Below are 57671 nucleotides of genomic sequence, written 5' to 3'. Positions count from 1 at the left end.
GAAAGAGGCCGAAGAAGCGTTGCAAGAAGGAACGATTGATGTAGTGGCATTTGGCAGACCGTTAATTGCTAATCCAGCCTTTGTTCATCGAATTAAACATGCTGAAAGTTTAGTTGAATATGACGCGAAAGAGCATCTTGCTACGTTAGTATGAATAAAGATAAAAGGAGAGCACATCGAGTGTTCTCCTTTTATTATGGGATTTCATAGGGGGAAGCGGGATGAGTGAAACGCTACTCGTTATTATTAGTATATTACTATTTTTAATGTTGCTTTTAATCGTCTTTTTTATCATTACATTTTTTATAAAAAAACGAACACATCATTCTATTTTAAAGTTACATCCGTACTTAGGAAGAATGCGCTACTTACTGGAAAAGATAGGGCCTGAATTTCGACAATATTGGTTTGATCATGATACGGATGGAAAGCCTTTCTCACGTTATGATTTTCAAAGTGTTATGTTTTTAGCGAAATATCGCTCTGAAATACTTGGTTTTGGATCAAAACGAGATTTTGAATCTTCTGGCTATTATATTGCTAATACATTATTTCCAATATTAACTGAGGAATTAAGTGTGAATCTCACGCAAGAGCGGGAAGGTAAAAAGTACGTGATTCATAAAGAAGGGTTATTTTCAAGAAGAGAAAAATTGACAGCGGATACAACGAATCTTTGGCTGTATGAAGAAGAAGATGCAATTATAGTCGGTGAGAACCGTAAATATCCGTGGAAGCTACATGGCATGTTTGGTGCATCTGCGACTTCTTACGGCGCGATTGGAGAAAATTATATTTTAGCGAGTGGTTTTGGAGCAAAAATGGCAGGCGGATCGTGGATTAATACTGGTGAAGGTGGCGTTATTCCAGAACATTTACATACAGGAGCGAATATCGTTGCGCAAATTGGTCCAGGGTTATTTGGATACCGTGATGAGGACGGTAATTTTTCAATGGGAAAATTCATGGAGAAAGCGAAAGAAAGTAATATTAGAGCATTCGAATTGAAATTTGGGCAAGGTGCTAAAATACGTGGTGGTCATCTAGAGGGACAAAAAGTAAATGAGAAAATTGCTTCTGTTCGCAACGTCAGAAAGGGAGAGACGATTAATTCACCGAATCGATTTTCATTTTTAAAGAATGCAGCGGATACACTTTATTTTATTCAACAGTTGCAAGAAAGCGGCGGTAAACCAGTTGGAATGAAAATTGTAATTGGTCAGCAGGAGCCTTTGGAAGATTTAATAAAAACAATGAAAGAACTAAACATTTACCCAGATTTTATTACAATAGACGGTTCAGAAGGCGGATCAGGGGCAACGTATAAATCGATGGCAGATTGTATGGGACTGCCACTTATTCCAGCATTACTTACATTTATCGATACAGCAAATTATTATGGTGTGCGTAACAAGTTTAAAGTATTTGCATCGGGTAAATTAATCACACCAGATAAAGTGGCGATCGCTTTAGCGATTGGAGCGGATGCTGTAAGTTCAGCCCGCGGATTTATGATGGCAAGCGGCTGTATTATGGCTCTTCAATGTAATTCTGGCCAATGTCCATCTGGTGTAGCTACGACGAATCCGCATTATCAAAAAGCGTTAGATCCGTATGAGAAGAAGTGGCGAGTCATGAATTATATTATTAGTATGAGATATAGTTTATTTTCATTAGCAGCGGCAGCCGGAGTGAAGAGCCCGCGCCATTTAACGAGAGAGCATATTGTGTTTAAAGATGAGGTGGGGAGAGTAGTTCCTCTTTCGGAATTGTTTCCTATAGTAAATCAAACCTAAAAGTATATTTGATATGTAAGATTTTTTAAAGGAATAATCATATTTTTGGAAAAATTAGGAGTATAATAGGGAAGTATTTTAAAAATGACTATTTTTAGGGAGAGATTCACTTGCAGCAAGGTTCTTACAGTATTACAATTTTTTTACTCGTCATAGGGCTCGTTATATTTAGACGCATGCGCTCTATGAATCGACCAATTAATAATAAAGGAAGACGACTACTATTGCCATTATTTTTCTTATTACCAGGTTTTTCTTTATATGCTGCACCGATACAACTTGCTGATTGGCAAATTGGTATAGCTGCTGGGATCGGACTGTTATTGTCAATTCCACTTATTATTTTAAGTGGGTATGAAGTCAGAGAAGATGGTCAAATTTATGCAAAAAAAAGTATCGCTTTTATTGCTACATTTTTAGTTATCGTTCTTTTACGTGCTTATTTTAGAAGACATTTACAAGGTTTAGATCCAAAGTCAATCGGCATTCTTTTCTATACTCTTGCGGTTTGTTATATAGTACCTTGGCGTATTGGATGCTATATGAAATTTCGTAAAGTATATGTAGAGAAAGCGAAAATTGAGACGTCAATAAGCTAAAAGTCATACATTTGTATGGCTTTTTCTTTTAAAATTTATCGGGTAAACGAATGAAAATAAGGTGTGAAAAAACACTGTTTAATCTTCTGAATATTATTACTTTAATTTCTTGAAAAATCATTGTAATCCACTGGGATAAAGGCGTTTATAAAGGTTTTCACATGTAGTAAAAAGTGCTCGTTCACTTGAAAGAACAAAAAATGTTTGTTAAGGTAGGGAACCATAAGCGAAAACAAGAAAATAGAAAAAGTCATTTTTCGAAATTTTGAATGGCTTATGGAATAAGGGAGAGATTTGGTGAAGATTGAAATTATGGTTTCGCTTGCTATTTATATGGCAGGTATGTTGTATATCGGATATTGGTCTTATAAGAAGACATCCGATTTATCAGATTATATGTTAGGTGGAAGGGGACTCGGTCCAGCAGTTACAGCTTTATCAGCTGGTGCTTCTGACATGAGTGGTTGGATGCTAATGGGATTACCTGGTGCGATGTATGCAACAGGATTATCAAGTGTATGGATTGCGATAGGTTTATTAATAGGTGCTTATGCAAACTATTTAATCATTGCCCCACGTTTACGAACGTATACAGAAGTGGCAAATGATTCAATTACGATTCCAGACTTTTTCGAGAATCGGTTTAAAGATCGTACGAAAATACTTCGTTTTGTCTCCGCTATCGTCATTTTAGTATTTTTCACATTTTATGCGTCGGCTGGTTTAGTTTCAGGTGGACGTTTGTTTGAAAATTCTTTCAACCTGGATTATAAAATTGGTTTATTTGTAACAGTGGGTGTCGTTGTTGCGTATACACTATTCGGTGGCTTTCTAGCCGTAAGCTGGACGGACTTTGTACAAGGTTGTATTATGTTTATTGCGCTTGTACTAGTGCCAATTGTTGCTTTTACGGATGTAGGTGGTGTAACAGAAACATTTAATACGATTAAACAAGTCGATGCATCGCATTTAGATATGTTTAAAGGGACCACAATACTTGGCATTATTTCATTTTTAGCATGGGGACTTGGGTATTTTGGTCAACCGCATATTATTGTCCGTTTTATGGCAATCACCTCTATTAAAGATTTAAAGACTTCTCGTAGAATCGGTATCGGTTGGATGACGATTTCAATTATAGGTGCAATGCTTACTGGTCTAATTGGTATCGCTTATTATGCTAAAAATAATGCGACATTACAAGACCCAGAAATGGTCTTTGTAACATTCTCAAATATTTTATTCCATCCGTACATTACAGGATTTTTATTATCAGCTATTTTGGCTTCGATTATGAGTAGTATTTCCTCACAATTACTTGTTATTTCAAGTGCAGTAACGGAAGACTTCTATAAAACATTTTTCCGTCGTAACGCAAGTGACAAAGAACTTGTATTTATCGGTAGATTGTCAGTATTAGTAGTAGCTATGATCGCAGTTGTTTTAGCGTATCATCCAAGTGATACAATTTTAACACTTGTAGGTTATGCTTGGGCTGGATTTGGTTCAGCATTCGGACCAGCCATTTTATTAAGTTTATATTGGAAAAGGACGAATAAATGGGGCGTTCTTGCAGGTATGATTGTTGGTGCAGTAGTTGTTATAGCATGGGTACAAATTCCAAGTTTAAAAGCAATTATGTATGAAATGGTACCTGGATTCTTCTGTAGTTTATTAACTGTTATCGTTGTAAGTTTATTAACGAAAGAACCCGTTAAGGCAGTTCATCGTGAATTTAATGAGATGGAAGCAGTACTGGAAGAAGAAATGAAATGATTTGCAAAAAGAGTAAACGATGAATAGCGTTTACTCTTTTTACATGTAAAATGAAAGTAAGGACTTATTGACAATAAAAAATAAGTAACTTATAATAAATCTTGAGTTCGAGATAAATAACATTCTAAATCAAGGTTTATTATAATTATAGATTGAACAAATATTTTTTTGTAGATTATCTCGAATTCGAGATGATTTCTATAGGTTAGACACTAATACGTAATTTTATAATCGATATCTCGAATTCGAGATAAAATTATAATGACGGATTTTACTTTGTAGCATGGACAAAATGAATAATGAATTTAAATGTAAAAGAATTTTTATAATGAAATAAAAAAGGAGTGGAAGAAATGGAAAAGAAAACAATAGGAATCCATCACATTACAGCGATTGTAGGGCATCCACAAGAGAATGTAGATTTTTATGCTGGTGTATTAGGGTTACGTTTAGTGAAACAAACAGTGAATTTTGATGATCCAGGTACGTACCATCTTTATTTTGGAAATGAAGGAGGGAAGCCCGGAACAATTATTACGTTTTTCCCATGGGCAGGTGCTCGTCAAGGTATTATTGGCGACGGTCAAGTAGGAATTACGTCTTACGTTGTACCAAAAGGTGCAATGGAGTTTTGGGAAAATAGACTAGAAAAATTCGATGTTTCGTATACAAAAATGACTCGTTTTGGAGAGCAGTATTTAGAATTTGATGATTCGCATGGTTTGCATATAGAATTAGTTGAAAGAGAAGAAGGCGAATTAAATAATTGGAGTTTTGGAGAAGTTACACCAGAAGTAGCAATTAAAGGGTTTGGAGGTGCTGTTCTTTTATCTGCACAGCCTCAAAAAACAGCTGAATTGTTAGAACATATTATGGGTCTTGAGAAAATTGGAGAAGAGGGTGAATTTGTTCGATTCCGTTCTTCTGCTGACATTGGAAATATTATTGATTTGAAATTATCAACAATTGGTCGTGGCCAAATGGGTGTTGGCACAGTTCATCATATTGCTTGGAGAGCGAGTGACGACGCAGATCAACTAGACTGGAAAGAGCATGTGTCTCGTTTTGGATATCACGTAACTCCTGTACAAGACCGAAATTATTTTAACGCGATTTATTTTAGAGAACATGGTGAAATCTTATTTGAAATTGCAACAGATCCTCCTGGTTTCGCTCATGATGAATCGTTAGAGACGATGGGTGAGGAATTAAAGTTACCGGAACAATATGAACAACATAGAAAACAGATTGAACAAACGCTTTTACCATTTGAAGTGAGAAATTTAGATTAAAGTGATTGAGAGGGGAAAAGGATTATGATGAAACATGTTTTTCAAAAAGGAAAAGATACGTCAAAACCAGTGTTGTTATTACTTCATGGCACAGGTGGTAATGAATTAGATTTACTACCACTTGCAGAAATAATTGATCCGGAATCGGCGGTATTAAGCGTTAGGGGAAATGTGTTAGAGAATGGGATGCCGCGTTTCTTCCGCCGATTAGCAGAGGGCATTTTTGATGAAGAGGATTTAATTTTCCGTACGAAGGAATTAAATGAATTTTTAGATGAAGCGGCTAAAGAATATGAATTTGATAGAAACAACATTGTAGCTATCGGTTATTCGAATGGAGCAAATATCGCAGCAAGCTTATTATTCCATTACGAGAATGCATTAAAAGGTGCTGTGCTTCATCACCCAATGGTACCTAGAAGAGGAATGCAATTAGCAAATTTAGCAGGGAAATCTGTGTTTATTGCTGCTGGGACAAATGACCCAATTTGTTCATCAGCAGAGTCAGAGGAATTGAAGGTATTATTAGAAAATGCAAATGCAAATGTAACAATGCATTGGGAAAATCGAGGGCATCAATTAACAATGGGTGAAGTAGAAAAAGCAAAAGAGTGGTATGACAAAGCATTTTAAAAAAAGAAGCATCTGCTAACGATTAGCAGATGCTTCTTTTTTATTTAAGACTGGATTGCAAGATGAGATGAAGAAAGTGGCAACTGAATATCAACGATAGTACCTTTATTTAATTCGCTTGAAATGTGTAATTTACCATGATGTTCTTCAATTATTTTGTAACATATCATTAAACCTAGTCCTGTGCCTTTTTCTTTTAAACTATAAAATGGTTCACCTAAACGAGAGATACGATTTTCTGGGATACCGCAACCTTCATCCATAATGCGTATTAAGATAAAGGAATCTTCTACTGGTTTTGTTTGTATTAAAATATTTCCGCCATTTGGCATTGCTTCTATAGAATTTTTTAATATATTTATGAAAACTTGTTTTAATTGGTTACCATCACATTGAATATCATGTTTGTAATCAAAGTGATCCATAATGATATGAACACTATGCATAATAGCAGTCGGTAAAATAAATGTGACTACCTCTTCAATTAAAGTTTGTATGTTACAAGTTTGCATAGACAATACTTGTGGTTTAGACATTGCCATAAATTGACTCGTGATAGATTCCATTTGTGAAATTTCGCTTAACATCACATCGACATACCATTTATTTTCCTCATTTATTTCAGGGAGTAGTAATGTTAAAAAGCCTTTTAGAGAAGTGAGCGGATTTCGAATTTCATGGGCAATTCCAGCTGTCAGTTGTCCGACTACCGCGAGCTTTTCTGATTTTCTTAATAACTTTTCAGTTTCTTTTAGCTCGGTAACATCTCTTCCCATCACGATAAGACCTTTACGGGAACCGTCGGGATGATAAAGAGGGACTTTTGATATGCTTAAGATTAGGTCGGAATCATCCCTATGTATAATAAATTCTTCTCCATGAAGAATTTGCCCTTGTTGCCATGCGAGTTCATCAACTTTTTCACAGTGTAAAAAACCTTCTCGGTACGCTTCATTATATTGAATGAGTTCATTGTCCTTTTTTCCGTGATAAGGTACATGGTGGAAATTGAAACATGTAAGGGCGTAGTCATTTGCTTCAAGCCAACGGCCTTCATGATCCTTAAATATAACAAATGCAGGCATTGCATTCATTAATGTACGTAATCTCTTCTCACTTTCTTTTAATCTTTGTTCAATTCTTTCTGATTTTTCAAGAGGTTTCATTATTGCATATACACCGGTTAACCGATTTTTTGAAAAGATAGGAACTAGTTTTGTTATGACATCTAGTAAATAGCCGCCTTTATGATAAATAGATAGGATATACTCTTGTTGATTGTCCGCTTTAGTAGTTTTTATATATTGTAATACTTGCTCAGAAATATGAGCTTCTAAAATAGAGGTAATGTTTTTACGTTCTAATTCTAAAGAAGTGTAACCAAGTATTCTTTCAGCAGAAGGATTAATATGTAAAATAGTTCCCTCTAAATTGAGTGAAATAATACTATCAGGATTGTGTTCGAACAGAGATGCGTACATTTCTGTTAATGAACGATCGTGCATATGGTTTCGCAAACGTCCAGAAATGCTCGGATGACGTTTTCTTTGAGTTGATGAAATTTTTTTACGACTCATAATATTTCCTCCGTACAACTAGCATCTAAAAAGATTTGTCTATTCATAACTATAATATAGGTATAACCCATATTTCTATAAAAAATGAAGTTACAGAATTGAATTTATTTTCTTTTTTTACTAAAAACATAAAATGCAGTAATAAGAGAATCTTATATCGTTTTATTATTTCTTTGTAAGTTACATTGAAATGATTTTGTTATAACATAAGGGTAGAGGGGGGATGGAAAATGAAAAGTTATATTAGAGGGATTGATCACGTGCAAGTAGCTGCACCTGTAGGGTGTGAAGAAGAGGCACGTGATTTTTATGGGAATACAATTGGTATGGAAGAAATTCCAAAGCCAGAAGAGTTGAAAAAACGAGGTGGATGTTGGTTTAAGTGTGGAAATCAAGAAGTCCATATTGGTGTCGAGCAGAACTTTACACCAGCTAAAAAGGCTCATCCAGCTTTTTATGTGAATGAAATTAATGAATTTAAGCAAACGCTTATAGAGCAAGGTGTCAAAGTGATTGATGATTATGCACGACCAGATGTAATTCGATTTTACGTGTCAGATCCATTTGGAAACCGAATTGAATTTATGCAAAATAAAGACTAGGTGGATTCCCACCTAGTCTTTAACTTCTTCTGAAAAGTCCTAACACTTCTACAGTTTCTGTAATATTAACGAATGCATTCGGGTCGATTTCAGAAATTGTTAGTTTCATACTTGCTAATTCTTCACGAGAAACGACTGTCATAAGTACACGCTTTTTCTCGCTTGAATAAGCGCCTTCGCCATCAAGTAACGTTATTCCACGTACAACAGTTGAAAGAAGCTGTTTTTTCATTTTTTCTGCTTCATTTGTTACAATCATAAGTGTAACTTTACGATGTTTTGTATGAACAGCATCAATTACTTTACCAGTTACATAAATTGAAAGTAAGCTTGTAAGTGCAACATCCCAAGTGAAGAAGAATCCTGCGATTATTACAACGACTGTATTTAAAACAATAAGGAATCCGCCAAGTTTAATGTCTCGCTTGCGGGATAAAAGCATACCGATAATATCAAATCCACCAGTGGATCCATTACAGTTAAAAACAAGACCAATACCAGCTCCGGCGATGACACCTCCGAAGATAGAAGATAACAATGGATCTGTTGCTACGACTTTTACTGGAACGTAGTATAATGCAACAGATAATACAACTACAGAGACAACTGTGTTAAAAATTACTTTTTTTCCAAGACCTATGTACCCTAAAATAAGGATAGGTAAGTTTAATACAAAGTTAATAATGCCTGTGTTTACAGGGGTTACAATCCCTAAAATAATAGCAATTCCGCCAATTCCACTACTTAAAATTTTGTGGGGGATAAGGAAAAGATTAAAGGCAACCGCAATAATAATAGAACCGATAATAACACCAAGGAATCTGACCATTTCTTTCCCGTCCTTCACTGAAAAATTCATATTATTTCAAGATTATATATGATATTGAAAGTTTTGGGTGAAAACAGTTTATTTAGGTAAATTAGATTAATCAAAAGAATTTGAGTATTTTATCATTTGAAAGGGGATACAGTTGTGAAGATAAAAACATATCAACAGAAAAGCCCGTTGAAGCAAGAATGTGAGGATTCTTATTTTTGTAATAAAGAAAATAAGATTTATGGTGTATGTGACGGTGCAACACCACTTGTCCCGTTTCGTGATGAAAAGGGACATAATGGAGCATACATCGCTTCGCATTTATTTGCAAGTTATTTTACTGCATTACGAGAGAATCATAGTTTACAATTTGCAGTTGCCAAAGCAAATGAAGCATTGCAAAGCAAAATGTTAGAATATGAAGTAGACACGAGAAAAAAAGAGTATTTGTGGTGCACATGTATCGCGGCAGTCCAAATAGTTGGTGAGAAAATTGAATATGCGCAGCTTGGGGACTGTATGATTGTCGTAACTTTTCAAAATGGAACGATGCAAGTATTAACGAAAGACACAGTTGAAGGAATTAGTAAACGAGCAAAAAAGAAGAGGGAAGAAGATCGTAAAAAAGGATTATCTGTACCAGAAGAATATGTTTTTCAAGATGTTCGAGAACAGTTAAAATACAATCGTTATCTTGCAAATATGCCAAATGGTTATTCAGTTGCAAATGGAATGAAAGAAGCGATACATTATTTACAACATGGTGAATTACATACAGATGAAGTGAGTGGAATTTTTATTTGTTCAGACGGGTTATTTCACCCAGATTGGTCATTAGAACAAACCGTTGCATATATAAGAAAGAATAGTATAAACGAATATGTAGCAATCATTGAAGAGCTAGAAGGCGAAAAAAGAATAAGGCCAGATGATAAAACGATTATTATGATTGATTTTTAAGAGGAGGCAGTTCAAATGGAAATTAAATGTGTCAATCTAACATTTCAAGATGAATTAGTTCCTTTAGAAAAAGTAAATAAACTGATTATTCACCATACAGCTGAAGATGGATGGGACGTGTATAAAACGCATGAATTTCATCAAACTGTAAAAGGGTGGAGCGGGATTGGTTACAACTATTTTATCGAAAAGGACGGAACTGTAGTGGAAGGGCGAGGTTTACATATTGGAGCGCACGCGAAAGACCATAACCGTCATACAATTGGAATATGTATGACGGGAAATTTCGATAAATACGATCCCACTCCTGCACAAGTGAATGCATTATATTCTTTATGCAAAATGTTTATGAAGCAATTTGCTATAAAGAAAGAAAATATACTAGGTCATAGAGAGTTAGAAGGAGTTACAAAAAGCTGTCCTGGTAATCGTTTTTCTATGGTAGAGTTAAGGAAGATATTATCTTAAATATAGAGGAGTAACAGCGATGATGAATATAAAAATACCAAATGATAAAAAAGAAGAGCTTGTAGCGCAAATTCAGCAATTTTTCATGGAAGAAGATTTAGATGAAATTGGACGTTTCCAAGCAGAGCGTTTAATAGAAGAAATGATTAAATTAGTTGGACCATTTGCATACAATCAAGCAATTGGAGATGCAAGAAAGCTTGTAAGTGAGAAATTAACGAATATCGAAGAAGATTTATACGTGCTAGAGAAGAATGAAGGAAAATAAAAAAAGAGCCGATGGGCTCTTTTTTTATTTTTCTTTCTTGTGTTCTTTATATTCATGTACTTTTTCTTTCACATTACCAACTGTATCTTTAGCGGTGCCTTTCACCTTATCCCATTTTCCTTCAGCTTGTAACTTCTTATTGTCAGTTACTTTCCCGACAACTTCTTTTACTTCGCCCTTTACCTTATCAATGGCACCTTCTACTTTTTCTTTTAAACCGTGTTCGTGCTTAGTCATACATTTCTCCTCCTTGTAGTTTGATTAGAATTTTCTTTTCATATTGCAAGTTGAATGATGTATCTAGTAATAGCGTAACAAATTTAGTTTGAATATTCAAATGATTAACGGGATAGAAAAGGAATTGTCATAAAATGTTTAAAAATGTAACGGAAGGAGAAAGAAAGTAAATTATATGTCTTTTGCAGTCCATATCGATTTCGTATAAGCGATTTTCATATGGGCACGTTCCATATTATTTTGACTGCCGCTACCGAACCTTGCTTGTCCAACTATTAAAGTACAATTGGATTCAATAGCTGTCTTAATTCGTCTTTGAATTAATGCAGTGTGACAGCCTTTACGCTGAAATTCTGGCAAAGTAGCAGACGCAGTTAATGATGCGACACCTTTATTTATATACAGGACACCAATACCAGCAGGGATATTTTGAACTGCAGCTATGAAAAAATGCCATCCTGGTTCATTGTAAAGAATTTCGTTATTTTGGCGAACAGCATCTTTTGTAAAGGATGGCATATTAAATCCACGTACATATATGTCTGCAAAAATATCAAATTCATTTTCTTTTAGTTTTCGTATTGTAATATTAGAAGGAAGAAGTGATGAATCCTCTCTCGGTATACTATACAAAGCAGTATGGAAGCTAGATTGGTAAAAACCTTTTTGAGATAAGTATTGAAATAATTCAGGTGTACCTTGTGCTGGGGTAATTTCAAAACGACAAGGGATTTGTAGTGATTCATAATAAGAAATGATTGCATCAATCGCATCTGCATTTGTAATACCTTTTACCGTATTAAAAGCAGGACCGGCAATTATTTTTGATGAAAAGGCAGTGGCACTACCGAACTTTTTCATTTGCACTTGCATTGGATTTCCGATTATTGCTTGTAGTCCCTCTAATCTAGAAGAGAGCATATCAATTTCTGCATTTTCAATTTCTGTTGCTATATCGAGTGTCATAACAGTAGTCATAAAATTCCTCCATTAATAAATATCTTTCATAGTACATATACGATTTTTGTTTTGAGATTCCTGTTGTAATGTAAGAGAATAAGAAGTTTTTTGGAAGGGAAATGGAATTGAACTGTCGAAGGGAGTAGAAACAGATTAAAGGTGGTGCTCTCATGAAACAAAAAGCCGTGCAGACATGCTCTAATTGTGGTTCTCAAAACATAGGAGAAGGTGAGTTTGTCGGATATGCACAAATACGGAAAAAGGAAACGATGTTCACATCTTCACCGGTGGATGCTTATATTTGTACAGATTGCGGGAATATTCTTCTATTAAAAGTACGACATTATGAAAAGTTTAAGCAGAAGCCGTTATGATTATTGAGTAGTGGTTTTATTAGAAAAGTTAATAAGAGTAATATTTTACATATATATGAGTATGCCTCAGATAAAGAGATGAAAACATATACTGTACATAGTTCGTTATATGACACATAAAAATATATAGAAGAAATTGTGAGGCAGTAGGAGGAAGAAAAAACAGCTCCTCTTGGAATATTTCATATTTAAAACTCTTTTAAATGAATAAAGGAGTTTTTTTGTTTTTTATAACAATATTTACCTTTAATTGTTATAATTAGTTATTGAGAGAGGGTGGTTTATTAACGCCATAATCATAGAAGAATAATAGCTAAATCGTATACAAAACCACTATATAACACATTCGCAACCGTAAGTTGACAAAGTGCAACCGCGGGAAGATAGAGATAAGGGGAATGTTTACATACAATTTAGGTAAGAAAACAAAGGGGGACACACATATGGGATTTGGTGAAAAGCTTTTTAAATTAAGAAAGGAAAAGGGCCTTTCTCAAGAAGCATTAGCTGAAAAATTAAATACAACAAGGCAAGCGGTTAGTAAATGGGAAAACGGTCAAGGTTTTCCTGAAACTGAAAAGTTAATAATGATTGGAAATGTATTTGAAGTATCACTTGACTATTTATTAAAAGAAACTGCTGAGCAAAGTAACGAAAAGGAAAATGGTTATTATGTAAGTAAGGAAATGGCAGAAGGGTATGTAGTGTATGGACAAAAAATTTCTAAATATATTGCATTAGGATTTAGCTTGCTTATTTTATCTACAATACCGTACTTATTATTTAAAGAAAATGCAACAATGTCTACGTTTCTTGTCATTATCATTGCAGTGCTTGGGATCGGAGCAATGATGGCATCTGTAACGATAGAAGAGAGTCGATACAATGTATTGAAAAAGGAAGAACTACTATTTGATCAAAACTTTCTAAAAGAATTGACCAAAAGATATGCGACTATTAAGAAGAAGTATACGGCAGTAGTGATCGTTGGATTTTGTTTTATTGCAGCAGGAGCGATACCGTTTTTATTTGAGAAAAAACGAATTACTTCAGGAGAACTCGTACAGTATTATCCTTATTGTGTTGTACTTATTGCTATCGGAGTTTATCTTTTTGTACGTGTGTTAGGAGTGTTAGAGACGTATCGGATTTTAGTAGAAAATAAGGAATACAGTAATCGTTTTATTTTTAAATTGAAAAAGAAAGTAAGGAAAAAGGTAGATAGTTTATAAAAAATAAAAAACATGTTTCGAATCAATGTATTCAAAACATGTTTTTTATCGTTCTGAATTATTTCCAAAGAAATAATTCAGAAAATACAGAAAAATGTCGTAATCATTTGTAGAAGTCTGTTATAATAAACGAAAAAATGAAAACGTTTTAAAGGGGGACATAACCAATATGATGATGAATGTACCGCTAACAATTAGTTCTATGATGGAAAGAGCAGAGAAACTGTTTTCGAAGAAAGAAATTGTTTCACGGACACATGATACAGTTACAACGTTAACGTATAAGCAGTTAGGGGAAAGAACGAGAAGACTTTCCAGTGCGTTGAAAAAGCTTGGAATTAAAGAAAGTGAACGTGTAGGAACGTTAGCGTGGAACCATCATCGGCATGTGGAAGCGTATTTTGCTATTCCAGGTATTGCTTCTGTTTTGCACACAATTAATATTCGTTTATCTCCTCAACATATTTCATACATTATTCAGCACGCAGAAGATCGAATTTTACTTATAGATGAAGATCTCGTACCACTTGTTGAAAATATTCAATCACAATTATCAACTGTACAAGCTTACATTATTATGACTGATAAAGATGAACTCCCAAATACGGCGCTGAAGCCTGTATATCATTATGAAAAGCTATTAGAAGAAGGCGATCCAAATTTCCAATTTGTAAAAGATATTGATGAAAATACACCTGCTGGTATGTGTTATACGTCAGCGACTACAGGAAATCCAAAAGGTGTTGTATATACGCATCGTAGTACTGTATTACACTGTATGGCACTCGGTTTAGCTGATACAGCTGCTTTATCGGAAAGTGATGCAGCAATGGCAATCGTCCCGATGTTTCATGTGAACGCTTGGGGACTTCCTTTTGCGGCTACTTGGTTTGGATCAAAACAAGTTCTTCCTGGACCGATGTTTACTCCGAAAATTTTATTAGAGATGATTCAATCAGAAAAAGTGACGTTAGCTGCTGGTGTGCCGACAATTTGGCTCGGTGTATTACAAGAGTTAGAAAATAATAGTTATGATTTATCTAGTATGACGAGAATACTATGTGGTGGTGCAGCCGCGCCGAAAAGTGTTATTAAAGCATTTGAACAGAAACACAATGTTCCGTTCATACATGCATATGGTATGACTGAAACGAGTCCACTCGTAACACTTGCACGTTTAAAAAGTTATGAAACGGAATTATCGTATGAAGAGCAACTAGAAACTCGCTCCAAACAAGGATATCTTGTACCTGGTGTCGAGATGAAAGTAGTCGGTACAAATGGTGAAGTGAAGTGGGATGGTACTGAGATGGGAGAATTATGTTTACGAGCACCTTGGATCGCTGAAAGCTATTATAACGATGATCGTACTGTCGAAGGTTTTCGCGATGGATGGTTATATACTGGTGATGTTGTCACAGTGGATGAGGAAGGTTGCGTGAAAATTGTTGACCGTACGAAGGATGTTATTAAAAGCGGGGGAGAATGGATTTCTTCGGTCGATCTTGAAAATGCTTTAATGGCACATGATGCTATATTTGAAGCGGCTGTCGTTGCAGTTCCTCACCCTCAGTGGCAAGAGCGACCAATTGCCTGCGTTGTTCAAAAGAAAAATAGTACGGTTACAAAAGAAGAAATATATGAGTTTTTAAAACCACAGTTTGCGAAGTGGTGGTTGCCAGACGATATTGTCTTTATGGAAGAAATACCGAAAACATCTGTTGGGAAGTTTTTAAAACAGGCGCTTCGGAAAGAACTGGAGCATTTGCATAGAGAGAAATAAGTGAACTTCTATTTGTAAACTCTAATACATTAAAGGTTGACAAAAGAGGGGTGGAAAGATAATATAATTTTTGTGATATGTTATCTAAAAACAATTTTAAGTTTACAAATAGGAGAAGCAAATATGAATACAAAAAATTTAGTTTTCGTCGCTTTATTTAGTTCTATTATGGGAGTGTTAGGGTTAATACCTCCGATTGCTCTTTCTATTACACCAGTTCCAATTACATTGCAATCACTCGGTGTTATGCTTGCGGGTGGGTTGTTAGGATCACGTTTAGGTGCGTTAAGTCAGCTTATTTTCTTACTTATTGTAGGAGTTGGAGCACCATTACTTGCTGGTGGACGCGGTGGCCTTGGTGTATTTGTTGGACCAAGTGCAGGATATTTACTTGGTTACATCATTGGGGCGTTTGTTATTGGTTATTTAATTGAGCGTTTACGTGAAGTTTCTATTATAAAAGTATTATGTATTAATATAATTGGTGGTATTTTCGTAGTTTATGTATTTGGTATTACTGTACAAGCGTTCTTAATGGATGTTTCTGTATGGGAGACAATGAAAGTGAGTGCTGTGTTTTTACCAGGGGATTGTATAAAAGCAATTATTGCGGCAGTTCTCGTAACAAAATTACATCGTTCATTGAAACATATTATTACGCCCGCTTTAAAGAATGGAAAATATACAAATGCGGGATGATAAAGGGAAGAAACACGTTAATTGCGTGTTTCTTTTTATTATTTTTGTAAAGAAAGGACGTCTCATATGGGGATTACAAAAGAATATAAAAAGCATGCCTCTTTACAACCAAATAAAATAGCGATAAAGGAAAATGATAGAGTTTTAACATATAAAGAGTGGTTCGAATCAGTTTGTAAAGTAGCAAGCTGGTTAAATGAAAAAAAATCGAAGAATAAAACGATAGCAATCCTATTAGAAAATCGTATAGAGTTTTTACAACTATTTTCTGGTGCCGCTATGGCCGGGTGGGTTTGTGTTCCGTTAGATATAAAGTGGAAACAAGATGAGCTCAGAGAAAGAATTGAAATTAGTAATCCGGATATGATTGTGACAGAACCATATAAGGTGAATGATCTATTGGATGAAGAAGGAAGAGTAATTGAAATTGATGAGTGGAAAAGAATGATAGAGAAATATCTTCCTACATATTCCACTGTAGAAAGTGTACAACATGCTCCTTTTTATATGGGATTTACATCAGGATCAACAGGAACAGCAAAAGCATTTTTACGTGCACAACAATCGTGGGTTCATAGTTTTGATTGTAATGTACATGACTTTCATATGAAAAGGGAGGATTCGATTTTAATAGCTGGGACGCTCGTTCATTCTCTTTTCTTATACGGGGCAATAAGTGCATTATATGTAGGACAAACGGTGTACATTATGAGAAAGTTCATTCCAAATCAAGTACTAGATAAGTTAGAAACTGAAAATATATCAGTTATGTATACAGTTCCGACAATGCTTGAATCTTTATATAAAGAAAGTAGATTAATAGAAAATAAAGTGAAAATTATTTCGTCAGGAGCGAAATGGGAAGCTGAAGCGAAAGAAAAAATAAAGAATATATTTCCTTATGCGAAAAGATATGAATTTTATGGTGCATCAGAGTTAAGTTTTGTAACAGCACTAGTCGATGAAGAAAGCGAAAGAAGGCCAAATTCAGTAGGAAAACCTTGTCATAATGTGCAAATTCGAATATGTAATGAAGCAGGCGAAGAAGTACAAAAAGGTGAAATAGGAACTGTTTATGTGAAAAGTGATCAGTTTTTTATGGGATACATAATAGATGGGGTTTTAACACGGGAGTTGAATGCAGAAGGCTGGATGACAGTGCGAGATGTAGGCTATGAAGATGAAGAAGGCTTTATATATATTGTTGGTAGAGAGAAGAATATGATTTTATTTGGAGGAATTAATATTTTCCCAGAAGAAATAGAAAGTGTATTACATGAACACCCAGCTGTAGATGAAATAGTTGTAATTGGTGTGAAAGATAGTTACTGGGGTGAAAAGCCCGTCGCGATCGTAAAAGGAAGTGCTACAAAGCAACAATTAAAGAGTTTTTGCTTACAACGATTATCTTCGTTTAAAATACCGAAAGAATGGCATTTTGTAGATGGAATACCTTATACAAATAGTGGGAAAATCGCTCGTATGGAAGCAAAAAGTATGATTGAAAACCGGGAGAAGATATATGAATAGAGCGGTTATTGTAGAAGCGAAAAGGACGCCCATTGGTAAGAAGAATGGGATGTTTAAAGATTATGAAGTTCAGCAATTAGCAGCGCCGCTTCTTACGTTTTTAAGTAAAGGAATTGAGAGAGAGATAGACGATGTTATATTAGGGAATGTTGTTGGACCGGGAGGGAATGTTGCAAGATTATCTGCTTTAGAGGCAGGACTTGGCTATTATATTCCTGGTGTAACGATTGATCGGCAATGTGGTGCTGGATTGGAAGCGATTCGCACCGCATGTCATTTCATTCAAGGCGGGGCAGGTACTTGTTATATCGCAGGAGGAGTAGAGAGTACAAGTACGTCACCTTTTCAAAAAAGAGCACGATTTTCACCTGAAACAATTGGTGATCCTGACATGGGAGTAGCGGCTGAATATGTTGTGGAGCGTTATAACATAACGAGAGAAATGCAAGACGAGTACGCTTGTCTTAGTTATAAGCGGACACTGCAAGCGTTAGAAAAAAGATATATACATGATGAAATATTTTCTTTTAATGGATTATTAGATGAATCTATAAAGCTAGAAATGAATTATGAACGAATCATTAAAAGAACAAAGCCCGCATTTTTACAAAATGGTACAGTAACGGCAGGTAATTCATGTGGTGTAAATGATGGGGCATGTGCCGTTCTTGTTATGGAAGAGGGGAAAGCTCGGAAATTAGGTTATAAACCTGTTCTTCGTTTCGTTCACAGTGCTGTGGTTGGAGTGGATCCTAATCTCCCGGGAACGGGTCCAATATTTGCGGTGAATAAATTATTAAATGAAATGAATGTAAAGGTAGAGGACATCGATTATTTTGAAATAAATGAAGCGTTTGCTTCAAAAGTTGTAGCTTGTGCAAATGAATTACAAATTCCTTACGAAAAATTAAATATAAATGGTGGTGCAATTGCGCTCGGTCATCCGTACGGTGCATCTGGATCTATGCTTGTAACACGCTTGTTTTATCAGGCGCAAAGAGAGTCTATGAAATATGGAGTTGCTACATTAGGAATTGGAGGTGGGATAGGGATTGCGCTATTATTTGAGAAAGTAGAAGACTAGCGAGGTAACTAGTTTTCTACTTTTTGAGGAATATAAACATTACTACCAGGCTTCGCTTTCATTTCGTTCCAAGCAGCAATCGCATCAGCTTTTGCTTTCCCTTTATTATTTGGATCTTCGAAAAAGTCACGAGTAAAGCGATTGTATTCAAATTGTGCACCGATAGTTGTTTTGTATGTAGGGTCTTTTTTTCGTTCGTTTTCTTCATGCCAAAAAGCTACCGCGTCTTCATATGTTTTTCCAACATTCTCTTTGAAAAATTTTTGAAGAGCTACTGTAAAGCGGAAGTTTGCTCCGATTTTTTCTTTGAAAAAAGCACGAACATCTTCGCTACAGCGGTGATTTTTAGTAATAATCGTTTGAAGAGAAAGGTCTTTATAGGATAGGGAAGCTTTAGTAACCTTTTGAACAGAGCTGTTTTTTAATATTTTACCAGTAGTTAAATAATGTGAGATACGCTCGGTTATCTCGATCTTAGAGCCACTAGCTGGAAAATCATGTTCACGACAAAATGTTTGCAGTTCTGCTTTTAACCAATAATAGTTTTGGAAATCTTCAAGTGATATAGACTTAGTTAAAGGTGGACGCATGAATATAACAACTTCTTTCTTCCATAATTTCCTTTAATTATAAAACGTATGTTCTTTTTGTGGAAGGATTAATTTGTAAATTTAATAGGGAAGGAGATTATATATGGAAAATGTAATGCAAGTTCGAGTTACGGGAATTTTAATTGAAGATGAAAAAGTATTGCTAGTAAAGTAAAGAGTTGCTAATAGAAATTGGTCTTTACCTGGAGGAAGAGCAGAGAATGGCGAAACGTTAGAGGAAGCAATGATTCGAGAAATGAGAGAAGAGACAGGGTTAGAAGTTAACATTCAGAAGCTACTCTATGTTTGTGATAAACCAGATGCTCGCCCGTCTTTATTACATATAACGTTTTTGCTTAAAAGGATTGAAGGTGAAATTATGCTACCTTCTAACGAGTTTGATCATAATCCAATTCATGATGTGCAAATGGTGCCGATTAAAGATTTAAGTCATTATGGTTTTTCGGAAACTTTTATCAATCTTATAAGTGAAGGTTTTGTAAATGCAGGGAGTTATCAAGGTTTGAAACAAAATATAGGTCTGTAAATATAGGGGAAGGATAGCCGTTCGCTATCCTTCATAACATGTTTTAAACTGCTGACTGTAAAGAAGAAACAAGCTGATTTAAAAATTCATCTCCGCTCATAATTGCTTTCCCGCCACCGCGAGCACTCTTCTTATTTCCGCCACCTTTTCCTTCGATTGTAGGAAGAGCGTCTTTTAAAAGAGCATTCATATCGAGTGATACTGATTTTCCGCAAGCGAGAATACATTGTAGTTTGTCATCATTTTCGATGACGAAATACGTAATTGCATGCTCTTGTTGTTCTGTAATAATAGCGGAAAGCTTTGCGATTTCTTGCATAGAACGATTTGTAAATACTTTAGAAATAAGTATGTCAGCATGAATTTTTATAGGCTGTAGAAGTAGTTCATTTGCCTCTGCAAATAATAATTTTTCATTCATTGTTTGTATTGCTTTTTCGTTTTCTTTTTGAGAAGTAAGCAGTTGCGCCACTTTTGCTGGAATATCAGTTTCGCTACTGTTTAATTGTTTAGAAACATCTTTCATAATTTGTTGCTGTTGTCCCATTAATTTAAGTGTACGCCAACCAGCGATAAACGTTAAGCGTATACCACCTTTATTGCGCTCCCATCCTAGTACTTGAATAGGACCAACTTCACCAGTTCGTTTCGGATGCGTTCCACCACAGCCGTTGTAGTCAAAGTTTTCGATAATAACAACCCGTATATTTTCTGTCATAGTCGGTTCTTTACGAAGGGGCAACGTTTTCGCTTCTTCTAAGTCCATCCACTGGATGCTGATTGGATGGTTTTCAAAAACAATTTTGTTTGCAATTTGTATTGCTTTTTCAACCGTTTCTGCATGAAGATTTTCTGTTTCTAAATCAATTGTTACTGTTTCTTTACCAAGATGGAATCCAATTGTAGGCATGTTAAAATGGTCCCAAAAAGCAGCAGATAAAATGTGCTGAGCTGCATGTTGTTGCATATGATCAAAACGGCGCTCCCAATTGATTTTACCTTCTACGTCTTCTGTATGTAATTGTTCTGCAATGTAGTGACGAATTTCTCCGTTTATCTCTTCTACATTGATTACATTGATATCATTTAATGTACCAGTATCATATGGTTGTCCGCCACCTGTCGGATAAAATGCTGTTTCATTCAAAACAACGTATAAGTTACCGTCTTTATCATAATCTTGCTTTATAATTTTAGTAGTAAAGTCTTGCTTATAAGCGTCAGTGTAATATAATTTGTGCTCCAATTTTCTTTCTCCCCTCGCATTAACTAGTTTCATTGTAATGCAATTGAAATTAGTTTCCTAATATTTCAGAAGAAAGAAACTATTTTTAGAATTTTCTTGCTATAATAAGGGAAAGAAAATGCGGGGGTGGAATAAATATGTTATATGAAAACGGCGTAGATAAACTGCTTAGTTTAAGTAGAAATATTTCCGAATTATATCGAGAATTAAACGAAATGACCCGGATTTTAACGGATTGTAATCGAGAAAGTGTGAAGTTTGATCGATTATATGTAAAAGAGTTACTTTGGAAGAAAGAAGATGTAATAGAGAAATATGACCAGCTACTTGTACAACTTTGTATTAACGAATGCTTTGATCTAAAAAGTGTCATTACAGGGGAATATAAGTATACATATGAAGAAGTAGAAAACATAGTTTTACAATTTAATGAAAAGTATAATGTCGCAATCTTAATTAAAGATGTGTGTAAAGAATTACAGTTCACATATGGAATTGATATGGACATAACGAGAACAACTCGGGTATCAACAGCTCAAGTATAGAAAAAGGAAAAGAAAGCAGATCCTTTGCTTTCTTTTTTTTGTGAAAATAGAGAGAGTAGGTTTAACGATGAAGGGGAAGTTACAGCATATTCATCCGCTTGGAATGAGTATTATTTTAGGGACATTGTTTGCTAGGTTTGCAACTTCAATGAGTATCCCTTTTTTAGCGATTTATTTAACGACTGTTAAAGGTGTATCAGCTGGAATGACTGGTGCTATTATCGGAACGAGTGCACTTGTTGGTGTTTTTGCTAGTTTTATCGGAGGGAATTTATCAGATCGATTTGGCCGGAAAACGATTATGCTCTGGTCCATGATCGTTTGGGTTTTTGTGTTTATAGGTTTTTCACTTGCGGATCATGTTTTAAGTTTCTTTTTATTAAACGCTTTAAATGGATTATGTAGGTCGTTTTTTGAGCCAACATCAAGAGCATTATTATCAGATTTAACAAAGCCTGAGTATCGGTTACTCGTCTATAACTTACGATACGGTGCAATAAATGTTGGAGTTGCAATTGGACCAATTGTTGGATTACAGATTGGAAGTGCAAAATCAACAATTCCTTTTTTAGTAGCAGCTGGGGTATATATTCTATATACAGTTATATTAGCGTTCCAATTTAAGAAGTATCCAATGGAAAAAAAGAAAGTGAGTACAGAAAAACCTGTTACAATGCTAAATGCAATACGTATATTGCGAAAAGATATAGTATTTTTAGTTGCTTTAGTCGGTATTATTTTGAGTAATTGCGGTTTTTCACATTTAACGACGACAGTATCTCAATATTTTGCAAATGCACATATATTTGAGGATGGGGTGAAGCTATTCTCATATATGCTCGCTTTAAATGCAATTGTTGTAGTGATTATCCAATACCCTGTTATTCAAATGTGCAAAAAGTATACACCGTTAACATCAATTATGGTTGGGACTTTATTTGTGAGCGGGGGATTATTTGGCTTTGGAATAGTAGAATCTATGCTAGGTGCTGCCGTTTGTACAATTATTTTTACAATTGGAGAAGTCTTAATGTTTTCGATGACGGATGTATTTATTGATGATATTGCTGTTGCACATCTAAAAGGAACATACTTCGGTGCGATGGGCTTTTCGGGAATTGGAGCAGTAATAGGTCCGTGGTTCGGAGGAGTACTTCTCGATTACTACGGGTACCAAAATGGATTTATTGTCTTTTCAGCGCTAGCTATATTTTCAACTGTAGCATTTCCTGTGCTTGTAGTTACAAAGGGTTTATTGAAAAAAAGAGATGATAGAAATTGTAATTTAGAATTACATGCGAAATAAAATAAGCCCCAGCAGACGACTGGGGCTTATTTTTGTATTCATCCCGCTATTTGTATTTGCGGGCAGTAAAACTCCTATTGATTAAAGTTTCACTTTATTTTAATTCTCAATTTGAAAAAGAACTTTTTTTTCATGTTTATTAGCAACTTCATTTTTCGAAATATGAATGGCTAAATATCCATTCTCTAAGCAGGCCAGCATCTTCTTGTAAATAATAGTAGCGGGTAAAGGAATGATCCGCTGCAAAGAACTATTATTATGAAGTATGCAAATATTTAGGCCTGTCTCCATCTTTTTAATAACTACATTTTGTTCGGATACATTTGGTACATCTGTTTCCAAAATATACTCTTGTTCAGTTTCACAAAGGTCAATATGAATTTGATTTGGGAAACTAAAGTTACTACAAGAATCGGAACAAAATTGATCCATCCATTCTTCGAAACCATCAACATGAAAAAGACAATCCTTCTTTTTCTTGCCCATGTAAGACACCCTCCGTAAAATCTCAATTCATATCATGTTATGCATGAATGAAACAGAGGTGAAGAATAAATGATGAAATACAAACATTTTATGTTGAATGTGCATGGTATGTGAATGTTTTTATTACATATCATGATGTGAATGTTTTTTTTGGCGTGAATGGTTACGGTTTTTTACTTTATGAGATCCGCTTAATGGTTCAGGTTGTCCTTGTTTTTCTTTTGATTCACGGTTGTTTTTACCCATTGTATATGACACCTCCTCTTTCTTTTTAGAATGAGAGAAGTTGGCGATTTTATACGAGAATGTTTTTAGAAAAAAAGGTAAAGATAAAGGGGACTAACAATTATAGAAAGGGGATTATATAATGCCATATCATAAAGATAAGCAACAAGCCTTTCAAGCGGCACAGCAAGGAGTTACACAAGCAGAAAATGCATTTAATAATATTGTGAAAAATGACCCTAACTACGGTCATGATTTAAAAGAGTTACGCCAAGAGGTTCAGGAAGCATATGAACAAATTCAAAATGCACTAGAGGTAGCTTCAGAAACACAACGTCCACAACTTGAGCAATATGAAAATAATCTCCAAAATATAATGCGAAATGTAGATCAATTAGAAAAGTAAATAAGGTTGTTGTCTATTCGACAACCTTGCTGCTTTAGTGAACGTTATGTTAAAACAGAAAATTCTTTTAATAGTTTTTTCTTTATTATGCGCAGTACATATATTTCAAGTGGAAAAAGTGGAAGCGAAAATGTTGCTCAGAAAAGAGTTAGAACCAACTGGTTATGTAACATGGGAAGTACCTAATAATGAAAAAATCATTGCAATTACATTTGATGATGGGCCAGATCCAACGTATACACCACAAGTTTTAGATTTATTACGTCAATATAAGGCGGAAGCGACATTTTTTATGATTGGATTTCGAGTTCAGCGTAATCCATATTTAGTGAAGCAAGTGTTAAAAGAGGGACATGAAATTGGAAATCATACGATGAATCATTTGTACGCAAGTAATTCGTCAGATGAAAAATTAGAAAATGATATTTTAGATGGAAAGAAATTTTTTGAAAAATGGGTGAAAGAACCTTTGCTATTCCGTCCTCCTGGCGGATATATTAACGATGCTGTATTTAAAACAGCGAAAGAGGCTGGCTATCAAATTGTTCTATGGTCGTGGCATCAAGACCCACGTGATTGGGCAAATCCAGGGGTTGAATCCATTGTAAATCATGTAGTGAAAAATGCTAAAAGTGGCGATATTGTATTGTTACATGATGGAGGAAATGATCGTAGTCAAACGGTAGCAGCGCTAGCAAAAATTTTACCTGAGCTGAAAAAGCAGGGCTATCGATTTGTAACGGTTTCGGAATTACTACGTTATAAACATTAGAAAAAATCCCAAAAGGAAAATAGACCTTTTGGGATTTTTCTTTACTGGTTCTTTTTACGTTTCTTATTATTTTGTCGCTCTGCTGGAGTTAAAGGCTCGTTTGCAAATTCTTCATTGTAACCAGTTCCTTGTCCTTGTGCAGATGCAGGATTCATTCCTGAAATAGTATGATTTGCTTTTCTTTTACCCATTTTATTTCACCTCTATAATATTTTTTGTATGTTGAATGATGAGCAGTTCATAGTATGTATGAACTGTAAGTAAACCGCTAATAGAGCACTTTACTTTATGATAATAGTATTCATAAGGAGCATGAAAGCTATTCAAATTTAGAAACATAAAGAAAACTTATGATAATCTATAAGTTTCTTATTATTTACTTATTTAGAAAGTTGTAATAAGATATTATCGTAAGGTATTGAAAAGTTTGTCTACATTTTATATTCAGACAACTTAGTCACGTTTAACAGGGGGGAAACATAATGGTCAAACATAATCCATTTCAATCACGTGCAACTTTTGAAGTAGATGGAAAAACGTATCATTATTATGATTTGAAAGCGCTTGAAAATGCAGGGGTTGGCAACGTATCTCAATTACCATATTCCGTGAAAGTTTTACTTGAATCAGTACTTCGTCAAGTAGATGGACGTGTAATCACAGAAGAGCATGTTACAAATTTAGCGAAATGGGGAACGAAAGATGTGCAAGATATCGATGTTCCATTTAAACCATCTCGTGTAATTTTACAAGATTTCACTGGTGTTCCAGCTGTTGTTGATTTGGCTTCGCTTCGTAAAGCAATGGCAGACATGGGTGGGGATCCTGACAAAATTAATCCTGAAATTACTGTAGACCTTGTAATTGACCACTCTGTACAGGTTGATAGAGCGGGTACGGCAGACGCGCTTGCATTCAACATGGACTTAGAGTTTAAACGTAATGAAGAACGTTATAAATTTTTAAGCTGGGCACAAAAATCATTTGATAACTACCGTGCAGTTCCACCAGCTACAGGCATTGTACACCAAGTAAACCTTGAATATTTAGCACCAGTTGTTCATGCTGTGAAAAATGCTGAAGGTGACTTAGTTGCATACCCAGATTCATTAGTTGGAACAGACTCACATACAACAATGATTAACGGTATCGGCGTTCTTGGATGGGGCGTTGGTGGTATTGAAGCAGAAGCAGGAATGCTTGGACAGCCTTCATACTTCCCAGTACCTGAAGTAATCGGTGTGAAATTAACTGGCACACTTCCAAGTGGTACTACGGCAACAGACGTTGCATTAAAAGTAACACAAGTATTACGTCAAAAAGGTGTAGTTGGTAAATTTGTTGAGTTCTTCGGTAATGGACTAAAGAGTATGCCTTTAGCTGACCGTGCAACAATTTCAAATATGGCACCAGAATACGGCGCAACTTGTGGATTCTTCCCAATCGATGATATTTCATTAGAATACTTACGTTTAACAGGTAGAGATGAAGAGCAAATTCGTATTGTTGAAGAATACTGTAAAGCGAACGGTTTATTCTATACAGCAGACAGTAAAGATCCAATCTACACTGATCTTGTTGAAATTGATTTAAATACAATCGAATCTAACCTTTCTGGACCGAAACGCCCACAAGATTTAATTCCACTTTCAGATATGAAAGATGCGTTCCACAAAGCTGTATTAGCACCAGTTGGAACACAAGGGCTTGGATTTAATGAGCAAGAGTTCGATAAAGAAGTGAAGGTTACATTAGAAGATAAAGAAGTAACGATGAAAACAGGTGCAATTGCAATCGCTGCAATTACAAGCTGTACAAATACATCAAACCCATACGTATTAATTGGGGCAGGTCTAGTTGCGAAGAAAGCAATTGAAAAAGGACTTGTAGTACCTGAGTACGTAAAAACATCATTAGCACCAGGATCTAAAGTTGTTACTGAGTACTTAGATAAATCAGGTTTAACAACATATTTAGACCAATTAGGTTTCCAAACAGTTGGTTACGGCTGTACGACTTGTATCGGTAACTCTGGTCCATTAGCGCCAGAATTAGAAGAATCAATCGCAGCAAACGACTTACTAGTAACATCTGTTTTATCTGGTAACCGTAACTTTGAAGGTCGTATTCATCCTCTTGTAAAAGCAAACTACTTAGCATCACCACCACTTGTTGTGGCATATGCACTTGCAGGTACTGTTGATATTGACCTGAAAAATGATGAAATCGGTAAAGATGCAAATGGCAATGCTGTTTACTTCAACGATATTTGGCCATCAGCTAAAGAAATTGAAGATGTAGTTCAAAGTGTTGTTACATCTGAACTGTTCAAGAAAGAATATGCACAAGTATTTAACAGCAATGAGCGTTGGAATGAAATCCAAACTTCAAACGAAGCTTTATATACTTGGGATAATGATTCAACATACATTCAAAACCCACCATTCTTTGAAGGTTTATCTAAAGAGCCAGGTGAAGTTGAAACGTTATCAGGTTTACGCATAGTTGGTAAATTTGGTGATTCTGTAACGACAGACCACATTTCACCAGCAGGTTCAATTGGTAAGCACACACCAGCTGGACGCTACTTATTAGAAAACGGCGTACAACCAGTTGACTTTAATTCTTACGGTTCTCGTCGTGGTAACCATGAAGTTATGATGCGTGGTACATTTGCAAACATCCGTATTAAAAACCAAATCGCACCAGGCACAGAAGGCGGATATACAACATATTGGCCAACTGGTGAAGTAACATCTATCTATGATGCTGCTATGAAATATAAAGAAGATGGAACAGGTCTTCTAGTTGTTGCTGGTAAAGATTACGGTATGGGAAGTTCTCGTGACTGGGCTGCGAAAGGTACTAACTTATTAGGTATTAAAGCAGTAATCGCAGAAAGCTTCGAACGTATTCACCGCAGTAACTTAGTGTTAATGGGTGTATTACCACTTCAATTTAAAGATGGCGAAAGTGCTGAAACGTTAGGTCTTGTTGGTAACGAGTCATTTGAAATCCAAATTGACAAAACAGTTAGACCACGCGATCTTGTAAAAGTAGTTGCAACTGATTTAGATGGCAACGAAAAACAATTTGAAGTAGTAGCTCGTTTCGATAGTGAAGTTGAAATTGATTACTACCGTCACGGTGGTATTCTGCAAATGGTTCTTCGTGAGAAAATTGAAGAGTCAAAAGTGTCGAACTAAATAATTGAAATGAAAAATAAGGAAGCTAACAATAGTTAGCTTCCTTATTTTATGGAAAGGGATGAAACCATATGGTTTCATCCCTTTCTTTTTACTACGAAAAGTGGAGGGAACGTCATGAAAGAATATAAAAGAATATTGTTGCCGTTACGAAAAGAGAAAATATTAGTAATGGCAGCTGTATGTAGTGGGATAATTGCTGCCATTTTAAACTTATCACGCCCAATTTTCATGGGATTAATTGTAGACAATCTTATTCAAAGGGAGCTAAAAGGTGCGTATTTATATATAGCTTTGTTTGCGGGTATTCGCTTTTTAATGTGGACGAACAATCTTTTATTTGATTATATAAGCTCAAAAGCGAGTCAACGTATATTACAAACGAAACGTATAGAATTATTGCGTCACTATTTCTCATTACCGTTTGAAGAGAGCGAGAAGATTAAGCAAGGGGAGTTAGAAACTTTGGTCGTATCTGATATTCCGAACTGGGTCAGATTATATGGTTCTATATTAATAGAGTATATACACGCTATTGCCCAATTTATTGGAGCTTTCATAGCACTACAACATATAGATATACAGTTTATATTGTGGGTAACTCCGTTTTTATTTTTAAGTGCAATTGTTCCAATACTGATGGGAGAAAAGGTAAGGGATATTGCAAGCATTGCTCAAAAAAATCAATCGAGTGTTGTAGAGATGGTGTCACAGTTTGTAAAGGCTATACAAGATTTACGTAGTTTACAAAAAGAAAAATGGGCCATTCGCTTATTTAAAGGAGTAACGGCACAATCTTATAAATCGGAAGTAAAGAAGACGATGATGCAACATTGCATTGGAGTAGTTGGAACAGTGATTGAAACAGGAGCATATATCGTTGTTCTCATTGTAGGCGCACAAAAAATAATGAAAGGGGAAATGGAAGTTGGTTCACTCGTTGCAGTGTTAGCTACAATTGAAATGCTCTTTTTCCCAGTCCGTTACGTGGGCGATTTATTAATGATGACACAAGTTGCAGTCGCTTCGGCAAATAGAGTTTTTTCCTTTTTAGATAAAAGAATGGCAGATAGTAATGTAGAAAGAGCGATGGGGATGAGGATAACAAATGTTTCATTTCAGGAGAATGATAAAGAGAAATGCAGAATTCATAATATTGATTTGCAAATTCGTCCTGGTGAACTCGTTATTATTGTGGGAGAAAGCGGTGCAGGAAAAACAACGCTTTTAAAATTAATGACAGGTTTGTATAAACCATCTAACGGTAGTGTTGTTTATTATGGTCAAAAGGCTCGAATGACTACAGTGTGGCAAGAACCTCGTTTCTTTCGGACGACAGTAAAAGAGAATATGTATTTCCGGGAGGAGTATTTAGAAAACGAATTAGAAAAAAATATTGACCTTATAAATATGAAGCCGATAATTAGAAATTTACCTAAGGGGATTCAAACTGTACTACATAAAAGTGGAGAAGAGCTTTCGGGAGGAGAAAGAAAACGTCTTGCATTATTACGAGCAATTGGTTCAAATCCGAATCTTATTATTTTAGATGAACCGACTGCGGGGTTAGATCCGAGTAATCAAGAAACTGTTTGGAATATGATTGAAGGACTAGGAAGAGATGTAACGAGAATTGTGGCAACACATGATGTAGAGAAAGTGATACTAGCGGATCGTGTTGTCATAATGAGAGAAGGAAGTATTATTGCATGTGGAAGTCCTGAAAAATTAATAAATAGTCATTCATTTTGAAAGAGATGTGAATAAAGATAAGAGCAGTGCCCTTATCTTTATTCAACATCATTTATTTGATATTGGATAGATTCTGAATGATTTAGATCTACATTAAAAGTAGCAGTCATAAGGAAAGTTGCAATTCCAAGGATTAAGAAAAGGACGAATGAGACTAGAGAGATATAAAGACAAATACGCCCTACTTTCTTCTTTTCAAGATCGTTACTAAAGAGTGAAATGATCCATGTAATAATACCGATTGGGTATAAAAGAAAACTAAGAATATATAATGTTATTTTTTCGAATGAATTCATAAAAAATCCCCCTTTTGTTGAAGTTTATATAACTACGAAAGTAAAAAGGTGAATGGGCCCATTAGAAGATAAACAACACCTCATCTGTTTTTCTAATTATATGATAAAAAGGAAAAGATTACACTTTAAATAAGAATATTCTAATTATTTAGACTCTGAATATTTCCAAGCTTGTCCGTATAAGCTAAAATAAGGTATATAGTATTTGAGTAATTAAGTTATAAGAAGATAAATACGTTAGGGTGATATAACATGTGGCGGAAGCTTACGATTATTGTAGTGTTACTTTGTTTAGCGGGATATGCAGCTTATGAACAGTTTGGTAAAAAAGAGCAGGTGGTACAAGGGGAGCAAGAACAAAGTGAAGCTGCTATGAAAGAGATGATTGCAAGTAATGGTATTGAAATAGGAAAGAGTGCGCCAGACTTCGAATTAACGAAGTTAGATGGAACGAATGTAAAGCTATCAGATTTAAAAGGAAAGAAAGTGATTTTAAACTTTTGGGCAACGTGGTGTGGACCTTGCCAACAAGAAATGCCGGATATGGAGGCTTTCTATAAAGAACATAAAGAAAACGTAGAAATTTTAGCAATCAACTATACGCCTTCAGAAAAAGGTGGGGGGGAAGAAAAGGTAAGCAATTTTGCTAAAGAAAAAGGAATTACTTTTCCTATTTTATTGGACAAGAACATTGATGTGACAACAGCGTATAAAGTAATTACGATTCCAACTTCGTATTTTATAGATACAAAAGGTGTCATTCAAGATAAGTTTATTGGGCCGATGACGCAAAAAGAGATGGAGAAAAGGGTTGCTAAATTAAAATAATGGTGAAAAGGTAGAGGTGGAGAGTTCCCATTTCTGCCTTTTCTTTTTCAAGTAGTAATAACTTCATGATATGATGTAAGAAATATAATCGTTTAGAGATAAAGGAGTGTATGGAGTGGGGAATGTATCCTTACCGTTAGATTATGTTGTAATTGATTTTGAAACAACAGGATTTAACCCTTATAATGATAAAATTATTCAAGTTGCAGCGGTGAAATATCGTAATCATGAACTGGTAGATCAATTTGTTTCATACGTGAATCCAGAGCGGCCAATTCCGGACCGAATAACGAGTTTAACCGGTATTACCAATTATCGTGTTTCAGATGCACCGACGATTGAAGAGGTATTACCTTTATTTTTAGCATTTTTACATACAAATGTTATTGTGGCCCATAATGCTTCTTTTGATATGCGCTTTTTGAAAAGTAATGTAAATATGCTAGGGCTACCTGAACCTAAAAATAAAGTAATTGATACTGTATTTTTAGCGAAGAAATATATGAAGCATGCGCCTAATCATAAACTTGAAACGTTAAAGCGAATGCTTGGCATTCGTTTAAGTTCTCATAATGCATTTGATGATTGCATTACGTGTGCTGCTGTTTATCAAAAGTGTGCAGCTATTGAAGAAGAAGGACAGAGAAAAGTAAATAAGGTCTCACTTGATGAAATCGTAGTATACGAAGCGGTGAAAGAAATGCTTGCACGTAATAAACGTAATGTAGAATGGCTACGTTGTATGAACGTAGGAAGTTATTTAGATATAAAAGCTTTTTATCCGGTTATGAGAGTAAAGGTAACAGGACGAAAGAAATATGTATTAACAGAGATATTAGAAGATGATGTGAAAGAAATATGTACAAGCTTAAAATGTGAACCAGCGTTAAAAAGTGAAGTTGGTAATACGAGAATTATGCTTAATAGCTTAGAGGATGTTACGAAATTAGAAAGTTATATTTTAGAACAGTATGATTTTGTATTACAGGCGCTTCATGATTATAAAGAAAATGAAATGAATGCAGATGAAAAGTTGAAAGAGTATTTAAATATTATGGTATGAAAAACTCCGTGTGCAATATATTGTACACGGAGTTTTTTTAGGAGTACTAAAACATAAAATTTTCTTACAAATCTGATTAAAGAGTTTTTCGTTTGCTCATACTATGTAATAAGAAAGCGAAGGAGAGAGGGTGAACAACATGAGAAGAAGTCGCCGTAAATCGTTTGAAGAACTTGTAAATGAAAATAAACAACAATTATTAAGCGATCGTGATGCAATTGAGCGCATTGAAGAGCGCATTGAAAAACGTTATGAAATGAAACTTTTTAAGCAAGCTGAATAATTCTTAACACTAGTACGATACTAGTGTTAAGGAGGCGATAGTAATGGGTAATCCGAAAAAAAATTCAAAAGACTTTGCACCAAATCATATTGGAACACAATCGAAAAAAGCTGGTGGAAATAAAGGAAAGCAAATGCAAGATCAAACAGGTAAACAACCGATTGTTGATAACGGTTAAAAAGGAGAATGTTATCATTCTTCTTTTTTGTGAGGAAATGAAAGATGAGTTTTTAGCAGTAATATGAAAAAAGGGCTGACTTTTGTCAGCCCTTTTTCGTAATCGTGAAATTTTCAACGAGTAAACGCCAATTTTGCGGGAATGGTAAACCGATTTTCCAGTAACTAATACCACCTATACCTTGTTCTTTCATTAAATTGAATTTACTTTGAACAGACCGTGAATCTTCAAACCAAACTTCGTGTTGCACGCCGTTTTCATCAAAATAATTAAAATGAGGAGCTTGGGCTGTGAAATCATAACGAATAGGAACATTATATTTACGAGCTAGTGCAACAGCTGCGACAGAGCTAATTGCTTTTGCGGGTGGATTTCCTTGTTTAAATGGAAGCTTCCAATCAAACCCGTATAAATTTTGCCCCATCATAATTTTTTGTGGAGGCATTTGAGATTTTGCATATTGAAGTACTTCTTTCACTGGACCGATAGGAGAAATCGCCATCGGTGGACCGCCTTGCCATCCCCAGTCATATGTCATAATGACGACGAAATCAACAATTTGCCCTTGCGCTTTATAATCGTGAGCTTCGAAAAATTTTCCCTTTTGATTTGAACTTGTTTTCGGTACGAGAGTTGTGCTCAATGTGTACCCGCTAGGTAATCGTGTTTTTACATTTCGTAAAAAGCGATTATACGCCTCGCGGTCTTCAGGTGCTACACTCTCGAAATCGAAATGAATGTCTCGCATGCCATATTTTTCAGCTGTTTGCAAAATGTTAGTAATAAATTTGTTTTGAATCGTTGCGTCGCGTAAAATAACTGATGTTAGATCGGCACTGAAATTACCATTTTCAATATTTGTAATAACGAGCATAGGGATTGTTTTACCTTGCGTTGCAATATTAGCGATTTTAGCTGTTTCAGTAGGTTCTTTTAATGTGCCATCTCTTTTTGCCTCAAAACTAAAATAAGCTAAGTATGTTAAGAATGGATTGATGGCACGTGTAGCATTAACTAAACTCTCTTTAATCGGTATAGTTGAAGGTTGTAAATAAGCGATGGATTCTACAGCTCGTTTTGTACCTTTTGGTACGTATAATTGTTGTCCGACATGGAGAATAGATTTTAAAGATAAATTATTCACTTTAGCTAAACTAGCGAGGGGGACATTATATGTTTGAGAAATTCGATATAGGCTGTCACCAGGCTGTACATAATAATTATTCCCTTTCGTATTAACGATAAGTGCCTGACCAACAACGAGTGTTTCAGCTGGATTTAATCCATTGTCTTTTACTATTTCGTCAGGTGTTGATCCATATTTTGATGCCAAGCTATATACGCTATCACCACTACGAACAGTTACAATTTGAATCATATGCTGGCTCCTTTCGGGAAAAGATTCACTATTTTTATTTTATTTTTGATGTCACTGTATTATGATTAAATGTATGCAAGGTAGCAGAAGTGAAAGAAGGCGAATACATATGTTTGTAGCAGAACATGAAGTTGAAATCCGTTATGCGGAAACAGATCAAATGGGTGTTGTTTACCATTCAAACTACTTAGTGTGGCTTGAGTTAGGTCGCACGAAACTTATACAAGATTTAGGTTTTTCATATGTTGAAATGGAGAAAGAAGGAATTATTTCTCCTGTGTTAGATTTACAAATTTCATACCGTAAAGCGATGCGTTACGGAGAAAAAGCAATCGTAAAAACATGGGTAGATACTGTGAGCCCACTTCGCGTTGTATATGGATATGAAATATATAATGGTGATGGTGAACTTTGTATTACTGCAAGCACGACGAATATTTGTGCGAAAAAAGAAGGGTTCCGCCCTGTATCATTTAAAAAGTTATATCCTGAGTGGTATGCGAAATATGAGGAAATTAAGAAAAAATAAAAAAGCGTGGCAGAAGCCACGTTTTTTTATTTTTCATAATTAAATTGTGGGAAGTCGTCACCTTCGTTAAGTGTAACAGATAAATTATGTCCATCGAAGAACCATTCATCATCGCCTTCAATAAAGAAATTAATACCTTCTTCTTGAATTTGAACAGCAGGATGTGCAGGATCATCTTTACGAATACCTAAAGAAAGTCCTTTTTGCACAGTACTGCAACCACCGTATTGTACGAAAAAGCGTAGTGTTTCATTTGATTGTAAGTTTAATTCAGTTTTATACCATTGTGCTGCTTCTTTTGTTACGGAAAGATTCATGTATAGTTCCTCCAAATTATGTTGCTTTTTCTTTAGTATAAAAAATAACGCAAAAAGACGCTATTAATATGCTTCACGTTTTCTTTTTGCGTTATGTGGGTTACGATCTTATTTTTGCTTTTTTGAAAAGTTTGCTTTAGGCTCAGTTTTATTTATAATTCGTCTGATATTTGCACGGTGTTTATAAATAACCATACCTGCTAATAAACACATCGCAATAATGAAGATTTTATCCCCGCTAACAATGGATGCAATAACAGCAACAACTGCTGTTACCATAGAAGAAAGTGATACGTATCTTGTTGTAAATAAAAGGGTGAAAAATACAACAGCTAATATTGCAAAAACAACTGGTGAATAGCATAATAGCACCCCAGCAGAAGTTGCAACTGCTTTACCACCGCGGAATTTCGCGAAGATTGGGTAGACATGTCCAAGAACAGCCGCTAACCCGAACCATAGTGGGTGAATATCTAATCCGAAAATCATTGGTAGACTTGTTGCTAATGTCCCTTTTAAAATGTCAGCAATTGTAACGGTAAAACCTGCTTTTTTCCCTAATGTGCGGAATGTGTTTGTTCCGCCTAGATTACCGCTCCCGTGCTCACGAATATCGATTCCGTAGCCAATTTTTCCAACAACTAGTGCAAATGGAATCGAGCCAAGTAAGTAGGCAACGATAAATAAAAGATATGTAGTAATCATAAGTTCAGTCTCCTTTATTCAAATGTGTTGATAAAGGGTAAAAAGAGTTTTTCCCGTATATTGTACCATACATTTGTAAAGAGCACATTTCTTTTTTGTAAATGAAAAATTCATTATTTCGTGAAAAAAATTTCACAGTAATGTTACATTTCTCACAGAAACAGTAAGACTATATGTAGTAACATTTTAATCACAAGACAACAACATATTGGTGGAGGGTTATAAATGTTACGAAATATTACACGTGGAGAAGAATTAATGAAAGTGTTTGAGACGATAGTCCACGGCAATGAACAAGATTTAATGCAAGAAAATGCAAATGTAGACGGCCGCTCTCCAATGGGCGTAATGGGAACGTTCGCATCTGAGAGTGCAAAATATTATGCTGTTGAGAATTTATTGTCAGATCAAGTGAAAAAAGCGATAAATGAAAATATATTATATCCACATGATTTAGATTTTTATACGACAGGAACGACGACTTGTTCGCAAATTCCGTTAGCGCAAATGCTTGCTAACGGTTTTCATACTGGACATGGACATATGAGACAACCGCAAGACATTAAAAGTGCATTGGCTCTTTCGTCTATTATTTTTCAAGCGAATCAAAATATGCAGCATGGTGGTCAATCGTTTGCACTCTTTGATATTGATTTAGCACCTTATGTACGAAAAACAATTGAGAGACATAAAAAACGATTACAATCATATCCGCTTACGAAAGAACAAATAGAAGAATTCGCGTGGAAAGAAACGGAAAATGATACGTATCAAGCGTGTGAGGCTTTCGTTCATAATTCGAATAGTATGCATAGTAGGGGCGGAGGACAAGTACCGTTTATTTCTATTAATTACGGAACAGACACATCAAAAGAAGGAAGACTGTTAATTAAACAACTTTTAAAAGCGACACAAGCTGGGCTTGGTAAAGGAGAGACACCGATTTTTCCGATTCAAATTTTCAAGATGAAAAAAGGTGTGAATTTTGAAGAAAGTGATCCGAACTACGATTTATTTGAATTAGCATTAGAGACAACTGCAGAGCGATTATTCCCTAACTTTTCATTTTTAGATGCTCCGTTTAATGCAGTGCATTATGATGGAAGACCAGAAAGTGAAGTATGTTACATGGGATGTCGTACCCGTGTTATGTCTAATATACATGGAGAAGAAACAGCGATTGGTAGAGGGAATTTATCATTTACGTCTATTAATTTAGTGAAATTAGCGTTAATTAGTGGTTCAAAAGAAGCATTTTTTGAAGCGCTAAACTACTATTTAGATTTAGGAATTAAGCAGCTATTAGAAAGATTTGCGTATCAATGTACGAAGCGAGCAAGAGATTTTCAGTTTTTATATTCACAAGGTGTATGGCGTGGTGGAGAAACATTGCAGCCTGAAGACTCCGTAGCTTCGATTTTAAAACAAGGGACGTTAAGTATTGGTTTTATCGGTCTTGCGGAATGTTTAGTAGCTTTAACAGGAAAGCATCATGGGGAAGATGAAGAATCATGGAAACTTGGGTATGAAATTATTTCCTTTATGAGAGATAGAATGGATAAAGCGACAGAAGAACATCAACTGAATTTCTCGATAATTGCAACTCCAGCGGAAGGATTGTCAGGGAAGTTTGTGAAAAAAGATAGAGAAGAATTTGGCGTGATTAGCGGTATAACGAACCATAATTACTATACGAATTCATTCCATATTCCAGTTTATTATAACATTCAAGCGATAAAAAAAATCCGTTTAGAAGGCCCGTTCCATGCTCTATGTAATGGAGGACACATTACGTATATTGAACTAGACGGAGCAGCAATGCATAACAAAAAGGCATTAAAACAAATTGTACAAGCCATGGCAGAACATGGTGTTGGATACGGTTCAATTAATCATCCTGTTGACCGTTGTAAGTGCTGTAGTTATCACGGGGTTATTGGAAATGAATGTCCAAGTTGCGGGAATGAAGATGAGGCTAATATAGAAAGAATTCGCCGCATAACAGGCTATCTTGTAGGAGATATGTCGAAGTGGAATAGTGCGAAACGTAGTGAAGAGATAGATCGGGTGAAACATAAATGAAAGTGATGAATATTATTCATGATAGTGTAGTAGATGGAGAAGGATTACGGACGGTCGTGTTTTTTGCGGGCTGTCCGCATCGTTGTGTCGGTTGCCATAATCCAAAATCGTGGAATATTTGCAACGGAACGGAAATGACAGTAGAAGAAATTGTGAAAGAGATTGCAAGTAATCCATTAACTGATGTAACATTTTCAGGTGGAGATCCATTTTTTCAAGCTGCTGAAGTAAAAAAGGTAGCAAAGATCGTGAAAGATTTGAAAAAAAACCTATGGATGTATACAGGTTATACGTTAGAAGAGATACAGAGTTCTCAAAATAATGATATGATAGAGTTGTTACATTATGGGGATGTTTTGGTCGATGGAAGGTTTGAAATTGAGAAAAAAGATTTAACACTTCCATTTCGCGGAAGCTCCAATCAACGTATTATTCGATTGAAAGAGTAAAAAGGCGGGATAGATTATATGAATAAAACAGTATTGCTTGTTGAAGATGAAAGAAGACTACGTGAAATTGTTAGTGATTATTTTCGTAATGAAGGCTTTGAAGTAATCGAAGCAGAAGATGGAAAAAAAGCGTTAGAGTTATTTGCAGAGCATGAAATTGATTTAATTATGTTAGATATTATGTTACCGGAAATAGATGGATGGTCTGTTTGTAGACGAATTAGAAAAGAATCAGCAGTACCAATTATTATGTTGACAGCACGTTCGGATGAGGATGATACATTGTTAGGTTTCGAATTAGGTGCAGACGAGTATGTAACGAAACCATTTAGCCCGAAAGTGTTAGTAGCTCGCGCGAAGACGTTATTGAAACGTGCGGATGGTGCGGTAGGAGTAGCGGAAGAAAATGCTATGTCTTTAGCTGGAATAGAAGTGAATCGTCTATCTAGAACTGTTTTAGTAGATGGAGAAGAAATTATATTGACACATAAAGAATTTGAACTTCTCGTTTATTTAATGGAGAACAAAGGAATCGTGTTATCACGTCAACATTTATTAGACCAGTTATGGGGATATGACTATTACGGTGATGACCGAACGGTTGATACCCATATTAAAAAACTTCGAAATAAGCTGGGAGATAAAGCGACGCATATCGGTACTGTTATTCGAGTTGGTTATAAATTTGAAGAATAATCTAGAACGATTTGTGTAATTTAGCCTAGGAAAATGGCGATTTGATACTCTCTTTTGAAGGTAGAATGTACAAAAAATACTTTTCTTGTCTACAATGTTAGATAGGAGTATTTTTTTAATTGGATTTCACGATGAGTTCACAAGAAGGACACAAAACGTGACTATACTGAAAATACGAATTCACCAGAGAGGGGAAATAAAACATGGGATATTACGACGGACCAAATTTAAATGAAGAGCATAGTGAAACGAGAGAAGTGAGAAAATCAGGTAGTAAAAAAGGCTATTTCTTCACAGGTTTAGTGGGGGCTGTAGTCGGAGCGGTTTCGATTAGTTTTGCAGCACCATATATGCCATGGGCTCAAAATAATGGAGCGCCAGTATCATCATTTAGTTCGGATTCAAAAGTAGAAGGTACTGTAGTTCCAGTTGTAAATAAAGCGAAAAATGAAACTGATTTACCTGGTATGATTGAAGGGGCGAAAGATGTTGTTGTAGGTGTTATTAATATGCAACAAAGTGTTGATCCATTTGCGATGCAACCGACAGGTCAAGAACAACAAGCTGGTTCAGGATCAGGTGTTATTTATAAAAAAGCAGGAAATAAAGCATATATTGTAACAAACAACCACGTAGTAGATGGAGCAAATAAACTTGCTGTAAAACTAAGTGATGGTAAAAAGGTAGATGCAAAGTTAGTAGGGAAAGATCCTTGGTTAGATTTAGCTGTTGTTGAAATTGACGGATCTAATGTGAATAAAGTTGCAACTTTAGGTGACTCAAGTAAAATCCGTGCGGGTGAAAAAGCAATTGCAATCGGTAACCCACTTGGATTTGACGGAAGTGTAACGGAAGGTATAATCAGTAGTAAAGAACGCGAAATCCCAGTTGATATTGATGGCGATAAACGCCCAGATTGGCAAGCACAAGTTATTCAAACTGATGCAGCGATTAACCCTGGTAATAGTGGTGGTGCATTATTTAACCAAAACGGTGAAATAATTGGGATTAATTCAAGTAAAATTGCACAACAAGAAGTTGAAGGAATTGGATTTGCTATTCCAATTAATATCGCAAAGCCAGTTATTGAATCACTTGAAAAAGACGGAGTAGTAAAACGTCCAGCTCTTGGAGTAGGTGTCGTTTCGTTAGAAGATGTGCAAGCTTATGCAGTCAATCAATTGAAAGTACCGAAAGAAGTAACTAATGGTGTTGTATTAGGTAAAATTTATCCAATATCACCGGCAGAAAAAGCTGGTTTAGAGCAATATGATATTGTAGTAGCATTAGATGATCAAAAAGTAGAAAACTCACTTCAATTCCGTAAATATTTATATGAGAAGAAAAAAGTAGGCGAGAAAGTAGAAGTTACTTTCTATCGTAACGGTCAAAAAATGACGAAAACAGCTACTTTAGCAGATAATTCAGCTACAAAGAATCAATAATCGAAATAAAAGAAAGTCTCTTTCATATTGAAAGAGACTTTCTTTATCGGCTATACTAAAGGAATAGGAGGGATTAATTATGACAATTGAAAACCCAACTCGTACGGAAATTGGTGAAGTATTAAAGAAAAGCAAAACAATTGCGGTTGTTGGATTATCAGATAAGCCAGAACGTACATCGTATATGGTTTCAAAAGCAATGCAAGATGCTGGATACCGCATTATTCCAGTTAATCCAACAGTAGATGAGGTGCTTGGAGAAAAGGCAGTTTCTTCACTAAAGGATATTAAGGAACACGTTGACATTGTAAATGTATTTCGTCGCTCAGAGTTTTTAATGGATGTTGCAAAAGAATTTGTAGAGATTGATGCAGATGTTTTTTGGGCACAATTAGGAGTACAAGATGAAGATACATATAAATTTTTAAAAGAAAAAGACTATACTGTAATAATGGATCGTTGTATTAAAGTAGAACATGCGATGACAAAATAGTATAGATTTAAAGGTAGAAAGATTGATTCAGCCCTCATTATAGATAAGTAGGGCCGATGAACGAGGTGTTCATCATGAGATTTTTTAAAGGCTGTTTTTGGGGATTGTTATTTGTAATCCCATTTTGGATCTTGATCATTTGGATCATAATAAAGGTTTGGAATGTGTAATCTTGGAATACATATCCATTTCTCGTTGACAAACGATTATTTTTCTGAAATAGTAGCCTAGAGGAATCCTTGTGAGAAAACAAGGATTTTTCTATTGAAGATGGTATATAAAAGAGATAAGATAACTTGCCAAAACTATAGTCGAGGCGTTATTCTATAATAGAAACATATGTTCTGATTTTGGATTAGGAAAGGGGCAAGGAGTTTGGCGAAGCATCAGTTCCAATATAATGAAGATGCGATTCAAGTGTTAGAAGGACTTGAAGCCGTTCGAAAACGCCCGGGTATGTATATCGGGAGTACGGATAGCCGTGGATTGCATCATTTAGTATATGAAATAGTAGATAACTCCGTTGACGAAGCGTTAGCGGGATTTGGCGACGAAATTTCAGTCGTAATACATAAAGATAATAGTATTAGCGTTATAGATAAAGGGCGAGGAATGCCTACGGGAATGCATAAACTTGGGAAACCTACACCTGAAGTTATTTTAACTGTACTTCATGCAGGTGGTAAGTTTGGTCAAGGTGGCTATAAAACGAGTGGTGGTTTACACGGTGTTGGGGCATCAGTTGTAAACGCCTTGTCAGAATGGTTAGTAGTAACAATTAAACGTGATGGTAGCATTTATGAACAACGCTTTGAAAATGGTGGCGTTCCTGCAACGACGTTAGAGAAAATCGGGAAAACAAAAGAGTCTGGTACGACAATGCACTTCAAACCAGATACAACGATTTTCAGCACGACAAATTATAATTATGAAACATTATGTGAGAGATTACGTGAATCTGCATTCTTATTAAAAGGAATGAAAATCTCGATAAAAGACGAACGTAATGATTTAGAGGATGTATTTCATTATGAAACAGGAATTGAAGCTTTCGTTTCATATTTAAACGAAGAAAAAGATTCAATTCACCCGGTTGTATACTTCACTGGTGAACAAAACGGGATTGAAGCAGAACTAGCATTCCAGTTTAATGATGGTTACTCAGAAAATATTCTTTCGTTTGTAAATAACGTACGTACAAAAGATGGTGGAACACACGAAGCTGGATTTAAAACAGCAATGACGCGTGTGTTCAATGAGTATGCTCGTAAAGTTTCATTATTAAAAGAAAAAGATAAAAATTTAGAAGGTACAGATATTCGTGAAGGTGTAGCAGCTATCGTTTCTGTACGTGTACCAGAAGAAGTACTTCAGTTTGAAGGACAAACGAAGGGGAAACTTGGTACAAGTGAAGCTCGTTCTTCTATTGATGCCATTGTATCAGAGCATTTAGCTTACTTTTTAGAGGAAAACCCGGATGTAGCTACACTTCTTGTGAGAAAGGCAGTTAAAGCAGCGCAAGCACGTGAGGCTGCTCGTAAAGCGAGAGAAGAAGCACGTAGTGGTAAGAAGAAGAAAAAATCAGAAGGTACGTTAAGCGGGAAGTTAACACCTGCACAATCACGTAATCCTCAGAAAAACGAATTGTATTTAGTAGAGGGTGACTCTGCCGGTGGTTCAGCGAAACAAGGACGAGACCGTCGTTTCCAGGCCGTATTACCGTTACGTGGTAAAGTAATTAATACAGAGAAAGCAAAGCTTGCTGATATCTTTAAAAATGAAGAGATTAATACAATCATTTATGCGATTGGCGGCGGTGTAGGAAATGAATTTGATGTTGAAGATATTAACTACGATAAAGTTGTAATTATGACCGATGCCGATACGGATGGAGCTCATATTCAAGTATTGTTATTAACGTTCTTCTACAGATATATGAAGCCACTTATCGAAGCTGGTAAAGTGTTTATCGCACTTCCTCCTTTATACAAAGTAAGTAAAGGAAAAGGTAAGAGTGAGGTAATTGAATACGCTTGGTCAGATGAGGAATTAGACGGTGTAACGAAAAAAGTTGGCAAAGGCTATATGTTACAACGTTATAAAGGACTTGGTGAAATGAATGCGGATCAATTATGGGAAACAACAATGAATCCTGAAACGCGTACATTAATTCGCGTGAAAATTGATGATGCAGCAAGAGCAGAGCGTCGCGTTACAACATTAATGGGCGATAAAGTAGAACCACGCCGTAAATGGATTGAACGTAATGTACAGTTTGGTATGCAAGAAGAAGGAAATATTTTAGAAAATGAAATGATTATGGAGACGGAGGTGGAATAACATGCAAGCAGAGAAGTTTCATGACCTCCCGCTTGAAGACGTGTTAGGTGATCGTTTTGCACGTTATAGTAAATATATTATTCAAGATCGTGCACTTCCAGATGCACGTGATGGCTTAAAGCCAGTACAAAGACGTATTTTATATTCTATGTATGTAGAAGGTAATGTACATGATAAAGCGTTTCGTAAATCAGCTAAAACAGTAGGTAACGTTATTGGTAATTATCATCCACATGGAGATTCCTCTGTATATGAGGCAATGGTACGCTTAAGCCAAACTTGGAAAGTACGTAATGTTTTAGTTGAAATGCATGGTAATAACGGTAGTGTTGATGGGGATCCAGCGGCAGCAATGCGTTATACGGAAGCTCGTTTATCACCAATCGCATCTGAATTATTACGTGATCTTGATAAAGAAACAGTTGAATTCGTGTCAAACTTTGATGATACGAGTGAAGAACCAGTTGTATTACCAGCAGCGTTCCCGAATTTATTAGTGAACGGATCTACAGGGATTTCCGCTGGTTATGCAACAGAAATTCCTCCGCATCATCTTGGAGAAGTTATTGACGCTACAATGATGCGTATTGATAAGCCAAATAGTACTGTTGATGATTTATTAACAGTTATGAAAGGACCAGATTTCCCAACAGGTGGTATTATTCAAGGGATTGATGGTATTAAAAAGGCGTATGAAACAGGTAAAGGTAAAATTATTATTCGCGGAAAAGCAGAAGTTGAAACAGTACGCGGTGGGAAACAACAAATTGTAATCACTGAAATTCCTTACGAAGTGAATAAGGCGAACCTTGTAAAGAAAATGGATGAATTACGTCTAGATAAAAAGTTAGATGGTATTGCTGAAGTACGTGATGAGACAGATCGTACTGGTTTACGAATTGTTGTTGAATTAAAGAAAGAAGCAAACGCCGAAGGTATTTTAAATTATTTATATAAAAATACAGATTTGCAAATTCCATATAACTTTAATATGGTAGCGATCAATAATCGTCGTCCAACACTTATGACATTACCGAAAATTTTGGATGCTTATATTGGACATCAAAAAGAGGTTATTACGAGACGTTCACAGTATGAATTAAGAAAAGCAGAAAATCGTCAACATATTGTAGAAGGTTTAAAGAAAGCATTATCGATTTTAGACCAAGTAATCGAGACAATTCGAGCTTCAAAAGATAAACGTAATGCGAAAGATAATTTAAGTGCAAAATTTGGCTTTACAGAAGCACAAGCGGAAGCAATTGTATCCTTGCAATTATATCGCTTAACGAATACAGACATTACGGCGTTACAAGAAGAAGCAGATGAGCTTAATAAGAAAATTCTAGAGCTACAGTCAATTTTACAAAGTGAAAAAAGATTACTTCAAGTCATTAAAACTGATTTGAAGAGAGTTAAGAAAACATATAGTGATGATCGCCGTGCTATTATTGAAGAGCAAATTGAAGAAATTAAAATAGACGTAGAAGTGATGATTCCACAAGAAGATGTCATCGTTACTGTAACGAAAGAAGGATATGTGAAACGTACTGGATGGCGCTCGCATAATGCCTCAAACGGCAAAGACTTCGGTATGAAAGAGGGTGACATCTTACTTGAACGATTCGATACGAATACGACTGAAACAGTTCTTTTATTCACAAGTAAAGGAAACTATATATATCTTCCAGTATACGAAATGCCAGATATTCGTTGGAAAGATTTAGGTCAGCACGTTGCAAATATCGTTTCACTCGACCGAGATGAAACAATCATTTGGGCAACGGTTGTACCGAACTTTGAGGAAGAAAAACGATTTATCGTATTTGTAACGCGAAATGGTATGATAAAGAAAACAGAATTAAATCAATATAAAGTTCAGCGTTATTCAAGGGCATTCGTTGCTGTAAACTTGAAAAAAGGTGATGAAGTTGTCGATATATTTGCGACAGATGGAACGAGTGATATCGTTCTTGCTACACATGGTGCATATGCACTTATTTTCCATGAAGATGAAGTAAGTCCAGTCGGTGTAAGAGCTGCTGGTGTGAAAGCAATTAATTTAAAAGAAGATGACTATGTCGCTTCTGGTAAACCATTAAATGGTGACAAAGATCAACTTATTCTCGTAACGCAGCGCGGTGCTGTAAAGCGTCTAAAAGCATCAGAAATTGAGAAATCGACGAGGGCAAAGCGAGGTCTTGTTATTTTCAAAGAGTTAAAACGTAATCCGTACCGCATTGTCGGTATTGAAATTGTTCGGGACGATGAATTAGTTTACATGAAGACAGAGAAAAACATTGTAGAAGAAATTGATCCGAAAGCGTATCGAAATAAAGACCGGTATAGTAATGGTAGCCTAGTGCTAGATGTTAATGATACTGGTGAAGTAGTAGAAACGTGGACGAAAAAACGACCGGAGTAAAAAAGCATCTTGCTATGAATAGTAGCAAGGTGCTTTTTTCTAGGCAATTTATTATGTAAATGATAATAATCTTGTTATAATAACTGAATGAAATCGTTCTCATAAAGTGGAACTTTAATCAATGGGGAGTTTCTTTATCCACATTGATTATTAGTTGAACCAATCGGGCTTTAACAAGCAGTTGATTCCTCACCTAATTTCTTAGCTTTCGCTGAATTTTGAGTTAGGAATTTTACTGCCCGTTAAAGCGGGACAAATGGAGGGACAACATGAAAAAAATAGGTGTAGGGATTGTAGGATTTGGTTTTTCTAGTACGACATTTCATATCCCACTATTACAAACGATAGAAGAATATGATATTCGTGCTGTATTATCCTCAAAAGAAGAGGTAGTAAAAGAAACATTACCAAACGCTAATGTTGTGAGTACAATTGATGAATTGGTGAAGCGAGCTGATGTTGACTTAGTTGTTATTACATCACCTAATACAACTCATTTTCCATATGTAAAAGAAGCAATTTTAAACGGTAAGCATGTTGTTGTAGAAAAACCATTTGTTGTTTCAATTGAAGAAGGAGAAGAGCTTATTTCATTAGCAGAGCAGCATAATGTAATGTTAAGCGTATATCATAATCGTCGTTTTGATAATGATTTCTTAACAATTAAGAAATTGTTAGAAGAAAACAGAGTAGGGAATGTATACGCATATGAATCGAATTTTGATCGTTTCCGTCCACATGTGCGTGATCGATGGAGAGAAAAAAATCTACCAGGTTCCGGTATATTATACGATTTAGGATCGCATTTAATTGACCAAGCGTTATCAATATTCGGGAAACCAGATGCGATAAGTGCAGATGTAATAAAACAACGACCAGGTGCAGAGGTGGATGATTATTTCCACATAGTACTTCATTACGGAGTTAAACGTGTCATTTTACGTAGTAGTAGTTATGTGAAAAAAGCTGGACCGCATTTTATAGTGCATGGAGAGAAAGGTTCTATCGTGAAGTGCGGTATGGATTCGCAGGAAGAGCAATTAAAAAATGGAATGAAGCCAGGTGATAACGGTTATGGAGTAGACGATGAAGAGAATTTTGCTACTTTAGAAACAGAAGAAAGCTTAGAGCGTATTCCAACAGAAGTCGGTTGTTATGACAATTATTATAAAGGTGTACGAGATAGTATATTAAATGGTGAGAAACTGCCTGTAACAGCACAAGAAGGTTTAGATGTTATTAAACTGATTCAATTAGCGATTGAAAGCAGTGAAAAGGGTAGAGTCATTTCTATAAAATAAAAAAGACACGAAATTCGTGTCTTTTTTATTAGGAATATGTGAATATGATTAATTATTTAGTTTAGTCGTTTATCATACATTAATTGGATTTGTATGCCATAAGGATCTTCAATAATACCATATGCTTCACTAAATATATTTTTTTCTAGCGGAGAGATTATTTTCACATGCTCATCGGAAATTAAATTATTATAAAACCTTTGTATCTCTTCTAAATTAGCGCTTTGAATGCAAAGTGACATGTTATTTCCAACGTTATAACGTTCATTATGCTTCATTGTATCTTCTGCTATCATTAGCTTTGTATTCCCAATTTGTAAAACAGAGTGAGCAATATGATCTTTATTTTCACTTGTAATTTTAAAAGAACTACCTCTTTTCACCAGTTCTTCATACGTAACAATCATTAACTTTTTGGCTTCTAGATTACGTGTATAAAAGTTAATCGCCTCCTTTGCTTGCCCATTCATTGAAAGAAAAATAGCTATTTCTAATGTCATAAATATATAACTCCTTTATTAGTTGATAATTATAATATAGATTAAAAGGGTTTCAATACATGACACCTTTTTGGGAGGGAAATATGAAAAAAACTGAACGAATAAATGATATGCTTATTTTCTTAAATAATAAAAGATATTTTAATTTAAAAGATTTAATGGCTAGATATGATATTTCTAAAAGTACCGCTTTGCGAGATATTCAATCATTGGAAGAAATAGGTGTACCTATATATTCTGAATTAGGTAGAAATGGAAGTTATAAAATTATAGGAAATAGTGTTTTATCGCCAATTTATTTTAGTGTGGATGAAATGTATGCGTTATACTTTTCAATTCTTACGCTAAATGGATACAAGACAAAACCATTTAATGTAGAAAGTATTGCGCTTGAAAATAAATTTAAACATGTATTACCTGATAATGTGAGTAAAAATATTTCAATTATGGAACGAACGCTTTCCTTTGAAGTAACAAATCATAGTAATTTTAGTCCGTTCTTAAAAGAAATTTTACAGGGGATTTTTGCTGAGCGAGTTTATCATTTAACATATTTAAAAAAAGGTGAGGAGAAAGCATTGGTTGCCCAATTTATTCGAGTAGAATCTAAATTGGGCCAGTGGTATGCTAAAATCTTTAATTTTGATACAAATAATGTTCAAATAATTAGATGTGATAAAATTCTTTCTATTGTGGAAACGAGCAATATTAATCCAAAAAATCTTGAAGAATTACTAAGTTATCTTACTACTTTTCACAGAAAGCCTGATGCAATTGATTTTAGTGTCATTGTTAATCAAAAAGGAAAAGACATTTTTGATAAAGAGAATTATCCTTCCATGAAGATGCAAAAGGAAAATGAAAATTACATTATAACAGGCTATTTTAACAAGCAAGAATTTGATTTTATTTCAAGTTATGTTATGAATTTCGGTGAAACGATTATTTCAATTCAGCCTGTTATGCTAAAAGAGTTAATCTATAGTAAGGTGTTATCTATAAAGCAGCATTTAACTTCTTTAAGATAAAGTTAGTTTTAGTCATTTTTGATATGAACAAGCCCTTACGATTTAAATATCCAAAGGGCTTTTTGGTGATTCTATTTGTTCTTTAGAAAAATTATTTTTCTGGGACGGAGAGTCCATAAAAGAACATCGTAACGATATCTTGTATATGTTTTTCACGATCTCCTTCAAGAAGTTGTGCTCCAAATTCATCACCTAATTTTGTAAACATTTGAATGTAAAGTAACATCATTTCTTTAGTAAGGTGTGGATTAATTTCATTTTTGCGCTGAGCTCGTTCTAATATTTCTAAATACCAGGGCAGGATTTTTTCATTTTGATAACTATAAATAAACTTACGGAGTTCTTCGTCCCTTTGCATCATTTGTAATAACATATCAGGTTGAAATAACCCGCCAGTATTCATTTTTCTTACAATCATTTTTTGCATCATATCATGAAAAGGTAATTTTTCTTCTGCAAGCTCTTTATAATATTGAAATTCAGATATGATAAATTCTTGTATAAGCTCCCTAAATAAAGCATCTTTACTTCCGAAATGATTATAAATTGTAACTTGAGAAACGTTTGCTTCTTTTGCGATATGTTCTATTTTCACTTCATTAAATCCACGTTCTGAAAATAATACGAATGCTGCTTCTTTAATGGCACGCTTTTTCTTTTCTTTTACTCTTTCAAAGCCGTTCAATGCAATCACCTCACTTAAAATATACAAGAAAAAATAATGGAAAACAATAATTTTGAAATATGGACTAATAAATATTTCAAAAAGTTGTTGCGAATATGAAAGATGAGGAGTACAATAATTTTGAAATATCACATATTAAATATTTCAAAAAATGAGGTGGAATTATGATTTCAGTTCAAGATGTCACAAAACAGTTTTCGAATGGAAAAGGTTTGTTTCATATTACATTTGATGTAAAAAAGGGAGAAGTATTTGGTTATTTAGGACCGAATGGTGCCGGGAAATCAACGACGATTCGTAATTTAATGGGATTTATAAAACCGACAGCTGGTAAAGCGACAATTTTTGGATTAGATTGTTGGAATGAAGCAGCGAAAATTCAAAGAGAAGTTGGTTATTTACCGGGTGAAATTTCTTTTATTGAAGGAATGAACGGATTAGAGTTTTTAAAATTAATGCAAGGAATGCGTGGATTAAAGGATACGAAAAGACGAGATGAACTGATAGAGCGTCTGCAATTTGATGTGAAAACACCGATTCGCAAAATGTCTAAAGGAATGAAGCAAAAAGTAGGGATAGTCGCTGCATTTATGCACGATCCAGAGGTGTTAATTTTAGATGAACCAACATCTGGACTTGATCCACTTATGCAGCAAGTGTTTATAGATTTAATATTAGAGGAAAAGCAAAGAGGAAAAACAATCCTGATGTCATCACATATTTTTACTGAAATTGAGAGAACTTGTGACAGAGTAGCTATTATTAAAGATGGTCGACTCGTAACGGTTGAAAATATTCACGATTTACAAAGTATGAGAAGACAGGTGATAGATGTAACAGTATCATCACAAGAAGAGATTGAGTCCCTTACAAAGTGTAATTTGCAATTTGAAGCGGTAAAAGGCAGAGAGGCATCTATCATTGTACAAGGAAACTATCAAACTGTTTTACAAACACTTTCAAACTATAATGTAACGGCACTTCAAACGAGAGCGATGGATTTAGAACATTTATTTATGCATTATTACGATAAGAAAGAAGGGATAACGCATGAATAAGCAATTGTTTTTAGCTAGTTTGAAAGAAACACAAAAAAGTATTTTGAGTTATGCGTCTGGTGCGGCTTTATATTTGTGGTTATTAATTTGGATATTCCCGTCAATGGTATCAGCGAAAGGGCTAAATGAATTAATAGCTGCCATGCCTGATAGTGTGAAAAAAATCGTTGGTATGGAAAGTCCGATTCAAAACGTAATGGATTTTTTAGCTGGTGAATACTATAGTCTATTGTTTATTATCATTTTAACAATTTTTTGCGTAACAGTTGCGACACATTTAATTGCTCGTCATGTAGATAAAGGAGCAATGGCATACTTGCTAGCAACACCTGTATCTAGAGTGCAAATTGCTATTACACAAGCTACTGTTCTCATATTAGGACTTCTGATTATTGTATCTGTTACGTATGTAGCTGGGTTAGTAGGTGCAGAATGGTTTTTACAAGATAATAACTTAAATAAAGAATTATTTTTGAAGATAAATGTAGTCGGAGGGCTCATATTTTTAGTCGTTAGTGCGTATTCATTTTTCTTTTCTTGTATATGTAATGACGAAAGAAAAGCACTAAGTTATTCAGCGAGTTTAACTATCTTATTTTTCGTATTGGATATGGTAGGTAAATTAAGTGATAAGTTAGAGTGGATGAGAAGTCTATCATTATTCACGCTGTTTCGCCCGAAAGAAATCGCTGAAGGAACGTATAATATATGGCCGGTAAGTATAGGGTTAACTGCTGGAGCGCTTTGTATTTTCTTAGTAGCGATTGTAGTATTTAGGAAGAGGGATTTACCGTTATAAAGTAGAAAGTCCACTAGAAAGTGGGCTTTTTTTATTTGTAAATTTAAACTAGTATGTTTATCACATAACACTTATAAAGGATATTTATCTTTTTAATTAAAAAAATATTCAAAAAAATGAACCTTTTTCTAGGTTCATACGTCTAATACATGTAAAGTTAAATTGGAAGTGATGAAGTGAGGATGAAACAGGAGGAGCAATTGTGAAAGTAATCCCTTTATATAAAATGATTATAAAAGAAGAAACGGATGTTTCTTTAGCGAAAAAAGGTGATCATGAAGCCTTTATAGCGCTTATACATACAGAAAAAGTGAAGATGTATCGAATAGCAAAGGCGATGTTACGTAATGAGACAAATATAGAGGATGCGATACAGACAACAATTTTAAAGGCCTATGAAAATATAAAAAAATTAAAAAAAGAAGAATTTTTTCAAACTTGGTTAATTCGAATACTAATAAATGAGTGTAACAATATTATTAGAGCGTATAAAAATGTAATTGTGACAGAAGAGAATGATTACAATATGAGTGCGTGTGATCAGTATGAAGATATAGATTTGTGTAATGCGATTCAATCGTTACATGAAGAATTAAGAGCTGTTACGGTGCTTTATTATTATGAAGATATGAATCAAGAGAGTATAGCAAAGCTTTTAGAAGTACCAAAAGGAACAGTGAAATCCAGATTGTCACGCGCAAGGGAACAACTACAAAAACGATTAAAGATGGAATAGGGGGTGTAAAGGGTGGATAATGAAAAATTATTTGATGAGAAATTAAAAAAGAGAATAAAAGATGAAAATGTTATAGTACCTCCAGAGTTAAATGAAAAGATTAATGGCACACTACATAATCTTCAGGTAAAAAAGAAGAGTTACAAAATTCATATGATGATAATTAGTGCAGCGGTTTGTATACTTTCAGTGGTATCTATGTCTGAGTTTTCTATCCAAAGTTTTGCGCAAAACGGTGGAGTATTTGAATATGTAAAGAAAAAAGCGTTTTCTGATTATGAAAATGAAGAAGAAATAAAATCGAATGTACATTATCCAGATAAAGAAAAGATTCATCAAAAGATGCTAGATTCTATTGATTATTTTAAAAATATTTCAGGACAATTTGAGGAATATTCTAGCTCATCAAGAGTTGCTACAACATATAAGTATGCGATTGATACGGAAAAACAAAGAGGTATCTCTTCGAAAGAAGATAAACTAGCGAAAAAACGAACAATTATATATAACGAGGGCAAGAAAAAAGAGTTTGATGATGAGAAGTATACCTATAAAGAGACAAAATGGAACCCGAAAGAAAGAAACAATGAACTATTAAAATTAAATCCTACGGAAAGGTTATTGAAAAAATCAGGTGAAAAAAGGCGATATGATGATGAATATGTAGGACTAGCTAAGTATAGTATTCAATCAGAATTCACAGATTTGTTAATTCGATATAAAGATTGGAATTATAAAGAAACGAAATATCTTGGATTAGATTGTTACAAAATTGAAGGAGTCATCAACATAGAGATGCCTGTTAGCACCTCTGAAAATTTAAGAGGGAAATTCGAAATGGTTGTGGAGAAAAATACAGGGATTATATTGAAATTTCTTAGTTTTCAAGAAGGCTTGATTCAATATTCACTTACGACTGAATGGATACAAATAGATAAAGGATTGAAAGAAAGTGTGTTTCAAAAGGATAGCGCTAAATATGAAAAAATGAAAAACATATTGGATGAATAGAAACAGGAGGAGAGTAAATGAGGAATCATTCATCTTTAAGAGAAGAGAAAAATAAGCAAAAATATAAAAAGAAAACGATAATAAGTTTACTACTAGCGGTATTACTATTTGGTGGAATTGGCTATGGAACCTATGTGTATATGAAAACTTCTAGTCTCGTACAAAAATCTAATTTGAATTTAGCACGAGGTGAAAAATCCAATTTACGTGAGAAATCTGTAAAGCCAATTGCAAATCATGTTTCACTTTTAATTATGGGAATTGATGAAAATCAAGAACGACAAAAGGAGTATAATGGTGCATTTCATACAGATGCGTTATTGTTAGCCACCTTTAATAAAGATGATAAAACAGTGAAATTAACGAGCATACCGCGTGATACATATACATATGTTCCAGTTCAAAAGAAAAAAGATAAAATAACCCATGCATATGGAAGTGGTTTCGTTCAAAATGGTAAAGATGGAGGACCGCAAGCTTCTGTGGAAGCGGTAGAAAAATTGTTACAGGTGCCTGTTGATTATTTTGTGAAATTTAATTTTGGTTCCTTTACTAAAATTGTTGATGGGTTAGATGGTATTGAGGTAGATGTCCCAGTCGAATTTACGGAGCAAAATAGTAAAGATGAACCTGATGCGATCCATTTGAGAAAAGGATTACAAAAATTAAATGGGGAAGAAGCACTTGCACTAGCAAGAACGCGTCATATTGATAGTGATGCAATGAGAGGTCAGCGCCAACAGCTTGTTATCGAAGCGATGTTAAGTAAATTAAAAAGTATAGGTTCGATTACGAAACTAGAAAAAATGGTTGAGGCGGTTGACGGCGATTTTAAAACAAACTTAGTAATGGATGATATTTTATCTTTTTATAAATACGGTTTAAACGGTTCAGTTGAAAAAATACAATTAGCTGGTGATGATTTATATTTACCTAATGGCCCAAACGGGCAACGTGTATATTATTATAATCCTAATAAAAAAGATCTACAGAGTTTGAGTAATACTCTTAGAACACATCTAGGATTAAGTGAAAAGCAGATTGAGGAGAATTGAAGCAGGCGAAATGTCTGCTTTTTTATTTTTGTAGAAAAGAGGTTTGTTATGATATACATTATTTATTAACAATAATTTACAAGTGTTTTGTAGCGGAGGGATATAAAGACTATTAAATCAATACATAGAATTCAATGAGATATAGTGTTTCGAAAGATTATGGAATTTTTATGAATATTACTGTAAAAAAATAATTTTTTAAAAATTTTCAATAATAACACTTTACAAAACTCAAAAAATTAGTAGAATAATAGTTAATAAGAATCTTCTGATAAATATATAAAGAAAAACAGAATTATCAGAAAATTCTTAAATGAGAGCGTTAAGAATTAGGGAGGGTACAGAAAGTGAAAAAGAAAAAAATGAAAAAACTAACAGCGGTTGTAGTACCAGTTTTAGCAATGAGTATGGCATTAACAGCATGTTCTACATCAGGTGGAGATAAGAAGACAAGCACGAATTCTAGCTCTGGTGGAGATAGCAAATCAGAAGGGAAATTAGCAGCAAAACAAGTACTAAATCGTACTGAAACAAATGAGATTCCAACAATGGATACTTCTAAAAATACAGATACATTAGGTTCTCAAATTTTAGGGAACACAATGGAAGGTTTATATCGATTAGATAAAGATAACAAACCAATCCCAGCTGCTGCAGAATCAAGCACGAAGAGTGAGGATGGTAAAAAATATACATTTAAACTACGTAAAGATGCAAAATGGTCAAATGGTGATCCTGTAACAGCGAAAGATTTCGCATATGCATGGCAACGTCTATTAGATCCAAAAACAGCTGCTGAGTATGCATTTATCGCATTCCCAATTAAAAATGCAGAAGCGGTGAATAAAGGTGAAAAACCTGTAACAGAACTAGGAGTAAAGGCAGTAGATGATACTACTTTAGAAGTTGAATTAGAACAAGCAGTACCATACTTCTTAAACTTAGTAGCATTCCCATCGTACTATCCATTAAATGAGAAGTTCGTGAAGGAAAAAGGAGATAAATACGGTTTAGAGTCTGATACAACAGTATATAACGGACCGTTCGTTCTTACTGATTGGAAGCATGAGCAAGGTTGGAAATTAAAGAAAAACGACCAATATTGGGATAAAAAGACTGTAAAACTAGATGAAATTAACTATAGTGTAGTAAAAGAAGTAGCTACAAGAGTAAATTTATATGATACAAATGCAATTGATTTTGCGCTTCTATCAGGTGAATTCGTTGATAAGTATAGAAATAATAAAGAAGAGTTTGGCACATATTCACAAGTAAGCACATACTTCTTACGTCTGAACCAAAAACGTGGCGGACAAGATACACCATTAAAGAGCCAAAAATTACGTGAAGCAATCGCGCTTTCTATCGATAAGAAAAATCTATCAAATGTAATTTTAAATGATGGATCTAAACCTGCGGACTTCTTAGTACCAAAAGGATTAGCAAGTGGTCCAGACGGTAAAGATTTCCAAGAAACATTTAAAAATGGTATTAAGCCAGATGCGAAAAAAGCAGCAGCTGCATGGAATGAAGCGAAAAAAGAACTTGGAAAAGACCAAGTTACAATTGAGCTATTAAACTATGATACTGGTAATGCGAAAAAAGTTGGAGAATATGTAAAAGACCAAATCGAGAAAAACTTAAAAGGTGTAACAGTTAATATTAAACTTCAGCCATTCAAACAAAAGCTAAAATTAGAAACAGAGCAAGATTATGATTTATCATTTGCTGGTTGGGGACCTGACTACGCTGACCCAATGACATTCTTAGATATGTTCCAGTCTAATCATTCTCATAACCAAATGAGCTTCGCTGATTCAAAGTATGATGATATGATCAAAAAAGCTGGCGGAGAATTAATGGGTGACGCGAAGAAACGTTGGGAAGAGCTAGGAAAAGCTGAGAAATTACTTCTTGAGCAAGATGTAGCGCTTGTACCTTTATACCAACGTGGTGATGCATATGTTCAAAAACCAAATGCAAAAGGCATCGTTCACCATAACATCAGTCCAGAGTATAGCTTCAAGTGGGCATATATGACTGAAAAAGATGGAAAATAATTTTTAAACAGTAATGTTATCTTTAAGTAGATGTATACAAGTTTATTAGCTTATTTTGTAGTGAGAATCTCGTTGGCCACAATAGAAAGATAAATGATAGAGCATTCCAAAAGTAGACTATTTACTTTTGGAATGCTCTTTTTATTATGAGATTACATGCAAATAAAACGATAGATATAATGAAGAATTTGTATAGTGATAATTGTAAAAAGAATACTTGTTACTATCACAAAAAAATTTTTAGAATATTTTAAAAATAACTTTACAAAACTTGAAAAAATAGTAGAATATTAATTAATAAGAATTTTCTGATAACTAGTTATTAGAAAGTCTATCAAAGATGGTTTCGTACATATAATTGGGGAGGGTACAAAAATGAAGAAAAAGATGAAAAAGTTCACGGCGGTTGTAGCGCCAGTTTTAGCAATGAGTATGGCGTTGACAGCGTGTTCTGGATCTGGTGGGGAGAAGAAATCAACTACGACGTCTAGTGGTGGTGGGGAAGAGAAAAAAGCTGAAATTAAATACGCAGCGAAACAAGTATTAAATCGTACAGAAAATCAAGAAATTCCGACGATGGATGTTTCAAAATCTACTGATACATTAGGTTCTCAAATTTTAGGGAACACAATGGAAGGATTATATCGTCTTGATAAAGATAATAAGCCAATCCCAGCTGTGGCAGAATCTAGTACGAAAAGCGAGGATGGCAAAAAATATACATTTAAACTACGTAAAGATGCAAAATGGTCTAACGGTGATCCTGTAACAGCGAAAGATTTCGTATACGGATGGCAGCGCTTACTTGATAAAAATACAGCGGCAGAATATGCGTTTATCGCTTTCTATATTAAAAATGCAGAAGCAATTAATAAAGGTGAAAAACCTCTAACAGATTTAGGAGCAAAAGCGGTAGATGATTATACACTAGAAGTAGAATTAGAAAAGCCAGTACCGTATTTCTTGAATTTAATGGCATTCCCATCGTACTATCCTTTAAATGAAAAGTTCGTAAAAGAAAAAGGGGATAAGTTCGGTTTAGAAGCAGATACAACGTTGTATAATGGACCGTTCGTTATGGCGTCATGGAAACATGAACAAGGATGGCAGTTAAAGAAAAATGATCAGTATTGGGATAAAAAGACTGTGAAATTAGAAGAAATTAACTATAGTGTAGTAAAAGAAGTTGCGACGAAAGTAAACTTATATGATACAGGATCAATTGATTTTACACTATTATCAGGAGAATTCGTTGATAAATATAAATCGAACAAAGAGGAGTACGGTGAGTATTCAGAAGCAAGTACATTCTTCTTACGTTTAAATCAAAAGCGTAACGGACAAGATACACCGTTAAAGAGCAAAAAACTACGTGAAGCAATTGCGTTATCAATTGATAAAAAAGGCTTAGCGAACGTTATTTTAAATAACGGTTCAAAAGCAACAGATCAATTAGTACCAAAAGGGCTTGCGACAGGGCCTGACGGTAAAGATTACCAAGATACATTTAAAAATGGTCTAAAATATGATCCGAAAAAAGGTGCAGCAGCTTGGGAAGCGGCGAAAAAAGAACTTGGAAAAGATCAAGTGACAATTGAACTACTAAGCTATGATGATGGAACTGCGAAAAAAATTGCTGACTATTTTAAAGATCAAATTGAGAAAAACTTAAAAGGTGTAACGGTTAACACGAAAATTCAGCCGTTCAAACAAAAACTGAAATTAGAGTCAGCGCAAGATTATGAAGTTTCATTTGCAGGTTGGAGCCCGGATTATTCGGATCCAATGACGTTTATTGATATGTTTGAATCGAAGAGCCCGTATAACCAAATGAGTTATTCGAATCCAAAATACGATGAAATGGTAGCGAAAGCAGGTAATGAATTATTGTCTGATCCGAAGAAGCGTTGGGAAACGTTAGGAAAAGCAGAGAAATTGTTCCTTGAAGAAGATGCAGGATTAATTCCTTTATATCAAACAGGTAGAGCGTATGTAATGAAACCGAATGTTAAAGGAATTGTGAAACATAACATCAGTCCAGAATATAGCTTTAAGTGGGCTTATGTAACGGAAGGGAAATAATAAAAAAGAGCGTTTTAAAGGTATAAATGAACTGCACCCCAATTGTTAGACACAGTCTAACAATTGGAGGTGCAGTTTTTC

58 protein-coding genes and 1 pseudogene (1 of these 59 running past the window's edge) are annotated in these 57671 nt (G+C 34.9%); 44 read left to right on the top strand and 15 right to left on the bottom strand.

Annotated features, from left to right (window positions below; all coding sequences use genetic code 11):
• The 6 genes from ACODS7_RS04100 to ACODS7_RS04075 all read left to right on the top strand — a co-directional run.
• A protein-coding gene (locus ACODS7_RS04100; protein ID WP_029443053.1) for an alkene reductase crosses the window boundary here: on the top strand, positions 1-154 show its 3' end. 974 nt of this gene lie to the left of the window's left edge; only the last 154 of its 1128 coding nucleotides appear in the window; the start codon falls outside the window, past its left edge; the stop codon is at positions 152-154.
• Between the two features lie 67 nt (positions 155-221).
• A complete protein-coding gene (locus ACODS7_RS04095; RefSeq protein ID WP_043936439.1) occupies positions 222-1796 on the top strand; it encodes an FMN-binding glutamate synthase family protein in 1575 nt (524 codons plus the stop codon).
• Between the two features lie 110 nt (positions 1797-1906).
• Positions 1907-2395, top strand: coding sequence for a cytochrome c biogenesis protein CcdC (locus ACODS7_RS04090; protein ID WP_043936438.1), 489 nt, complete (start codon positions 1907-1909; stop codon positions 2393-2395).
• Positions 2396-2692: 297 nt separating this feature from the next.
• Positions 2693-4171, top strand: coding sequence for a sodium/proline symporter PutP (gene putP, locus ACODS7_RS04085; protein ID WP_243168268.1), 1479 nt, complete (start codon positions 2693-2695; stop codon positions 4169-4171).
• A gap of 353 nt (positions 4172-4524) precedes the next feature.
• Complete coding sequence (locus tag ACODS7_RS04080) at positions 4525-5463, top strand: ring-cleaving dioxygenase (RefSeq protein ID WP_243168269.1); 939 nt, start codon at positions 4525-4527, stop codon at positions 5461-5463.
• A gap of 24 nt (positions 5464-5487) precedes the next feature.
• Complete coding sequence (locus ACODS7_RS04075; protein WP_043315358.1) at positions 5488-6096, top strand: alpha/beta hydrolase; 609 nt, start codon at positions 5488-5490, stop codon at positions 6094-6096.
• Positions 6097-6140: 44 nt separating this feature from the next.
• On the opposite strand, the gene ACODS7_RS04070 is transcribed toward ACODS7_RS04075, so the two are convergent.
• Positions 6141-7673 carry a BA3702 family sensor histidine kinase gene (locus ACODS7_RS04070; protein ID WP_043936437.1) on the bottom strand — a complete coding sequence of 511 codons (1533 nt, stop codon included), beginning with the start codon at positions 7671-7673 and terminating at the stop codon, positions 6141-6143.
• 230 nt (positions 7674-7903) lie between these two features.
• On the opposite strand from ACODS7_RS04070, the gene ACODS7_RS04065 reads away from it, so the two are divergent.
• Positions 7904-8275 (top strand): VOC family protein, encoded by a 372-nt coding sequence (locus tag ACODS7_RS04065; protein ID WP_016080646.1) that lies wholly within the window; start codon positions 7904-7906, stop codon positions 8273-8275.
• Positions 8276-8294: 19 nt separating this feature from the next.
• Here ACODS7_RS04065 and ACODS7_RS04060 read toward each other — a convergent pair whose 3' ends face one another.
• Complete coding sequence (locus tag ACODS7_RS04060) at positions 8295-9104, bottom strand: YitT family protein (protein WP_000251348.1); 810 nt, start codon at positions 9102-9104, stop codon at positions 8295-8297.
• 126 nt (positions 9105-9230) lie between these two features.
• On the opposite strand from ACODS7_RS04060, the gene ACODS7_RS04055 reads away from it, so the two are divergent.
• From ACODS7_RS04055 to ACODS7_RS04045, 3 genes are read left to right on the top strand one after another with little or no spacing between them, the layout of a single operon-like run.
• On the top strand, positions 9231-10052 hold the full coding sequence (locus ACODS7_RS04055; protein WP_029443047.1) for a protein phosphatase 2C domain-containing protein: 822 nt from the start codon (positions 9231-9233) through the stop codon (positions 10050-10052).
• Positions 10053-10067: 15 nt separating this feature from the next.
• Positions 10068-10520, top strand: coding sequence for a peptidoglycan recognition protein family protein (locus ACODS7_RS04050; protein ID WP_029443046.1), 453 nt, complete (start codon positions 10068-10070; stop codon positions 10518-10520).
• Positions 10521-10539: 19 nt separating this feature from the next.
• Entirely contained in the window at positions 10540-10788 is a 249-nt protein-coding gene (locus ACODS7_RS04045; RefSeq protein WP_000981064.1) for a DUF2164 domain-containing protein, read from the top strand.
• A 24-nt stretch (positions 10789-10812) separates the two neighbouring features.
• Here the strand turns inward: ACODS7_RS04045 and ACODS7_RS04040 are convergent, their stop codons facing one another.
• Together ACODS7_RS04040 and ACODS7_RS04035 are read right to left on the bottom strand one after the other, a co-directional pair.
• Positions 10813-11025 (bottom strand): CsbD family protein, encoded by a 213-nt coding sequence (locus tag ACODS7_RS04040; RefSeq protein ID WP_000160425.1) that lies wholly within the window; start codon positions 11023-11025, stop codon positions 10813-10815.
• 171 nt (positions 11026-11196) lie between these two features.
• Positions 11197-12003, bottom strand: a complete 807-nt coding sequence (locus tag ACODS7_RS04035) for a GNAT family N-acetyltransferase (protein WP_029443042.1) — start codon at positions 12001-12003, stop codon at positions 11197-11199.
• 152 nt (positions 12004-12155) lie between these two features.
• Here ACODS7_RS04035 and ACODS7_RS04030 point away from each other — a divergent pair, with 152 nt between their 5' ends.
• From ACODS7_RS04030 to ACODS7_RS04005, 6 genes are all read left to right on the top strand, one after another.
• On the top strand, positions 12156-12359 hold the full coding sequence (locus ACODS7_RS04030) for a hypothetical protein (RefSeq protein ID WP_000810192.1): 204 nt from the start codon (positions 12156-12158) through the stop codon (positions 12357-12359).
• Positions 12360-12802: 443 nt separating this feature from the next.
• Positions 12803-13591 carry a helix-turn-helix domain-containing protein gene (locus tag ACODS7_RS04025; RefSeq protein WP_029443041.1) on the top strand — a complete coding sequence of 263 codons (789 nt, stop codon included), beginning with the start codon at positions 12803-12805 and terminating at the stop codon, positions 13589-13591.
• Between the two features lie 169 nt (positions 13592-13760).
• On the top strand, positions 13761-15374 hold the full coding sequence (locus tag ACODS7_RS04020) for a long-chain fatty acid--CoA ligase (RefSeq protein ID WP_029443040.1): 1614 nt from the start codon (positions 13761-13763) through the stop codon (positions 15372-15374).
• 123 nt (positions 15375-15497) lie between these two features.
• Positions 15498-16073, top strand: a complete 576-nt coding sequence (locus ACODS7_RS04015; RefSeq protein WP_001093334.1) for a biotin transporter BioY — start codon at positions 15498-15500, stop codon at positions 16071-16073.
• A gap of 66 nt (positions 16074-16139) precedes the next feature.
• Entirely contained in the window at positions 16140-17603 is a 1464-nt protein-coding gene (locus ACODS7_RS04010; protein ID WP_029443039.1) for an acyl-CoA synthetase, read from the top strand.
• The gene (locus tag ACODS7_RS04005) at positions 17596-18687 is read left to right on the top strand and encodes an acetyl-CoA C-acyltransferase (protein ID WP_029443038.1); all 1092 of its coding nucleotides are present in this window, start codon (positions 17596-17598) and stop codon (positions 18685-18687) included. Before ACODS7_RS04010 ends, ACODS7_RS04005 begins: the two co-directional genes overlap by 8 nt.
• Before the next feature lie 8 nt (positions 18688-18695).
• On the opposite strand, the gene ACODS7_RS04000 is transcribed toward ACODS7_RS04005, so the two are convergent.
• Entirely contained in the window at positions 18696-19277 is a 582-nt protein-coding gene (locus ACODS7_RS04000) for a DUF6434 domain-containing protein (RefSeq protein ID WP_029443037.1), read from the bottom strand.
• Between the two features lie 103 nt (positions 19278-19380).
• Between ACODS7_RS04000 and ACODS7_RS03995 the strand changes: the two are divergent.
• Positions 19381-19824: pseudogene (locus ACODS7_RS03995) on the top strand (NUDIX hydrolase).
• Positions 19825-19867: 43 nt separating this feature from the next.
• Here the strand turns inward: ACODS7_RS03995 and ACODS7_RS03990 are convergent.
• On the bottom strand, positions 19868-21070 hold the full coding sequence (locus ACODS7_RS03990; RefSeq protein WP_029443036.1) for a serine-tRNA(Ala) deacylase AlaX: 1203 nt from the start codon (positions 21068-21070) through the stop codon (positions 19868-19870).
• 137 nt (positions 21071-21207) lie between these two features.
• On the opposite strand from ACODS7_RS03990, the gene ACODS7_RS03985 reads away from it, so the two are divergent.
• A complete protein-coding gene (locus tag ACODS7_RS03985) occupies positions 21208-21615 on the top strand; it encodes a hypothetical protein (RefSeq protein WP_000965149.1) in 408 nt (135 codons plus the stop codon).
• Positions 21616-21682: 67 nt separating this feature from the next.
• Positions 21683-22921 carry an MDR family MFS transporter gene (locus tag ACODS7_RS03980; RefSeq protein WP_088114281.1) on the top strand — a complete coding sequence of 413 codons (1239 nt, stop codon included), beginning with the start codon at positions 21683-21685 and terminating at the stop codon, positions 22919-22921.
• Between the two features lie 99 nt (positions 22922-23020).
• On the opposite strand, the gene ACODS7_RS03975 is transcribed toward ACODS7_RS03980, so the two are convergent.
• Both ACODS7_RS03975 and ACODS7_RS03970 read right to left on the bottom strand, forming a co-directional pair.
• Positions 23021-23407, bottom strand: coding sequence for an Hsp20/alpha crystallin family protein (locus ACODS7_RS03975; RefSeq protein ID WP_000516738.1), 387 nt, complete (start codon positions 23405-23407; stop codon positions 23021-23023).
• 123 nt (positions 23408-23530) lie between these two features.
• Complete coding sequence (locus ACODS7_RS03970; protein ID WP_000517654.1) at positions 23531-23653, bottom strand: small acid-soluble spore protein P; 123 nt, start codon at positions 23651-23653, stop codon at positions 23531-23533.
• A gap of 121 nt (positions 23654-23774) precedes the next feature.
• Between ACODS7_RS03970 and ACODS7_RS03965 the strand changes: the two genes are divergently transcribed.
• Positions 23775-24038, top strand: coding sequence for a hypothetical protein (locus tag ACODS7_RS03965; protein ID WP_001146295.1), 264 nt, complete (start codon positions 23775-23777; stop codon positions 24036-24038).
• Positions 24039-24084: 46 nt separating this feature from the next.
• Positions 24085-24810 (top strand): polysaccharide deacetylase family sporulation protein PdaB, encoded by a 726-nt coding sequence (pdaB, locus tag ACODS7_RS03960; protein WP_043936425.1) that lies wholly within the window; start codon positions 24085-24087, stop codon positions 24808-24810.
• Between the two features lie 41 nt (positions 24811-24851).
• Here the strand turns inward: pdaB and sspO are convergent, their stop codons facing one another.
• Positions 24852-25001, bottom strand: a complete 150-nt coding sequence (sspO, locus tag ACODS7_RS03955) for a small acid-soluble spore protein SspO (RefSeq protein WP_029443033.1) — start codon at positions 24999-25001, stop codon at positions 24852-24854.
• A gap of 291 nt (positions 25002-25292) precedes the next feature.
• Between sspO and acnA the strand changes: the two genes are divergently transcribed.
• Positions 25293-28016 carry an aconitate hydratase AcnA gene (gene acnA, locus ACODS7_RS03950; protein ID WP_000238552.1) on the top strand — a complete coding sequence of 908 codons (2724 nt, stop codon included), beginning with the start codon at positions 25293-25295 and terminating at the stop codon, positions 28014-28016.
• Between the two features lie 117 nt (positions 28017-28133).
• The gene (locus tag ACODS7_RS03945; protein ID WP_243168271.1) at positions 28134-29768 is read left to right on the top strand and encodes an ABC transporter ATP-binding protein; all 1635 of its coding nucleotides are present in this window, start codon (positions 28134-28136) and stop codon (positions 29766-29768) included.
• Between the two features lie 38 nt (positions 29769-29806).
• Here the strand turns inward: ACODS7_RS03945 and ACODS7_RS03940 are convergent, their stop codons facing one another.
• The gene (locus ACODS7_RS03940) at positions 29807-30064 is read right to left on the bottom strand and encodes a hypothetical protein (protein ID WP_001083876.1); all 258 of its coding nucleotides are present in this window, start codon (positions 30062-30064) and stop codon (positions 29807-29809) included.
• Between the two features lie 252 nt (positions 30065-30316).
• On the opposite strand from ACODS7_RS03940, the gene ACODS7_RS03935 reads away from it, so the two are divergent.
• The 4 genes from ACODS7_RS03935 to sspN all read left to right on the top strand — a co-directional run bounded on the left by ACODS7_RS03935 (position 30317) and on the right by sspN (position 32416).
• On the top strand, positions 30317-30892 hold the full coding sequence (locus ACODS7_RS03935; protein WP_000269065.1) for a TlpA family protein disulfide reductase: 576 nt from the start codon (positions 30317-30319) through the stop codon (positions 30890-30892).
• 115 nt (positions 30893-31007) lie between these two features.
• Positions 31008-31955, top strand: coding sequence for a 3'-5' exonuclease (locus tag ACODS7_RS03930; RefSeq protein ID WP_029443031.1), 948 nt, complete (start codon positions 31008-31010; stop codon positions 31953-31955).
• Between the two features lie 139 nt (positions 31956-32094).
• Complete coding sequence (locus tag ACODS7_RS03925) at positions 32095-32238, top strand: FbpB family small basic protein (protein WP_042969030.1); 144 nt, start codon at positions 32095-32097, stop codon at positions 32236-32238.
• Positions 32239-32281: 43 nt separating this feature from the next.
• On the top strand, positions 32282-32416 hold the full coding sequence (gene sspN / locus ACODS7_RS03920; RefSeq protein ID WP_000527987.1) for an acid-soluble spore protein SspN: 135 nt from the start codon (positions 32282-32284) through the stop codon (positions 32414-32416).
• A gap of 85 nt (positions 32417-32501) precedes the next feature.
• On the opposite strand, the gene ACODS7_RS03915 is transcribed toward sspN, so the two are convergent.
• Positions 32502-33794, bottom strand: a complete 1293-nt coding sequence (locus tag ACODS7_RS03915) for a glycoside hydrolase family 18 protein (protein WP_000614855.1) — start codon at positions 33792-33794, stop codon at positions 32502-32504.
• A 109-nt stretch (positions 33795-33903) separates the two neighbouring features.
• Between ACODS7_RS03915 and ACODS7_RS03910 the strand changes: the two genes are divergently transcribed.
• Positions 33904-34323 (top strand): acyl-CoA thioesterase, encoded by a 420-nt coding sequence (locus ACODS7_RS03910; protein ID WP_000495812.1) that lies wholly within the window; start codon positions 33904-33906, stop codon positions 34321-34323.
• A gap of 26 nt (positions 34324-34349) precedes the next feature.
• On the opposite strand, the gene ACODS7_RS03905 is transcribed toward ACODS7_RS03910, so the two are convergent.
• Both ACODS7_RS03905 and plsY read right to left on the bottom strand, forming a co-directional pair.
• Positions 34350-34640 carry a HesB/YadR/YfhF family protein gene (locus tag ACODS7_RS03905; RefSeq protein WP_001054455.1) on the bottom strand — a complete coding sequence of 97 codons (291 nt, stop codon included), beginning with the start codon at positions 34638-34640 and terminating at the stop codon, positions 34350-34352.
• 108 nt (positions 34641-34748) lie between these two features.
• Entirely contained in the window at positions 34749-35345 is a 597-nt protein-coding gene (gene plsY, locus ACODS7_RS03900; RefSeq protein WP_243168273.1) for a glycerol-3-phosphate 1-O-acyltransferase PlsY, read from the bottom strand.
• A gap of 225 nt (positions 35346-35570) precedes the next feature.
• On the opposite strand from plsY, the gene ACODS7_RS03895 reads away from it, so the two are divergent.
• The 8 genes from ACODS7_RS03895 to ACODS7_RS03860 all read left to right on the top strand — a co-directional run bounded on the left by ACODS7_RS03895 (position 35571) and on the right by ACODS7_RS03860 (position 46576).
• Positions 35571-37427 carry an anaerobic ribonucleoside triphosphate reductase gene (locus ACODS7_RS03895; RefSeq protein ID WP_029443030.1) on the top strand — a complete coding sequence of 619 codons (1857 nt, stop codon included), beginning with the start codon at positions 35571-35573 and terminating at the stop codon, positions 37425-37427.
• Entirely contained in the window at positions 37424-37876 is a 453-nt protein-coding gene (gene nrdG, locus ACODS7_RS03890; RefSeq protein ID WP_000867078.1) for an anaerobic ribonucleoside-triphosphate reductase activating protein, read from the top strand. Before ACODS7_RS03895 ends, nrdG begins: the two co-directional genes overlap by 4 nt.
• Before the next feature lie 18 nt (positions 37877-37894).
• Positions 37895-38572 carry a response regulator transcription factor gene (locus ACODS7_RS03885; RefSeq protein ID WP_029443029.1) on the top strand — a complete coding sequence of 226 codons (678 nt, stop codon included), beginning with the start codon at positions 37895-37897 and terminating at the stop codon, positions 38570-38572.
• 203 nt (positions 38573-38775) lie between these two features.
• On the top strand, positions 38776-40017 hold the full coding sequence (locus ACODS7_RS03880; protein ID WP_016080677.1) for a S1C family serine protease: 1242 nt from the start codon (positions 38776-38778) through the stop codon (positions 40015-40017).
• Positions 40018-40096: 79 nt separating this feature from the next.
• Positions 40097-40510: a CoA-binding protein gene (locus ACODS7_RS03875; protein WP_000151387.1), complete on the top strand. Its 414-nt coding sequence runs from the start codon at positions 40097-40099 to the stop codon at positions 40508-40510.
• A gap of 375 nt (positions 40511-40885) precedes the next feature.
• Positions 40886-42850 (top strand): DNA topoisomerase IV subunit B, encoded by a 1965-nt coding sequence (gene parE, locus ACODS7_RS03870; RefSeq protein WP_016080678.1) that lies wholly within the window; start codon positions 40886-40888, stop codon positions 42848-42850.
• Position 42851: 1 nt separating this feature from the next.
• Complete coding sequence (gene parC / locus ACODS7_RS03865; protein WP_016080679.1) at positions 42852-45275, top strand: DNA topoisomerase IV subunit A; 2424 nt, start codon at positions 42852-42854, stop codon at positions 45273-45275.
• Between the two features lie 269 nt (positions 45276-45544).
• Positions 45545-46576, top strand: coding sequence for an oxidoreductase (locus ACODS7_RS03860; RefSeq protein ID WP_016080680.1), 1032 nt, complete (start codon positions 45545-45547; stop codon positions 46574-46576).
• A gap of 56 nt (positions 46577-46632) precedes the next feature.
• Here the strand turns inward: ACODS7_RS03860 and ACODS7_RS03855 are convergent, their stop codons facing one another.
• A complete protein-coding gene (locus tag ACODS7_RS03855; RefSeq protein ID WP_016080681.1) occupies positions 46633-47076 on the bottom strand; it encodes a VOC family protein in 444 nt (147 codons plus the stop codon).
• Positions 47077-47135: 59 nt separating this feature from the next.
• On the opposite strand from ACODS7_RS03855, the gene ACODS7_RS03850 reads away from it, so the two are divergent.
• A complete protein-coding gene (locus tag ACODS7_RS03850; protein ID WP_243168274.1) occupies positions 47136-48104 on the top strand; it encodes a helix-turn-helix transcriptional regulator in 969 nt (322 codons plus the stop codon).
• Between the two features lie 91 nt (positions 48105-48195).
• Here the strand turns inward: ACODS7_RS03850 and ACODS7_RS03845 are convergent, their stop codons facing one another.
• Positions 48196-48798 carry a TetR/AcrR family transcriptional regulator gene (locus ACODS7_RS03845; RefSeq protein ID WP_003309799.1) on the bottom strand — a complete coding sequence of 201 codons (603 nt, stop codon included), beginning with the start codon at positions 48796-48798 and terminating at the stop codon, positions 48196-48198.
• A gap of 155 nt (positions 48799-48953) precedes the next feature.
• Between ACODS7_RS03845 and ACODS7_RS03840 the strand changes: the two genes are divergently transcribed.
• The 7 genes from ACODS7_RS03840 (at position 48954) to ACODS7_RS03810 (ending at position 57590) form a co-directional block, all read left to right on the top strand.
• Positions 48954-49847 carry an ABC transporter ATP-binding protein gene (locus ACODS7_RS03840; RefSeq protein ID WP_029443026.1) on the top strand — a complete coding sequence of 298 codons (894 nt, stop codon included), beginning with the start codon at positions 48954-48956 and terminating at the stop codon, positions 49845-49847.
• On the top strand, positions 49840-50646 hold the full coding sequence (locus ACODS7_RS03835) for an ABC transporter permease subunit (protein WP_016080684.1): 807 nt from the start codon (positions 49840-49842) through the stop codon (positions 50644-50646). Before ACODS7_RS03840 ends, ACODS7_RS03835 begins: the two co-directional genes overlap by 8 nt.
• Positions 50647-50848: 202 nt before the next feature.
• Complete coding sequence (locus ACODS7_RS03830) at positions 50849-51382, top strand: sigma-70 family RNA polymerase sigma factor (RefSeq protein ID WP_029443025.1); 534 nt, start codon at positions 50849-50851, stop codon at positions 51380-51382.
• 12 nt (positions 51383-51394) lie between these two features.
• Positions 51395-52393: a hypothetical protein gene (locus tag ACODS7_RS03825; RefSeq protein WP_029443024.1), complete on the top strand. Its 999-nt coding sequence runs from the start codon at positions 51395-51397 to the stop codon at positions 52391-52393.
• Positions 52394-52410: 17 nt separating this feature from the next.
• Positions 52411-53448 (top strand): LCP family protein, encoded by a 1038-nt coding sequence (locus tag ACODS7_RS03820; protein ID WP_029443023.1) that lies wholly within the window; start codon positions 52411-52413, stop codon positions 53446-53448.
• Positions 53449-53795: 347 nt separating this feature from the next.
• Positions 53796-55508: a peptide ABC transporter substrate-binding protein gene (locus ACODS7_RS03815; RefSeq protein WP_243168276.1), complete on the top strand. Its 1713-nt coding sequence runs from the start codon at positions 53796-53798 to the stop codon at positions 55506-55508.
• A gap of 375 nt (positions 55509-55883) precedes the next feature.
• Positions 55884-57590 (top strand): peptide ABC transporter substrate-binding protein, encoded by a 1707-nt coding sequence (locus ACODS7_RS03810; RefSeq protein ID WP_000728442.1) that lies wholly within the window; start codon positions 55884-55886, stop codon positions 57588-57590.
• Positions 57591-57671 lie beyond the last annotated feature (81 nt).

The organism is Bacillus sp. FG16 (assembly GCF_057809515.1).
Note: the sequence above shows the minus strand (reverse complement) of the source record. Positions and strands in the feature narration are given on the sequence as shown.

What these genes read in the sequence shown, in the direction of transcription:
- ACODS7_RS04095 (WP_043936439.1), top strand. Translation starts at nt 222, where the DNA reads ATGAGTGAAACGCTACTCGTTATTATTAGTATATTACTATTTTTAATG.
- ACODS7_RS04080 (WP_243168269.1), top strand. Translation starts at nt 4,525, where the DNA reads ATGGAAAAGAAAACAATAGGAATCCATCACATTACAGCGATTGTAGGG.
- ACODS7_RS04075 (WP_043315358.1), top strand. Translation starts at nt 5,488, where the DNA reads ATGATGAAACATGTTTTTCAAAAAGGAAAAGATACGTCAAAACCAGTG.
- ACODS7_RS04070 (WP_043936437.1), bottom strand. Translation starts at nt 7,673, where the DNA reads ATGAGTCGTAAAAAAATTTCATCAACTCAAAGAAAACGTCATCCGAGC.
- ACODS7_RS04065 (WP_016080646.1), top strand. Translation starts at nt 7,904, where the DNA reads ATGAAAAGTTATATTAGAGGGATTGATCACGTGCAAGTAGCTGCACCT.
- ACODS7_RS04060 (WP_000251348.1), bottom strand. Translation starts at nt 9,104, where the DNA reads ATGGTCAGATTCCTTGGTGTTATTATCGGTTCTATTATTATTGCGGTT.
- ACODS7_RS04050 (WP_029443046.1), top strand. Translation starts at nt 10,068, where the DNA reads ATGGAAATTAAATGTGTCAATCTAACATTTCAAGATGAATTAGTTCCT.
- ACODS7_RS04045 (WP_000981064.1), top strand. Translation starts at nt 10,540, where the DNA reads ATGATGAATATAAAAATACCAAATGATAAAAAAGAAGAGCTTGTAGCG.
- ACODS7_RS04040 (WP_000160425.1), bottom strand. Translation starts at nt 11,025, where the DNA reads ATGACTAAGCACGAACACGGTTTAAAAGAAAAAGTAGAAGGTGCCATT.
- ACODS7_RS04035 (WP_029443042.1), bottom strand. Translation starts at nt 12,003, where the DNA reads ATGACTACTGTTATGACACTCGATATAGCAACAGAAATTGAAAATGCA.
- ACODS7_RS04030 (WP_000810192.1), top strand. Translation starts at nt 12,156, where the DNA reads ATGAAACAAAAAGCCGTGCAGACATGCTCTAATTGTGGTTCTCAAAAC.
- ACODS7_RS04025 (WP_029443041.1), top strand. Translation starts at nt 12,803, where the DNA reads ATGGGATTTGGTGAAAAGCTTTTTAAATTAAGAAAGGAAAAGGGCCTT.
- ACODS7_RS04020 (WP_029443040.1), top strand. Translation starts at nt 13,761, where the DNA reads ATGATGATGAATGTACCGCTAACAATTAGTTCTATGATGGAAAGAGCA.
- ACODS7_RS04015 (WP_001093334.1), top strand. Translation starts at nt 15,498, where the DNA reads ATGAATACAAAAAATTTAGTTTTCGTCGCTTTATTTAGTTCTATTATG.
- ACODS7_RS04010 (WP_029443039.1), top strand. Translation starts at nt 16,140, where the DNA reads ATGGGGATTACAAAAGAATATAAAAAGCATGCCTCTTTACAACCAAAT.
- ACODS7_RS04005 (WP_029443038.1), top strand. Translation starts at nt 17,596, where the DNA reads ATGAATAGAGCGGTTATTGTAGAAGCGAAAAGGACGCCCATTGGTAAG.
- ACODS7_RS04000 (WP_029443037.1), bottom strand. Translation starts at nt 19,277, where the DNA reads ATGCGTCCACCTTTAACTAAGTCTATATCACTTGAAGATTTCCAAAAC.
- ACODS7_RS03985 (WP_000965149.1), top strand. Translation starts at nt 21,208, where the DNA reads ATGTTATATGAAAACGGCGTAGATAAACTGCTTAGTTTAAGTAGAAAT.
- ACODS7_RS03980 (WP_088114281.1), top strand. Translation starts at nt 21,683, where the DNA reads ATGAAGGGGAAGTTACAGCATATTCATCCGCTTGGAATGAGTATTATT.
- ACODS7_RS03975 (WP_000516738.1), bottom strand. Translation starts at nt 23,407, where the DNA reads ATGGGCAAGAAAAAGAAGGATTGTCTTTTTCATGTTGATGGTTTCGAA.
- ACODS7_RS03970 (WP_000517654.1), bottom strand. Translation starts at nt 23,653, where the DNA reads ATGGGTAAAAACAACCGTGAATCAAAAGAAAAACAAGGACAACCTGAA.
- ACODS7_RS03965 (WP_001146295.1), top strand. Translation starts at nt 23,775, where the DNA reads ATGCCATATCATAAAGATAAGCAACAAGCCTTTCAAGCGGCACAGCAA.
- pdaB (WP_043936425.1), top strand. Translation starts at nt 24,085, where the DNA reads ATGTTAAAACAGAAAATTCTTTTAATAGTTTTTTCTTTATTATGCGCA.
- sspO (WP_029443033.1), bottom strand. Translation starts at nt 25,001, where the DNA reads ATGGGTAAAAGAAAAGCAAATCATACTATTTCAGGAATGAATCCTGCA.
- acnA (WP_000238552.1), top strand. Translation starts at nt 25,293, where the DNA reads ATGGTCAAACATAATCCATTTCAATCACGTGCAACTTTTGAAGTAGAT.
- ACODS7_RS03945 (WP_243168271.1), top strand. Translation starts at nt 28,134, where the DNA reads ATGAAAGAATATAAAAGAATATTGTTGCCGTTACGAAAAGAGAAAATA.
- ACODS7_RS03940 (WP_001083876.1), bottom strand. Translation starts at nt 30,064, where the DNA reads ATGAATTCATTCGAAAAAATAACATTATATATTCTTAGTTTTCTTTTA.
- ACODS7_RS03935 (WP_000269065.1), top strand. Translation starts at nt 30,317, where the DNA reads ATGTGGCGGAAGCTTACGATTATTGTAGTGTTACTTTGTTTAGCGGGA.
- ACODS7_RS03925 (WP_042969030.1), top strand. Translation starts at nt 32,095, where the DNA reads ATGAGAAGAAGTCGCCGTAAATCGTTTGAAGAACTTGTAAATGAAAAT.
- sspN (WP_000527987.1), top strand. Translation starts at nt 32,282, where the DNA reads ATGGGTAATCCGAAAAAAAATTCAAAAGACTTTGCACCAAATCATATT.
- ACODS7_RS03915 (WP_000614855.1), bottom strand. Translation starts at nt 33,794, where the DNA reads ATGATTCAAATTGTAACTGTTCGTAGTGGTGATAGCGTATATAGCTTG.
- ACODS7_RS03910 (WP_000495812.1), top strand. Translation starts at nt 33,904, where the DNA reads ATGTTTGTAGCAGAACATGAAGTTGAAATCCGTTATGCGGAAACAGAT.
- ACODS7_RS03905 (WP_001054455.1), bottom strand. Translation starts at nt 34,640, where the DNA reads ATGAATCTTTCCGTAACAAAAGAAGCAGCACAATGGTATAAAACTGAA.
- plsY (WP_243168273.1), bottom strand. Translation starts at nt 35,345, where the DNA reads ATGATTACTACATATCTTTTATTTATCGTTGCCTACTTACTTGGCTCG.
- ACODS7_RS03895 (WP_029443030.1), top strand. Translation starts at nt 35,571, where the DNA reads ATGTTACGAAATATTACACGTGGAGAAGAATTAATGAAAGTGTTTGAG.
- nrdG (WP_000867078.1), top strand. Translation starts at nt 37,424, where the DNA reads ATGAAAGTGATGAATATTATTCATGATAGTGTAGTAGATGGAGAAGGA.
- ACODS7_RS03885 (WP_029443029.1), top strand. Translation starts at nt 37,895, where the DNA reads ATGAATAAAACAGTATTGCTTGTTGAAGATGAAAGAAGACTACGTGAA.
- ACODS7_RS03880 (WP_016080677.1), top strand. Translation starts at nt 38,776, where the DNA reads ATGGGATATTACGACGGACCAAATTTAAATGAAGAGCATAGTGAAACG.
- ACODS7_RS03875 (WP_000151387.1), top strand. Translation starts at nt 40,097, where the DNA reads ATGACAATTGAAAACCCAACTCGTACGGAAATTGGTGAAGTATTAAAG.
- parC (WP_016080679.1), top strand. Translation starts at nt 42,852, where the DNA reads ATGCAAGCAGAGAAGTTTCATGACCTCCCGCTTGAAGACGTGTTAGGT.
- ACODS7_RS03860 (WP_016080680.1), top strand. Translation starts at nt 45,545, where the DNA reads ATGAAAAAAATAGGTGTAGGGATTGTAGGATTTGGTTTTTCTAGTACG.
- ACODS7_RS03855 (WP_016080681.1), bottom strand. Translation starts at nt 47,076, where the DNA reads ATGACATTAGAAATAGCTATTTTTCTTTCAATGAATGGGCAAGCAAAG.
- ACODS7_RS03850 (WP_243168274.1), top strand. Translation starts at nt 47,136, where the DNA reads ATGACACCTTTTTGGGAGGGAAATATGAAAAAAACTGAACGAATAAAT.
- ACODS7_RS03840 (WP_029443026.1), top strand. Translation starts at nt 48,954, where the DNA reads ATGATTTCAGTTCAAGATGTCACAAAACAGTTTTCGAATGGAAAAGGT.
- ACODS7_RS03835 (WP_016080684.1), top strand. Translation starts at nt 49,840, where the DNA reads ATGAATAAGCAATTGTTTTTAGCTAGTTTGAAAGAAACACAAAAAAGT.
- ACODS7_RS03820 (WP_029443023.1), top strand. Translation starts at nt 52,411, where the DNA reads ATGAGGAATCATTCATCTTTAAGAGAAGAGAAAAATAAGCAAAAATAT.
- ACODS7_RS03810 (WP_000728442.1), top strand. Translation starts at nt 55,884, where the DNA reads ATGAAGAAAAAGATGAAAAAGTTCACGGCGGTTGTAGCGCCAGTTTTA.